The sequence below is a fragment of the Clostridium acidisoli DSM 12555 genome (assembly GCF_900176305.1).
In the GTDB taxonomy this organism is placed as follows: domain Bacteria; phylum Bacillota; class Clostridia; order Clostridiales; family Clostridiaceae; genus Clostridium_I; species Clostridium_I acidisoli.
On record NZ_FWXH01000006.1, the window covers coordinates 115,343 to 173,013 of the forward strand.

The 57,671-nt window shown below is 30.8% G+C and carries 53 protein-coding genes and 1 other annotated feature (2 of these 54 running past the window's edge); of the genes, 42 read left to right on the top strand and 11 right to left on the bottom strand.

The window, feature by feature from the left end; all coding sequences use genetic code 11:
* Positions 1-809, top strand: the 3' portion of a protein-coding gene (locus B8978_RS10215; protein WP_423236718.1) for an aldehyde dehydrogenase family protein. The gene continues 688 nt to the left of window position 1, outside the view; the window shows 809 of its 1,497 coding nt (coding positions 689-1,497); the start codon falls outside the window, past its left edge; it ends in the stop codon at positions 807-809.
* A 60-nt stretch (positions 810-869) separates the two neighbouring features.
* On the opposite strand, the gene B8978_RS10220 is transcribed toward B8978_RS10215, so the two are convergent.
* The 3 genes from B8978_RS10220 to B8978_RS10230 all read right to left on the bottom strand — a co-directional run bounded on the left by B8978_RS10220 (position 870) and on the right by B8978_RS10230 (position 5,136).
* A complete protein-coding gene (locus B8978_RS10220; RefSeq protein WP_084115815.1) occupies positions 870-2,228 on the bottom strand; it encodes a sugar porter family MFS transporter in 1,359 nt (452 codons plus the stop codon).
* Between the two features lie 26 nt (positions 2,229-2,254).
* Complete coding sequence (locus B8978_RS10225) at positions 2,255-3,859, bottom strand: xylulokinase (protein ID WP_084115817.1); 1,605 nt, start codon at positions 3,857-3,859, stop codon at positions 2,255-2,257.
* Between the two features lie 188 nt (positions 3,860-4,047).
* Positions 4,048-5,136 (bottom strand): GntR family transcriptional regulator, encoded by a 1,089-nt coding sequence (locus tag B8978_RS10230; protein WP_084115819.1) that lies wholly within the window; start codon positions 5,134-5,136, stop codon positions 4,048-4,050.
* A gap of 358 nt (positions 5,137-5,494) precedes the next feature.
* Here B8978_RS10230 and araD point away from each other — a divergent pair, with 358 nt between their 5' ends.
* The 9 genes from araD (at position 5,495) to B8978_RS10275 (ending at position 16,647) form a co-directional block, all read left to right on the top strand.
* The gene (gene araD / locus B8978_RS10235) at positions 5,495-6,196 is read left to right on the top strand and encodes an L-ribulose-5-phosphate 4-epimerase (RefSeq protein WP_084115821.1); all 702 of its coding nucleotides are present in this window, start codon (positions 5,495-5,497) and stop codon (positions 6,194-6,196) included.
* Positions 6,197-6,213: 17 nt separating this feature from the next.
* Entirely contained in the window at positions 6,214-7,680 is a 1,467-nt protein-coding gene (araA, locus tag B8978_RS10240) for an L-arabinose isomerase (protein ID WP_084115823.1), read from the top strand.
* Between the two features lie 25 nt (positions 7,681-7,705).
* Positions 7,706-8,353, top strand: coding sequence for a fructose-6-phosphate aldolase (fsa, locus tag B8978_RS10245; RefSeq protein ID WP_084115825.1), 648 nt, complete (start codon positions 7,706-7,708; stop codon positions 8,351-8,353).
* Between the two features lie 21 nt (positions 8,354-8,374).
* A complete protein-coding gene (tkt, locus tag B8978_RS10250) occupies positions 8,375-10,366 on the top strand; it encodes a transketolase (protein ID WP_084115827.1) in 1,992 nt (663 codons plus the stop codon).
* A gap of 158 nt (positions 10,367-10,524) precedes the next feature.
* Entirely contained in the window at positions 10,525-12,039 is a 1,515-nt protein-coding gene (locus tag B8978_RS10255; protein WP_084115829.1) for a sensor domain-containing diguanylate cyclase, read from the top strand.
* Positions 12,040-12,206: 167 nt separating this feature from the next.
* Entirely contained in the window at positions 12,207-13,673 is a 1,467-nt protein-coding gene (locus B8978_RS10260; RefSeq protein WP_084115831.1) for a hypothetical protein, read from the top strand.
* A 34-nt stretch (positions 13,674-13,707) separates the two neighbouring features.
* A complete protein-coding gene (locus B8978_RS10265; RefSeq protein ID WP_084115833.1) occupies positions 13,708-14,691 on the top strand; it encodes a glycosyltransferase family 2 protein in 984 nt (327 codons plus the stop codon).
* Positions 14,678-15,706: a glycosyltransferase family protein gene (locus B8978_RS10270; protein ID WP_084115835.1), complete on the top strand. Its 1,029-nt coding sequence runs from the start codon at positions 14,678-14,680 to the stop codon at positions 15,704-15,706. Before B8978_RS10265 ends, B8978_RS10270 begins: the two co-directional genes overlap by 14 nt.
* Before the next feature lie 14 nt (positions 15,707-15,720).
* A complete protein-coding gene (locus B8978_RS10275; protein ID WP_084115837.1) occupies positions 15,721-16,647 on the top strand; it encodes a CAAX protease in 927 nt (308 codons plus the stop codon).
* A gap of 64 nt (positions 16,648-16,711) precedes the next feature.
* On the opposite strand, the gene B8978_RS10280 is transcribed toward B8978_RS10275, so the two are convergent.
* From B8978_RS10280 to B8978_RS19850, 3 genes are all read right to left on the bottom strand, one after another.
* Positions 16,712-18,019 (bottom strand): UDP-glucose dehydrogenase family protein, encoded by a 1,308-nt coding sequence (locus tag B8978_RS10280; protein WP_084115839.1) that lies wholly within the window; start codon positions 18,017-18,019, stop codon positions 16,712-16,714.
* Between the two features lie 149 nt (positions 18,020-18,168).
* On the bottom strand, positions 18,169-18,825 hold the full coding sequence (locus tag B8978_RS10285; protein ID WP_084115841.1) for a response regulator transcription factor: 657 nt from the start codon (positions 18,823-18,825) through the stop codon (positions 18,169-18,171).
* 2 nt (positions 18,826-18,827) lie between these two features.
* Entirely contained in the window at positions 18,828-19,538 is a 711-nt protein-coding gene (locus B8978_RS19850; protein ID WP_176212676.1) for a sensor histidine kinase, read from the bottom strand.
* Positions 19,539-20,163: 625 nt separating this feature from the next.
* Between B8978_RS19850 and B8978_RS10295 the strand changes: the two genes are divergently transcribed.
* Positions 20,164-23,718: an efflux RND transporter permease subunit gene (locus tag B8978_RS10295; RefSeq protein WP_084115845.1), complete on the top strand. Its 3,555-nt coding sequence runs from the start codon at positions 20,164-20,166 to the stop codon at positions 23,716-23,718.
* 79 nt (positions 23,719-23,797) lie between these two features.
* On the opposite strand, the gene B8978_RS10300 is transcribed toward B8978_RS10295, so the two are convergent.
* The gene (locus B8978_RS10300; protein WP_084115929.1) at positions 23,798-24,235 is read right to left on the bottom strand and encodes an Lrp/AsnC family transcriptional regulator; all 438 of its coding nucleotides are present in this window, start codon (positions 24,233-24,235) and stop codon (positions 23,798-23,800) included.
* A 413-nt stretch (positions 24,236-24,648) separates the two neighbouring features.
* Here B8978_RS10300 and B8978_RS10305 point away from each other — a divergent pair, with 413 nt between their 5' ends.
* The 22 genes from B8978_RS10305 to B8978_RS10410 all read left to right on the top strand — a co-directional run bounded on the left by B8978_RS10305 (position 24,649) and on the right by B8978_RS10410 (position 47,409).
* The gene (locus B8978_RS10305; RefSeq protein ID WP_084115847.1) at positions 24,649-26,082 is read left to right on the top strand and encodes an aspartate ammonia-lyase; all 1,434 of its coding nucleotides are present in this window, start codon (positions 24,649-24,651) and stop codon (positions 26,080-26,082) included.
* A gap of 67 nt (positions 26,083-26,149) precedes the next feature.
* Positions 26,150-26,410, top strand: a binding site (T-box leader).
* Between the two features lie 61 nt (positions 26,411-26,471).
* Positions 26,472-27,545, top strand: coding sequence for an iron-containing alcohol dehydrogenase family protein (locus B8978_RS10310; RefSeq protein WP_084115849.1), 1,074 nt, complete (start codon positions 26,472-26,474; stop codon positions 27,543-27,545).
* 220 nt (positions 27,546-27,765) lie between these two features.
* The gene (locus B8978_RS10315; RefSeq protein WP_084115851.1) at positions 27,766-28,191 is read left to right on the top strand and encodes an Lrp/AsnC family transcriptional regulator; all 426 of its coding nucleotides are present in this window, start codon (positions 27,766-27,768) and stop codon (positions 28,189-28,191) included.
* 281 nt (positions 28,192-28,472) lie between these two features.
* A complete protein-coding gene (locus B8978_RS10320; RefSeq protein WP_084115853.1) occupies positions 28,473-29,315 on the top strand; it encodes a D-amino acid aminotransferase in 843 nt (280 codons plus the stop codon).
* A 61-nt stretch (positions 29,316-29,376) separates the two neighbouring features.
* Positions 29,377-30,489: a DUF4392 domain-containing protein gene (locus B8978_RS10325; protein WP_084115855.1), complete on the top strand. Its 1,113-nt coding sequence runs from the start codon at positions 29,377-29,379 to the stop codon at positions 30,487-30,489.
* A 13-nt stretch (positions 30,490-30,502) separates the two neighbouring features.
* Positions 30,503-31,288, top strand: a complete 786-nt coding sequence (locus B8978_RS10330; RefSeq protein ID WP_084115857.1) for a putative hydro-lyase — start codon at positions 30,503-30,505, stop codon at positions 31,286-31,288.
* Between the two features lie 10 nt (positions 31,289-31,298).
* A complete protein-coding gene (locus B8978_RS10335; RefSeq protein ID WP_084115859.1) occupies positions 31,299-32,066 on the top strand; it encodes a LamB/YcsF family protein in 768 nt (255 codons plus the stop codon).
* Between the two features lie 141 nt (positions 32,067-32,207).
* Complete coding sequence (gene alr, locus B8978_RS10340; RefSeq protein ID WP_084115861.1) at positions 32,208-33,251, top strand: alanine racemase; 1,044 nt, start codon at positions 32,208-32,210, stop codon at positions 33,249-33,251.
* Positions 33,238-33,942, top strand: coding sequence for a 5-oxoprolinase subunit PxpB (gene pxpB / locus B8978_RS10345; protein WP_084115863.1), 705 nt, complete (start codon positions 33,238-33,240; stop codon positions 33,940-33,942). The genes alr and pxpB overlap by 14 nt, the downstream gene beginning before the upstream one ends.
* Complete coding sequence (locus tag B8978_RS10350; RefSeq protein WP_084115865.1) at positions 33,942-34,943, top strand: 5-oxoprolinase subunit C family protein; 1,002 nt, start codon at positions 33,942-33,944, stop codon at positions 34,941-34,943. The genes pxpB and B8978_RS10350 overlap by 1 nt, the downstream gene beginning before the upstream one ends.
* 13 nt (positions 34,944-34,956) lie before the next feature.
* On the top strand, positions 34,957-35,385 hold the full coding sequence (locus B8978_RS10355) for an acetyl-CoA carboxylase biotin carboxyl carrier protein (RefSeq protein WP_084115867.1): 429 nt from the start codon (positions 34,957-34,959) through the stop codon (positions 35,383-35,385).
* Between the two features lie 2 nt (positions 35,386-35,387).
* Positions 35,388-36,731, top strand: a complete 1,344-nt coding sequence (accC, locus tag B8978_RS10360) for an acetyl-CoA carboxylase biotin carboxylase subunit (protein WP_084115869.1) — start codon at positions 35,388-35,390, stop codon at positions 36,729-36,731.
* 245 nt (positions 36,732-36,976) lie between these two features.
* The gene (locus tag B8978_RS10365; RefSeq protein ID WP_084115871.1) at positions 36,977-39,568 is read left to right on the top strand and encodes a RyR domain-containing protein; all 2,592 of its coding nucleotides are present in this window, start codon (positions 36,977-36,979) and stop codon (positions 39,566-39,568) included.
* A 120-nt stretch (positions 39,569-39,688) separates the two neighbouring features.
* On the top strand, positions 39,689-40,318 hold the full coding sequence (locus B8978_RS10370; RefSeq protein ID WP_084115873.1) for a TetR family transcriptional regulator: 630 nt from the start codon (positions 39,689-39,691) through the stop codon (positions 40,316-40,318).
* Positions 40,319-40,498: 180 nt separating this feature from the next.
* Positions 40,499-41,536 carry an agmatine deiminase gene (aguA, locus tag B8978_RS10375; protein WP_084115875.1) on the top strand — a complete coding sequence of 346 codons (1,038 nt, stop codon included), beginning with the start codon at positions 40,499-40,501 and terminating at the stop codon, positions 41,534-41,536.
* A gap of 20 nt (positions 41,537-41,556) precedes the next feature.
* Positions 41,557-42,435: an N-carbamoylputrescine amidase gene (gene aguB / locus B8978_RS10380; protein WP_084115877.1), complete on the top strand. Its 879-nt coding sequence runs from the start codon at positions 41,557-41,559 to the stop codon at positions 42,433-42,435.
* A 97-nt stretch (positions 42,436-42,532) separates the two neighbouring features.
* Positions 42,533-43,159: a class I SAM-dependent methyltransferase gene (locus B8978_RS10385; protein ID WP_084115879.1), complete on the top strand. Its 627-nt coding sequence runs from the start codon at positions 42,533-42,535 to the stop codon at positions 43,157-43,159.
* A 19-nt stretch (positions 43,160-43,178) separates the two neighbouring features.
* Complete coding sequence (locus B8978_RS10390) at positions 43,179-43,628, top strand: MarR family winged helix-turn-helix transcriptional regulator (RefSeq protein ID WP_084115881.1); 450 nt, start codon at positions 43,179-43,181, stop codon at positions 43,626-43,628.
* Positions 43,629-43,725: 97 nt separating this feature from the next.
* Positions 43,726-44,691 carry a PLL family lectin gene (locus tag B8978_RS10395; protein ID WP_084115883.1) on the top strand — a complete coding sequence of 322 codons (966 nt, stop codon included), beginning with the start codon at positions 43,726-43,728 and terminating at the stop codon, positions 44,689-44,691.
* A 186-nt stretch (positions 44,692-44,877) separates the two neighbouring features.
* Positions 44,878-45,642, top strand: coding sequence for a MerR family transcriptional regulator (locus tag B8978_RS10400; RefSeq protein ID WP_084115885.1), 765 nt, complete (start codon positions 44,878-44,880; stop codon positions 45,640-45,642).
* A 198-nt stretch (positions 45,643-45,840) separates the two neighbouring features.
* Positions 45,841-46,038, top strand: a complete 198-nt coding sequence (locus B8978_RS10405) for a cold-shock protein (protein WP_053467945.1) — start codon at positions 45,841-45,843, stop codon at positions 46,036-46,038.
* 114 nt (positions 46,039-46,152) lie between these two features.
* Complete coding sequence (locus tag B8978_RS10410) at positions 46,153-47,409, top strand: DEAD/DEAH box helicase (protein ID WP_084115887.1); 1,257 nt, start codon at positions 46,153-46,155, stop codon at positions 47,407-47,409.
* Positions 47,410-47,460: 51 nt separating this feature from the next.
* Here the strand turns inward: B8978_RS10410 and B8978_RS10415 are convergent, their stop codons facing one another.
* Positions 47,461-47,655: a YwbE family protein gene (locus tag B8978_RS10415; protein WP_084115889.1), complete on the bottom strand. Its 195-nt coding sequence runs from the start codon at positions 47,653-47,655 to the stop codon at positions 47,461-47,463.
* Between the two features lie 161 nt (positions 47,656-47,816).
* On the opposite strand from B8978_RS10415, the gene B8978_RS10420 reads away from it, so the two are divergent.
* Both B8978_RS10420 and B8978_RS10425 read left to right on the top strand, forming a co-directional pair.
* On the top strand, positions 47,817-48,869 hold the full coding sequence (locus B8978_RS10420) for an N-acetylmuramoyl-L-alanine amidase family protein (RefSeq protein ID WP_084115891.1): 1,053 nt from the start codon (positions 47,817-47,819) through the stop codon (positions 48,867-48,869).
* 37 nt (positions 48,870-48,906) lie between these two features.
* On the top strand, positions 48,907-49,440 hold the full coding sequence (locus B8978_RS10425) for a GNAT family N-acetyltransferase (protein ID WP_084115893.1): 534 nt from the start codon (positions 48,907-48,909) through the stop codon (positions 49,438-49,440).
* A 25-nt stretch (positions 49,441-49,465) separates the two neighbouring features.
* Here B8978_RS10425 and B8978_RS10430 read toward each other — a convergent pair whose 3' ends face one another.
* Together B8978_RS10430 and B8978_RS10435 are read right to left on the bottom strand one after the other, a co-directional pair.
* Positions 49,466-49,909, bottom strand: a complete 444-nt coding sequence (locus B8978_RS10430) for a DMT family transporter (RefSeq protein ID WP_084115895.1) — start codon at positions 49,907-49,909, stop codon at positions 49,466-49,468.
* 11 nt (positions 49,910-49,920) lie between these two features.
* Positions 49,921-50,343 (bottom strand): DMT family transporter, encoded by a 423-nt coding sequence (locus tag B8978_RS10435; protein ID WP_084115897.1) that lies wholly within the window; start codon positions 50,341-50,343, stop codon positions 49,921-49,923.
* A gap of 119 nt (positions 50,344-50,462) precedes the next feature.
* Here B8978_RS10435 and B8978_RS10440 point away from each other — a divergent pair, with 119 nt between their 5' ends.
* The 4 genes from B8978_RS10440 (at position 50,463) to B8978_RS10455 (ending at position 54,692) form a co-directional block, all read left to right on the top strand.
* Positions 50,463-51,152, top strand: coding sequence for a cyclic nucleotide-binding domain-containing protein (locus tag B8978_RS10440; protein WP_084115899.1), 690 nt, complete (start codon positions 50,463-50,465; stop codon positions 51,150-51,152).
* 35 nt (positions 51,153-51,187) lie between these two features.
* Positions 51,188-51,739, top strand: coding sequence for a cysteine hydrolase family protein (locus B8978_RS10445; protein WP_084115901.1), 552 nt, complete (start codon positions 51,188-51,190; stop codon positions 51,737-51,739).
* A gap of 163 nt (positions 51,740-51,902) precedes the next feature.
* A complete protein-coding gene (locus B8978_RS10450) occupies positions 51,903-53,231 on the top strand; it encodes an MATE family efflux transporter (protein ID WP_084115903.1) in 1,329 nt (442 codons plus the stop codon).
* A 75-nt stretch (positions 53,232-53,306) separates the two neighbouring features.
* Positions 53,307-54,692, top strand: coding sequence for a hypothetical protein (locus B8978_RS10455; RefSeq protein ID WP_084115905.1), 1,386 nt, complete (start codon positions 53,307-53,309; stop codon positions 54,690-54,692).
* Between the two features lie 117 nt (positions 54,693-54,809).
* On the opposite strand, the gene B8978_RS10460 is transcribed toward B8978_RS10455, so the two are convergent.
* Positions 54,810-55,619 (bottom strand): alpha/beta fold hydrolase, encoded by an 810-nt coding sequence (locus B8978_RS10460; RefSeq protein WP_084115907.1) that lies wholly within the window; start codon positions 55,617-55,619, stop codon positions 54,810-54,812.
* A 167-nt stretch (positions 55,620-55,786) separates the two neighbouring features.
* On the opposite strand from B8978_RS10460, the gene rpiA reads away from it, so the two are divergent.
* The 3 genes in view from rpiA to B8978_RS10475 are tightly spaced (at most 22 nt apart) and all read left to right on the top strand, a layout consistent with a single transcriptional unit that may run on beyond the window.
* Positions 55,787-56,467: a ribose 5-phosphate isomerase A gene (rpiA, locus tag B8978_RS10465; RefSeq protein WP_084115909.1), complete on the top strand. Its 681-nt coding sequence runs from the start codon at positions 55,787-55,789 to the stop codon at positions 56,465-56,467.
* Between the two features lie 18 nt (positions 56,468-56,485).
* Positions 56,486-57,454: a Gfo/Idh/MocA family protein gene (locus B8978_RS10470; protein ID WP_084115911.1), complete on the top strand. Its 969-nt coding sequence runs from the start codon at positions 56,486-56,488 to the stop codon at positions 57,452-57,454.
* A 22-nt stretch (positions 57,455-57,476) separates the two neighbouring features.
* Positions 57,477-57,671, top strand: the beginning of a protein-coding gene (locus B8978_RS10475; protein ID WP_084115913.1) for a MurR/RpiR family transcriptional regulator. The gene runs 657 nt beyond the window's last position; the window shows 195 of its 852 coding nt (coding positions 1-195); it begins with the start codon at positions 57,477-57,479; the stop codon falls past the right edge of the window.

The following is a 57,671-nucleotide window of genomic DNA, read 5'->3' on the forward strand; positions in this document are numbered from 1 at the left end:
CGTTTACAGGATCTACAGAAGTTGGCAGAAAAATTGGAATTGCTGCAGCTGAGCGTATTATACCTGCTACTTTAGAACTTGGAGGAAAATCTGCAAACATTTTCTTCAGTGATGCAAATATGGATATTGCATTAGAAGGTATACAGTTAGGTATTTTATTTAATCAAGGACAAGTTTGTTCTGCAGGTTCTAGGATATTTGTACAAGAAGATTTCTATGATGAATTTATGGAAAAAGCAATTGCTGCATTTGAAAAAGTTAAAGTTGGAAATCCACTAGATTCTAATACTCAAATGGGGGCACAAGTTAGTGAAGCTCAACTTAAAAAGATTCTTAAATATATAGAGATAGGTAAACAAGAAGGAGCTAAAGTAGCTACTGGTGGTGAAAGATTTATTGAAGGTGATGCTAAGAATGGATACTTTATGAAACCTACGTTACTTACAGATGTTACTAATGACATGAGAGTAGCAAGAGAAGAAATCTTTGGACCAGTTGGAGTTGTCATTAAATTTAAGACAGAGGAAGAAGTTATTGCTATGGCAAATGACAGTGACTATGGTCTAGGTGGTGGAGTATTTACTACTAATTTAAATCGTGCGATAAGAGTAGCTAAAGGAATAAGAACTGGACGTATATGGGTTAATACTTATAACACATTTCCTGCTGGTGCAACATTTGGTGGATACAAGGAATCTGGAATAGGTAGAGAAACTCATAAGGTTATATTAGATGCTTATACTGAAAAGAAAAATATTATAGTTAATTTATCTGAAACTCCTAGCGGAATGTATGAAAAATTAATTTAGAAAATATAATAAAATGGCCTTCTATAGATAACTATAGAAGGCCATTTTATTATAATATTGTTAGTCTACATCTTTTCCAATAGAACGATTGTACAGATACGTTTCGATTTCTTCTAGTGATTTTCCTTTAGTTTCATAAAGAATGTATTTTGCAAATAGAAAACCTATAACGCATATTGCGGCAAAACCAAAGAAGATTACAGATAAGCCTACTGTATCAAGTAATACTGGGAAAAATAGTGCAACTAAAATGTTACCAAACCAGTTGACTGTTGATGCAATACCAGTAGCAAGTCCTCGAACATTACTTGGAAATAATTCTCCAACTACAATCCAAGTAGTAGCAGCCCAGGAGTATGCATAAAAGATAACATATAAGCAAATAAAGAAAAATACAGCCCATGTTGCCCATGCATGATTTGATTTGGCAGCAGGATAAATTAAACCAACCAATAACAGAGATGCACCCATTCCAATAGATCCAGTCATAAATAGGGTACGACGTTTAAATTTATCCACAACTAGCAAGGTTATAATCGTTGCTAACACAAAGACAACACCAATGCCGACAGTACTAACAACTCCTCCAATTGCTGATCCAAAAACTTTGGCTAGAATTTGTGAGGAGTAATAAAAAATTGTATTTGCTCCTTGAATTTGTTGTAATAGCGTTAAAAGGCAACCTGCAATTACAGCGGGGAGAGCTTGTTTTGAAAATAAATCCTTAAATGAGCCAGAATCAGAATGTTTTGAATTAACAATTTCATTATATTCATTTTCAGCTTCTTCAGGGGAACGTAATGTTCGTAACACTTGTAGTGCCAATTCCTTTTTACCAATTCTAACTAAGAATCTTGGTGATTCTGGTAAAATGAAGGTTCCAAACAGCAACACCATAGCTGGTACCATGGCACCACCAAGCATCCAGCGCCAGCCTTCAAATACATGTACAAATGCATAATTTATACCATATGCAAAAAGCATTCCTACAGTTATCATTAACTGATTTAAACCGGATATCTTACCGCGTGTTTCAGCAGGACTAATTTCTCCCATATACATTGGAACCAAGGCAGAGGCTCCACCTACAGCTGCACCTAAAATAATACGGGCGATAATCAAGAGGCTTACACTAGTAGAAAAGGCAGATCCTAAAGCACCAATTGCAAATACAATGGCACTCCACATAATCATTTTACGACGACCAAAACGATCTGCTAATGAAGCCATTAGTGAAGCACCAATCATAGCTCCCACAAATAATCCAGAAGTAATGAAACCTTCTATCCAAGAAGTAATATGCCACGTTGTACCAATTCCAGGTAGAGCACCATTAATTATTCCGATGTCATACCCAAACATAAATCCTCCAAAAGCTCCGAAAAAGTAAATTAATGTTGGAGATATATTTTTCTTCATTTTAATCTTCCCCCTTAATTATTAAGTTAGATTAGATAATCTACTGCCGCTTGTTCAATAGGAATTCCATTTTTATAACGATGGATAAATTGCTCAAAGCCATCAACATCTTTTGGATCAGGCTTTACTTCTTCAGCTACATAACCAGCAAAAACATTTTTTGATAAAAATTCTGCTAAAGTGGAACTAGTTTCCCTGTTTTTCAGATAACCAGCTAATAGTGCAATTCCCCATGCACCGCCTTCACCTGCAGTTTTCATGACAGATACTGGTGTATTTACTGCCGCGGCAAGTGCTTCTTGTCCTACAATAGGTGTCTTAAATAATCCACCATGACCAAGTAATTTATCAAGCTTCACATTTTCATCCTTTAAGAGAATGTCCATTCCAATTTTTAATGCCCCTAAAGAGGTAAAGAGATGCGCTCGCATAAAGTTTGGTAGAGTAAAATTACTTTTTGGCTTTCGTACAACTATAGGTCTACCTTCAGAAACCCCTGTGATGTTTTCACCAGCAAAATAGTTATAAGCAAGAATTCCTCCACAATCAGGATCACCTAGAAGCGCTTGACTGTATAGTCCCATGTAAAGAAGATCCCTTGGAATGTTGACATTTATAGCTTCAGCAAATTGCTGAAAGATATTCACCCAGGCGTCTACATCAGAATAACCATTGTTTGCATGAGCCATGCCCACTAAATCTCCAGAAGGTGTCGTTACAAGATCAATCTCTGTATGAACCTTAGCAAGAGGTTTCTCAAGGACGACCATTGCAAAAATGGATGTACCTGCTGATACATTTCCTGTTCGTGGTGCAACTGAATTTGTTGCAACCATACCTGTACCTGCATCTCCTTCAGGTGGACATATAGGAATTCCAGCTTGAAGATTTCCACTAACATCAAGCTTTTTTGCTCCTTCTGCAGTCAAAATACCAGCATTTTCTCCAGCTAGCAAGACTTTTGGTAAAAGTTTTTCTACATCTAACGAATGTAGAGAAACTTCTGGTAACTGATTGAATAGTCCTAACATGTTTGCATCGTAATTGTGTGTATTCACATCAATTGGAAACATTCCTGATGCATCACCAATTCCTAAAACCTTTTCATCTGTTAATTGCCAATGAATATAACCAGCTAAAGTAGTAAGAAAATCAAGTTTTTCAATATGAGGTTCATTATTGAGAATAGCTTGATATAAATGAGCTATGCTCCATCTTTGAGGAATGTTGAATTGAAATAAATCTGTTAACTTTTTTGATGCTTCTTCTGTCATGGTATTACGCCAAGTTCTAAATGGAACAAGAAGATTTCCCTGTTTATCAAATGCCATATATCCATGCATCATTGCTGAAAAACCAATAGAACCAATTTTTGAAATTGTGACACCATATTGTTCTTTTACCTCAGCAAAAAGTTTTTGATAACTGTATTGTAAACCTCTCCAGATTTCTTCTAGGGAATAGGTCCAAATCCCATCTTCTAGACTTGTCTCCCATTCAAAGTTGCCACTAGCTAGTGGAAGAAAATCACTTCCAACAAGAACTGCTTTAATTCTAGTAGAACCAAACTCTATGCCTAGTGATGTTTCGCCGTTTTGAATCTCTTCTACTATTTTCTGTTTTATAGACAATAGAAAAACCTCCTCTAAAAATAATTGTAAACGATTTAGTGACAGACGATATTTTATGAAAGCGATTACTTATATAAATTATAGTAATATTTATATGGATAAATGTCAACATAATTTTTTTTTGTACGTATAAATTTTAAAATAGAAAAGAAGAAACCCTTGTATTTAAGCAAGGGTTCGGTAAAAAATTATTTTATTTTAGAAGTTGAGTTTCTAATAATAAGTTCAGGATCATAAAGAATAGAATCATTATCTTCAAAATGATTATTGTTATTGATTAAATTAATAATTAAGTTAGCTGCATCTTTACCCATTTGTTCTTTAGGATGGGTTACAGAAGTTAAGGTTGGCTGCATTATTGATGCAAGCTGTGAATCGTCAAAGCCAACTATTGATAACTCTTCAGGAATTTTTATATTGAGTTTGTTTGCAATTGTTAATACAATATAAGCTATTTCATCATTGTAACAAAAAATACCTGTTGGTCGTTTTTCGGATATTAAGGTATTTTCTATTTTAGAGGGTAATGATGAAGATATTTCCTCAGTTAGATAAGTTAAAATTTGTCCAGTTGAGGGTGGAATATTATTGTCCTGACATTCTGATATAAATCCGTTCATTCTATTTATACCTTGCGAATCGTCAACTTTAAAAACTCCCATTAGCTTTTTGTGACCCAAGGATATTAGGTGATTTGTTGCCAGTTTACCTCCTTTAAAGTCATCTACACAGAGACTAGGTGTATTAATTTCAGGATAAGAGGCGTTTATTGTAACAATTGGAATATTGTTAGACATTATGTTGTTTAGATACCTAATATTTTGACTTTTGTACGCACTTTTAGTAGGTTCTACAATAAGTCCATCTATCTTATGTGCTAACAAATTTTTTAAGTTGCTATTTTCAAACATAACATTGTTATTAGTTGAAGACAGCAAAAGGGAGTAAGATTCAGAATAAAGCGTCTCTTCCATCCCCCTAATTATATCAGGAAAAATGTAATTAGAGATATGAGTTGTTAGCACGGCTACATTCTTAGCATTCTTAAGAATTTCAGTGTTCTCTCTCCAATCAGAAATATACATACCGCTTCCTTGTATACTATATACATATTGTTTAGATGTAAGATCACTTATAGCTTTTCTTATAGTGTGCCTACTTACATTAAACATTTTTATAAGTTCTGATTCAGTTGGTATTTTTTCATGAGGTTTATATTTGCCTGTAAGAGTCCAGCTTATAATACTTTCCTCTACTTCTTCGTATTTGTGTTTCATTTTTTCTCCTATAAAATAAATAAATTTTTACAAGTATTATATCAAAAATGCGTGTAATATACAACAATTTGAACTTAAATTAGTACGTATAAATTTAATAAATGTATTGACATTTGTAATTATAAATTTTATACTTGTCTTATGAAAGCGATTAAATATAAAAAGGGAGGTCATTAAAATGGCAGATACTAATGAAATTAGTTATAGAAATCAAACATTTTTGTAAACGATTAATTGTAGATGCTTTTAGAGAACTGATATGACATAAACTTACATGACTATTTTTGTCGCTGAGAAAACAATATAATGAAACATCTTAAGGTAATAAAGGAAATTGCTTTGAAAGAGGGTGAAATTCATGTTAGAAGCTTTAAAGAAGAAGGTATTAGAAGCAAATTTAATGCTTCCTAAGTACAACTTAGTCACATTCACGTGGGGAAATGTAAGCGGGATTGACAGAGAAAAGGGACTTGTAGTAATAAAACCTAGTGGTGTTAAGTACACTGAAATGAAAGCAGAAGATATGGTTGTATTAGATTTGGAGGGAAATGTCGTAGAAGGAGATTTAAATCCATCTAGTGACACACCAACTCATTTAGTACTGTATAAATCATTTAAAAATATTAAAGGAATTGTGCATACTCATTCACCTTGGGCTGTATCCTTTGCTCAAGCAGGTATAAATATACCAGCAGCGGGTACCACTCAAGGAGATTATTTCTACGGAGATATTCCCGTAACTAGAAAAATGACGGTTGAAGAAATTACTGGAGAATATGAGAAAGAAACAGGCAAAGTTATTGTTGAAACTTTTGTTAATAACAATATTAATCCAGATTATGTTCCAGGGGTTTTAGTGAATGATCATGGACCATTTACTTGGGGGAAGGATCCTGAAAATGCGGTGCATAATTCAGTTGTGTTAGAAGAAGTTGCAAAAATGACTTATCACACATTACAGCTAAATCCAGAAAATATTAGAATGGATAAATGCTTACTTGACAAACATTTTTATCGAAAGCACGGAGCAAATTCATATTATGGACAAAATAAAAAATAATAAAGGGGAGATATATTATGTTAAAAAATAATAAAATGGAATTTTGGTTTGTAGTAGGAAGTCAAGATTTATACGGAGAAGAAGCTTTAGCACAGGTTAAACATGATTCAAAGATAATTGCAGATGAGTTAAATGAAAGTGCAAATTTACCTTATAAAATAGTTTTTAAATCTTTAGCAACATCTGCTGATGAAATAAAAAATATAATGAAAGAAGTAAACTACAGAGATGAAGTAGCTGGAGTTGTAACTTGGATGCATACATTTTCACCTGCCAAAATGTGGATTGCAGGAACAAAACTTTTACAAAAACCATTGCTACATTTAGCAACTCAGTTCAATGAGAATATTCCTTGGAAGACCATAGACATGGATTATATGAATTTACACCAAAGTGCTCATGGAGATAGAGAATATGGTTTTATAAATTCAAGGCTTAAGAAAAACAACAAAATCATCGTAGGATATTGGAAAGATAAAGCTATTCAAAAAGAAATTTCTGACTGGATGAAGGTAGCAGCTGGCTGCATTGCTAGTGAAATCATAAAAGTAGCACGTTTTGGAGATAATATGCGTAATGTTGCAGTTACAGAAGGTGACAAAATAGAAGCTCAGATAAAGTTTGGATGGACAGTGGATTACTTTGGAATAGGCGATTTAGTTGCTGAAATGAATAAAGTGTCAGAGAATGACATAGATAAAGTATATAAAGAATTTAAGGAACTATATATTTTAGACCCAGGTGAAAATGATCCAGCATTTTATGAAAAACAAGTTAAAGAACAAATTAAAATTGAAATAGCCCTAAGAAATTTCTTGGATAAAGGAAATTATAATGCATTTACTACAAATTTTGAAGACCTTTATGGCATGAAACAATTACCTGGACTCGCAGTTCAACGTTTGAATGCTGAAGGATATGGTTTTGCAGGTGAAGGTGATTGGAAAACTGCAGCTTTAGATAGATTGTTAAAGGTCATGACAAACAATAGTAAGACAGGCTTTATGGAAGATTACACATATGAACTTAGTTCAGGAAATGAAAAAATATTAGGAGCTCATATGTTAGAGGTAGACCCAACTTTTGCTTCTGATAAACCAAAGGTTGTTGTTAAGCCTTTAGGAATTGGAGATCGTGAAGATCCAGCCCGTTTAATATTTAATGGTGAAACTGGAAAAGGTGTTGCAGTATCAATGCTTGATTTGGGAACTCATTATCGTGTAATAATAAATGAACTTACAGCTGTAAAACCAGACGATGATATGCCAAATTTGCCAGTTGCTAAAATGGTATGGAAGCCAGAACCAAACTTCCTAGATGGAGTTAAAGCTTGGATTCATGCAGGTGGAGGACATCACACAGTTGTTTCATTAGATTTAACAGTAGAACAAATTTACGATTGGAGCCGTATGGTGGGCTTAGAAGCCATAATAATTGATAAAGATACTAAATTAAGAGACATAATTATACAAACAACAAAATAACTATTTTATATGAGGAGGCTGAAAAATGAAACTTTTTATAGACACAGCAAATGTAGAGGAAATAAGAGAAGCAAATGACATGGGGATAATATGTGGAGTGACAACAAATCCATCACTTATAGCAAAAGAAGGAAGAGACTTTAATGAAGTTATAAATGAAATAACTTCTATAGTGGATGGACCAATAAGTGGTGAAGTTATTTCGTTAGATGCTAAAGGCATGATAAAAGAAGGAAGAGAAATAGCTAAAATTCATAAAAACATGGTAGTAAAAATACCAATAACTGAGGAAGGCTTAAAGGCTGTAAAGGTACTATCCAGTGAGGGTATAAAAACAAATGTAACTCTTATTTTCTCAGCAGGTCAAGCTCTTTTAGCAGCTAGGGCAGGAGCTTCTTATGTAAGTCCTTTCCTTGGAAGACTTGATGATATATGTGCAAATTCTATGGAGTTAATTGAATCAATTGTGAATATATTCAACATACATGATATAAAGACAGAAATAATAGCTGCAAGTATAAGAAGTCCAAAACATGTGGTTGATGCAGCTGAAGCAGGCTCACATATAGGGACAATCCCTTATAAAGTTTTAAAACAATTATTAAAGCATCCTCTTACTGATTCAGGAATAGATAAATTTATGGAGGATTGGAAGCAAGCTTTTAATAAATAATAAAGGAGGGGGAAGGTTCCAATGGATATAGATAATTTAGCAATAAACACAATAAGAATACTTTCTGCTGAGGCAATCCAAAAGGCAAAGTCTGGTCATCCAGGCCTGCCTATGGGTTGTGCACCAATGGCATATACACTTTGGAGTAAACATTTAAAGCATAATCCTAATAATTCTAAGTGGAAGGACAGGGACAGATTTGTGCTTTCAGCAGGTCATGGATCAATGCTTTTATATTCATTACTAAACATATTTGGATATGGTGTTAGTGTAGAAGATATTAAAAATTTTAGACAGTTTAAAAGCAAAACACCAGGGCATCCTGAATATGGTTGGACAGATGGAGTTGAAACAACTACAGGACCTTTAGGACAAGGTGTAGGTATTGCTGTGGGAATGGCTATAGCCGAAAGTCACTTGGCAAATAAGTTTAATAAAGACGATTACAAGGTTGTAGACCACTATACCTATGCACTTGTTGGAGATGGTTGTCTAATGGAAGGTGTATCTGGAGAAGCCAGTTCTCTTGCAGGTACATTAGGAGTTGGCAAGTTGATAGTTCTGTATGATTCCAATAATATATCTATAGAAGGAAGTACAGATATTGCATTTAGAGAAAACGTAGCTTTAAGATATGAAGCATATGGATGGCAGGTTTTACAAGTAGATGATGGAACAAACATCAAAAAATTGGATGCTGCAATAAAGGAAGCTAAGTCAGAGATAAACAAACCAACAATAATAATAGTAAAAAACATTATAGGATATGGTTGCCCTCCAAAACAAGGTAAGGCATCTGCCCACGGTGAACCTTTAGGCGAGGAAAATTTAAAACTTACAAAAGAGACGTTAAAATGGAACTATGAACCATTTACTGTACCAGAAGAAGTAAAAATGTATACAAAAGAGTTTAAAGCAAGAGCTCAAAAAGAAGAAGACAAATGGAATAATATGTTTGATAAATACAAAAAGGAATATCCTCAATTAGCGAAAGAGTGGGATGTTTGGTTTAGTGATAAAACAGCAGTTGATCTTCTTAAAAATGAAGATTTTTGGAAGTTTGATAAAGCTATGGCTACTAGACAATCTTCTGGTATTCTAATTAACAAACTTGCGAAGCTTATTCCTAATTTAATAGGCGGATCTGCAGATCTTGCACCATCAAATAAGACATATATGGATGGTAGAAAAGACTTTTCAGCAGAAGATAGAAGTGGAGCTAACATGCATTTTGGAGTTAGAGAACATGCTATGGCAGCTATTGCAAATGGAATGTATCTACATGGCGGGCTTAAGGTTTTTGTATCAACGTTCTTTGTATTTAGTGACTATATGAAAGGTGCCATGAGACTTTCTGCAATAATGAAGCTTCCAGTAATTTATGTTTTAACTCATGACAGTATTGGTGTAGGTGAAGATGGACCAACACATGAGCCTATTGAACAATTAGCTGCTTTAAGATCTATTCCTAATATGACTGTATTTAGACCTGCTGATTCTAATGAAACAGCAGCGGCTTGGTATAGTGCTTTAAATACCAAAAATGGACCAACAGCGTTAGTTCTTACAAGACAAACTCTTCCTTTGTACGAGAATTCAGATAAAAATGCGTTAAAGGGTGCGTACATTTTAAAAGATTCTAAAGATAAGGAGAATCCAGATGTAATACTTATGGCTTCAGGTTCAGAAGTTGAACTGATTTTAAATGCAGCAAAAGAGCTTGAAGGTGAAAATATTGATGCAAGAGTTGTTAGTATACCATCCTTTGAGATATTTGAAGAACAAAGCCAAGAATATAAAAATTCTGTATTACCTAAGAAAGTAAGAGCAAGGGTTGCAGTAGAAGCCGCATCACCTTTTGGTTGGCACAAATATGTTGGGCTTGATGGTGAAATAATTGGTATGGAAACTTTCGGGGCATCGGGAAAAGCAGAGGTTTTATTTAAAGAGTTTGGCTTTACTCTAGAAAATGTAGTAGAAAAAACTAAAATGGTTTTAGATAATTTGAAATAAACATGTGAGAGTTCTAAAGAGGATAATAATATTACCTTCTTTAGAACTTTCTTATTTTTAGTAGAATTATTTTATACAGGAAATACATGCATTATGATATAATAAACTTGTTTTTTTAATTTAGATTAAATGATAGGATTAAGGATTGGATTGATTAAATGAAGTTTTTATATAAATGTATATTATTGATTGGTATTTTCATTACATTGGGTTGTTTTGTTCAATTTATGGTATTTAATAGATTCTTTATTTCTAATAATAATTCATTATTACTAAGTATTAATGAAAAATCTTCAGAGAATGTTAGCATACAGCTTATGGAAAATTTCGAAAAAATTCAGAATTCTCTTAAAATGGTTGCTGAAGATGATGAAATTAGAGAAAATCAAGAGCTTCTTGATAAATTTATTAAAATTGTTCCTGAAGTAGATGTAGTAACAATTCTTAATTCACAGGGAGATATTTTACATGTAGTTGGCAATAAATATAGTCCTAGCATTTCGAATTTAGCATATAGAGATTATTTTCAAAAGGCTATTCATGGAAAGACGTATATAAGCAATGTTTTTACAACTGCCAGAGGATTTAAGGTAGTTGCAATATCAGTTCCAATTGTTAAAAATAATAACATTGCTGGAGTAGTTGTCGGGGTCGTTAAATTGCAAGGCACTTCCTTAGCGTCAATGTTTGATAATAAAAAATTTGGTAAAGACGGTTATATTTCTATTTTAGATAGTCGTGGTTATATTGTTTATCATCCTAATAAAAAACGAATTGGGAAAAAATCTGTAATTTTTAACAATTTACAAGGAAAAGCAGGTTCAGGCATCATGAAAGATTTTTCGAGAAAGGATCAATTCGTTGGTTATAGTAAAGTTAAAAATTTAAACTGGTTTGTAACTGTTAATACTCCTACTGAGGATATAATAAGAAATAGAAATATTATAAATTATGAAATATTGTTATTTTCAATAATCATATGTATTTTGATTATTTTACTTGGTACATATACAATAAGACGTTATACTAAACCTTTGGATCAGATAGTTTTTTCATTTAATGCTTTGAAAGATGGAAAGTACAGAAGGATAGATCAGCGTGATTATAAAAAAGAATTTCATGAAATGGTTCGAGTTTACAACGATGCAGTTGAGGAATTGGAAAAAGAGCATAATAATCTTGAGGAGGCTGCGGGTATCGATTCCTTAACAGGAGCTTATAATAGGCGTGCATTTGATAATTTAATAAGTGTTTTGAAAAAAGAAATAAATAATTGTAGTCTGGAAAGTTTAGGAGTTCTTTTACTAGATGTCGATCATTTTAAGGAATTAAATGACACATATGGACATTTATCTGGTGATAATGTGCTCAAAAAACTTACTCAAATAATGAAGGAAATTTCAGGAGAAAAGTCGGTATTCCGTTTTGGCGGAGATGAATTTACAGTTGTACTTCCAAATGTTTCAGGTGAAAGACTATTATCTATTGCAGAAGCAATTAGATTGAAAAGTGAAGTGTCTTTAGATGGTTGTACTGTTAGTATTGGTTCAACTGAATTTCCAAAAGATACGTGTTCTGTAGGAGAATTATTAGATTTTGCAGACAAGGCTCTTTATTTAAGCAAAAAAAATAGAAATAAAGTAACTGCATTTAAAAATAAACCTGAAAGATAACCTTTAATGGGAGCTTTTCTGCTTACTATACTGTGGAAAATATAAAAAAACAGAAAGGATAAAATTATTGACATAAAATAGACACAAAGGTGTGTTAACATTTATTAATAAAGAGAAACTTATTTTTAGTTCAGAAATGTTTTTTAACACACAAGGAGGAAGCTATATTGGAGGGAAAAAAAGATAAAATTAAGTATTTGATAATCTTAATATATTTATTAGGGTTTATATTTTTTGTTTTTAAAATGTTTTTTTATGCACAATATGTTGCAAGGTTTCCTGATGAAATGCAGCATATTTCATATATTGCTTATCTTGAAAAAGAACATACTATAATTCCTAATTTTGAAGATATGACAACTCTTAAGGAAATCGGTAGCAAGGCTACTAATTCAGCTGCCAATCTTAATAATAAAAATACTACAACTGAATATACCTTCGGAAATGATTTTAATTATTTAGGTCATCCTCCGCTATATTATGATATTATGCGTCTTAGTAAAGCTGTACAACTGAAAAACAATATAATAACTGTTAATATTTTCAAGCTTAGATGTTTTAATATAGTACTTAGCGCAATAGCTATGTTACTTATTTTATATATTGGATACACTAGAATTGGTAGAAATCCAATATTAAACTTATTATATGTAACCATAGTTATATCTGTACCAATGCTAGCATATGGTTCTGCTGGTATTAATAATGACACCTTAGCATTAATTGGATTACCAGTTTTTATATTGGGATTATTACGGTTTTCAGAACAAAAACGTAATTTTAGCACTTATTTTATAATAAGCTTTGGTGTGTTTATTGCATTTATGGCTAAGCTTACAGCGGGAGCAGCGGTTTCTATTTCACTACTATTATATCTTATTTTAATTATTATAAAGGAAAAAAATGCATGGTTTTTAATTTCAAAAAAATTTATTGTGACCTTGCCAATGTATTTAATTACAGCTGCTTATTACATAGTTGTTTATATTCAAACTGGAAGCATTTTACCTACATACAGACGATTAGATCCTAAGGATTTCTATCAGTCGTTCTTTTATGTTCAGGTTTCTAATCGAACGCACATGAGTTTTATTCAATATGCAATATATTTCGCTAAAAATTTTTTGAGAACTTGGACTGGTATTGCATCAAATGTTTCTTTGCTCAAAACAGGAAGTGTTTTTTCGCTAAATAACATAGCAATACTGATACTTTTATTTTTACCCATTATATTGTTATTTCAAACAAAAAAAGCTAAGAATAACTCCTCCGTATTGTTAGTATCAATTTCAGTATATTTTGGATTAGCAATATCAGCTATTATACAATGGCTACGTGCCTATAAAGAATATGTTAATATTTCAGGTTATTTAGGAGGATATCAATCTCGTTATTATCTATGTGGAATAGCGGCAATTGCATTAGCAATTACGGTTGTCATGAAAAACTTTTATGAAAAATTGTCAGTTACCAGCGAGGATAAAAAAGTGCAATCAGCTGGTCAGTATTATGAAGCAAAATATAATATAAATTATAGAAGATTAATATTACATTTTATTTGTTTATTTTTTATTTGTTTACTTTTGTATGAAGATTTTATATATTTTTTAATTCATTTTAAAGATTATTTATAGATGAAAATTTAATGAAATGGAGATAATGTAGTCAATGAAGCTTATAATTCAAATCCCTTGTTATAATGAAGAAAATACACTTCCGCAAACATTTAAGGATCTACCTACTTCTATTGAAGGAATAGATGAAATAGAGTATCTAATAATAAATGATGGTAGTACAGACAATACCGTTAGTGTTGCTAATGAACTTGGTATACATCATGTGGTTTGTTTTAAGCAAAATAAAGGACTTGCAGCAGGGTTTATGGCTGGAATTGATGCTTGCTTACGACTTGGAGCAGATATTATTGTCAATACTGATGCGGATAATCAATATGTTGGTGAAGATATTGCAAAACTTGTTAAACCAATTTTGGAAGGACAATATGATGTGGTGGTTGGAAGCCGCCCAATAGACGAAACTGAACATTTTTCAAAAAATAAAAAATTATTTCAGCATTTAGGAAGTTGGGTCGTTCGGAAAGCTTCAAATACACAAATACCTGATGCACCTAGTGGTTTTAGAGCTTATTCACGTAAAGCAGCAATGAAATTAAATGTAATGAATGAATATACGTATACACTTGAAACAATAATACAAGCTGGACAAAACAAAATAGCTATAACAGCCACACCTATAAGAACAAATAAGCAAACTAGAAAATCCCGTTTGTTTAAAAGTATGCAAGGTTATATAAAGCGTTCATCTATAACTATTGTACGTGCATATATGATGTATAGTCCCCTTCAATTTTTTTGTATACTTGGTTCATTTATTTTTACTGTGGGGCTTATAGTAGCAATAAGATTTTTAGTACTTTACTCACAAGGTAATGGTAGGGGACATGTTCAATCACTTATACTTAGTGCTGTTTTATTGTTACTTGGCTTTCAAACGTTTTTTATGGGCCTTCAGGCAGATTTGATTGCAGCTAACCGAAAGTTATTAGAAGATATTCAATATCGTGTACGTAAATTAGATTACGCTTCAGATAATAAGGAATTAAATATAGAGGATAAAAATGAAGAACAATAATTTTTCAGATGATTGTATTAATAAGCTTATACATAATAAAAAGGTTTTATTTATAACCACAAAAAACATTGATTATATAAGAAATTTTCAAGAAATTAGTTGTATAAAAAAATCAGCACAATTAGTTAAGGTTGTAGGTTATGAGGACAAAAGCTATATTATACGTCTTATTAAAATATATATAAAATTATTGCTTATGCCACTAAGTAAGTATGATTTTATATTTGTAGGTTTTGCTCCACAATTGATTTTACCTTTTTGGGGATTTAAATTTAAAAGTAAGTTTATCGTAGAGGACTTTTTCATATCTATTTACGATACAATGATAAATGATCGAAAAAAATTTAGAAAAAATAGTTTATTTGCTAAAATATTCTTATGGTTAGACAAAATTACACTTAAAAGCGCTGACAAAATAATAGTAGACACTTGTGCTCATGGTGAGTATTTTGTAAGTAAACTTGGGGTCGATAAAAGTAAAATAAATGTGCTATATCTTAAAGCAGATAAAACAATTTATTATCCTAGATTAAGTTCGAAAGCAGATGAATATAATAATAAATTTGTTGTATTATATTTTGGAAGCATCTTACCTTTACAAGGGGTAGATATAATTATGCAATGTGCTGAAAGTATGGAAAGTGTGTCAGCTGTATTTTTTGAAATAATTGGACCTATAAATAATAAACATATGAGTAAATACAGGCATTTAAAAAATGTGAAGTTTGTACCTTGGCTTTCACAGGAGAGCTTAGCAGAAAAAATTGCAGCTGCAGATTTGTGTTTAGCAGGACATTTTAATAATATGATTGAAAAGGCATCTAGGACAATTCCTGGTAAAGCTTACATATACGATTCTATGAAAAAACCTATGATTTTAGGTGATAATTCAGCTAATCGTGAGCTTTTTGAGGAGGATAACGTTAATTATTATTATGTTGAAATGGGTAATTATAAAAAGTTAGAGGAAAAAATACTCTATATTATGGATAAAAAATGTAGGATTAAATTATAAGAAGGGAGTTTACGATGAAAAACAAAAGCATTAAATATTTAGGTTATGTTGTTACAATTATAGCATTTATTTTTATCGGAAAATCCTTTGCGTCAATGAATTTAGACATTAGATATATAAAAAATCCTGTTCAGGCTGTAGTAATTATTATATGCTTATCAATTGGATATGTAGCAATAGTTTTCATATCATCATATGCTTGGAAAACCACATTACAATTTATTAATAAAGGTAAAATATCATTAAAGGAAATTACAGGTGTTTATGTAAAATCAAATATAGGTAAATATTTACCTGGTAATGTTATGCATTTTGCAGGTAGAAACATATTGGCGGGTAAGCTTGGATTTAAACAATTAGATATCACATTTTGTACCATAATTGAAATAATTATGTTGATTTTTACCGATTTTATTTTATCTTTTATATTTGCTATGAAAAACTTTAAAACTGTATTAATGTTTTTGTACTCTAAAATAAACTCTAGTATTGTTTATGGTGTTGCAACAGCTTTAATTGTATTTATAATTTTAGTAAGTTGGATTTTAATTAAAAAAAGTAGATTTATAGAAAATTACAGGCATTTATTCACAAAAGATTTTTTAAAGCTTTTGCTAAAATTGTTTTGTATTTATAGTGTAACGTTAATAATTTCAGGCATTTTTTTAGTAATGATTTTAAAACTAATTTTTGGATACAACATAACTGTTCATATGTTTATGATAACAATTTCTGCATATACAATTTCATGGGTATCAGGATATATAGTACCGGGTGCGCCTGGAGGTATAGGCGTAAGGGAGTCGGTATTACTTTTAATGTTAGAACCATTGTATACAAAGGATATAGCTTTATTAGCATCTATTTTACTTCGCATAACATCAATTTTGGGGGATTTAATAGCATTTTTACTTGAGCCCCTTATTATAAAAATTTTATAATACCTATAGAGAATGTTGTAGGTGGGGCTTTTAATAATTTTTTAGAGAAGCTCTAGTTAAAAAGTTACCGTCTACCTAGACCTTCATAAATAAATCCATGTTCTTTTACTTTTTCCATGTCCAGCATATTTCTCGTATCAATAAGTATCTTATTTTTCATTAGTTTTGCTATGATGTTTAAGTTTAAGTTTCTATATTCATTCCAATCAGTTACTAGCATCAAAGCATCGGCATCATTAACAGCTTCTATAGCATTATCACAGTATATAAGTTTATCACCAAATATTTGTTTAGCATTACTAATTGCCTTTGGATCATGTACTTTTATAGTTACGTTGTTTTCTAGCAGCTTATTTATTATTGAGATAGCAGGTGATTCTCTCATATCATCTGTTTCAGCTTTAAATGCTAGACCTAAAATTGCTACGCATTTATTGCTTAAATCAGGTAGTATTCTTTTTAATTTGTGTATCATTTTATTTTTTTGAAGTTCATTTAAGTTTATAACTTCTTTAACTAAACTCATATTGACATTATATTTGTTTCCGATTTCTACTAAGGCCTTAGTATCTTTGGGAAAGCAGCTTCCTCCATAACCAGGACCTGCATGTAAAAATTTAGGGCCAATCCTACCATCCATTCCCATAGCTTTTGCAACTTGAATAACATTTGCACCAATGGCTTCTGATAGATTTGCAATCTGGTTTATAAATGTAATTTTAGTTGCTAGGAAGGCATTGTTTGCATATTTTATCAGTTCAGCTGTTTCATAATTACACCATACAAAAGGAGTTTCAATTAAATACAAGGATTTATAAATATCCTCGATTATTTCTTTTGATTTTTCTGATTCGTATCCAATAACAACTCTATCTGGGTGAAAAAAATCATTTATAGCTCTGCCTTCCCTTAAAAATTCTGGATTTGAAACAACATCAAAGTTATCTGAATTTGTTTCCTTTTTTATGTAATCTTTTACCCATCTATTTGTTCCAATGGGTACTGTAGATTTAAGGACTATAGTCTTATATCCATTTAAATTTTTGCAAATCTCTTTAACTACATTTTCTACTTGACTTAAATCAGCCTCTCCATTTTCTTTAGGAGGAGTTCCAACACCTATAAATATTACTTCACAATCTTTTAAGGAGGAAGAAATGTCTGAACTGAACCTTAAGCGTTTGCTTTTTAAATTTCTATTTAGATATTCATATATACTTTGCTCATAAATTGGGGAGATACCTTTGTTGAGATTGTCTATTTTTTCTTTATCAATATCAACACCTATAACATCATTACCAAAATCAGCAAAACCTATTGCTGCAACTAAGCCGACATATCCTGTTCCAATTACTGTTATTTTTTTAGACATACGTTTCAACTCCATTTAAAATAATATTATTTAAATACATATGGAAATCTTAAGCCTATAACATGACGAATAGGTGTTCAATATGTAAACATTATATAAACGGATATTCACAAATAAAAAGGTAGTTTCATCATAGGTACAATGGAACGTTATTTAAGATTATTAATAAACACTGCTAATTCAGTTCTATTGTTTAATTCAAGCTTTTCTAATATCTTTGTTACGTAATTTCTAACGGTTCCTTCAGTTAAAAAAAGAATTTTGCAAATTTCCTTATTACTATGACCTTTTGCAATAAGTTTTGCAACTTCCTGCTCTCTGCTAGTTAGTTCAGTTAAAACACTTTTTTCTCTAAAAACACTATTGTAGAAATCATTTTTAATGTTTATAGAATTATAGGCTCTAACCAGCTTTGTTGCTACTTGAGGAGCTAAATGTATATCGCCATTATAAGTTGTTTTAATTGCCTTTATTATATCATCCGAACCTGCATCTTTTAGTATATAGCCGTCGGCTCCGTTTTTTATGCCATTAAATATATATTCATCCTCGTTAAAAGTGGTAAGTATTATTATTTTTACTTTGGGATATAATTTTTTTATTATTCCTGTAGCCTCCACGCCATTCATTACAGGCATTCTAACATCCATAAGAATTACATCTGGCAGACTAATGTTAAGTAAATGAATTAGTTGTTCACCATTTTCAGCTTCAGCTGTGACATTAATATCAGTATCAAGACTTAAAAGCATCTTAAGACCTTCTCTAACAAGATTTTGATCATCAGCTAATATAACATTTATCATTTTTATTTATCCTCCATATACATAGGCACTAGAGCTTTAAGTTTAAAACCTAGATTTTTTTTGCTTTGAAAAGTTACAGTGCCGCCTAAATTTTTTATTCTATTATCAATACCGTTTAAACCTGTTGAATTTAAAATTGTATCACAACCAATCCCGTTGTCACAGATTGTTAGATTAATTAGCAAATTCTCTTCAGTAATAAATATATGGATTTCTGTTGCATTACCATGCTTAATACTATTTGTTAAAAATTCTTGTATAGTCCTATAAAATGAATACTTTATTTTATTATGTATCTTATCAATATTTTTAAAAGAAGAATAAAATATTTTTATATTGTTAAACATATTAAAATTTTGTATAAGCTTATTTATTTCTAGGTTTATAGATTCAATGTATCTATCCTTCTTTAATGCGTTTACTGCATCTCTTAAAGTGGCTATACTAAGCTTTGCAATTTCTTCTGATTTTATGAGAACTTTTTCAACTTTATCAGGATTTGAATTTACAATTTTTTTCGCAAATTCAATATGCATGTTTAAAGCCATAAGAGAGTGACCTAGTGAATCATGAAGTTCCTGGGATACCCGGGCTCTTTCTGTTGAAATTGTTAAATCTTCAACTTGAAGAGAATATTCTTGTAATTTTATGTTGGCTAAATTTAGTTTATGATTAAGTTTTGTTGTTTCCTCTTTTTCAATATCTATAGCCATTATTGAAAACAAAACGCTAAGGATAGAGAAATAAATAACTAAGTTAAGAATAATAGCTGTAAAAGAATTAAAGGTAAAAGGGTGTATGCATATTAAAATTGTTGAAGAAATAAAAATTGTAGCGTGGAGAAATAAAAAAAATTTAAAACGGTTTTTTCTAAAATTAAAAATTTCAAAGAGAGAAAATATCACATAAAGGGTGGTCCCAGTTCCATTAGGAATAGCGTATCTTAAAAAAGTACCAGCTAAGATTGTTATTAATAGTGAAATAAGAAAAGGCTTGGTATTTCTAGTTTTTCTTAACGTCCTAGAGAAGTCATTTATTATTAGGAAGATATAGAAAATAATAAATGAATTCATTGTAAAAGGTGTGGAGTGGAATTTAATGTAAATATCATGAAATACAATAAGTAAAAAGGTATATTTAATTAATGATAAAAAATATTTGCTATATAACTTTGCTTTATCCATTTTTGTCACCAAACTTTTTATAAAAACTTTAAAATACATTATAACATTCATATAGAAATAAAAATATATGACTTTTGTCATATATACAATTTAACTAATGTAACTATAAATTTTTTGATAAAAATTGTAGTATTATTATGAAGGGAGTAATGGGATGAATATATTTACCAAATTTTCACTTAAAAATACTTTCGTAATTTTTTTAATAATATTAATGATTATTGGAGGAGGGATATATTCGGCAAAGAGTATAAATATGGAATCTATGCCGGATGTAAATATACCTCAAATTGTTGTGTCAACAGTTTATCCTGGAGCAGCACCGGAGGATGTTGCAGAAAAATTGTCAAGACCGTTGCAAAAATCCATTTCAGGAGTCAAGGGTGTTAAATCTGTAAAGACTTCTTCAAATGAAAACATATCCATAGCCATAGTGGAATTTGATTATTCTCAAGATATGGATAAGGCAGAGAAGGATGTGGAGACAGCTGTAAGTAAGGTTACAGTTCCAGATAATGCACAAAAACCTGTGGTTTCAAGGATTAGTTTTGGAAGTTTTCCTATAATGACTTATTCAATCAATAGTAATATGAATTTACAGAAGCTTACTCAATTTGTGGACAACAAATTGCAACCAAAACTCACAGGTGTTTCGGGGGTATCAAGCATAGATGTTCAGGGAACTAATTCAAACAACATATATATAAAGCTAGATGATCAAAAATTAAAAGATAATAATTTAACTGTTCAAAATATTAAAGATGCCTTAGCAGCAAATAATATATCAATACCAGCTGGACAAGTAGATATGAATGACAAATCTATTCCAATTAGAGTGTCAAAGCAGGTAAAAAGCATTGATGACATAAAATCAATACCTATAGTTATTGCACCAAATCAAACAAAGATTATGGGAGATGCTTTTAATAAAGTTGGAGATGGCATGGGGCAGCTTAGTCAAGGCATGAGCCAACTTGGAAGTGCAGTTGGACAAATGGGACAAGGAATGAATCAATTAGGACAAATGGTTGGAGGCAATACTCAGGCAGTAGCTATGTTAGATGCTATACAGCAGCTTGAATCAGCAAAGCTTGAACAAGAGAGAGCTCTAGATACTTTAAATGCTCAGTTAAGCGGAGCAACAATGAAAAATGATACAGCTACAGTAGCTAAATTGAAAGTTTCAATAGCACAAATAAATGGTGGAATAGCACAAATAGATGGAAAGATAAAAGAAACTCAAGATTCATTAAATGGAGTATTTACTAGTATGCAGCAGTCTGCAAATCAAGCGAAAACACAGAGCAGTACAACCCCTAAAACAGCAGAAACATCAAAAGTAAGTGACAATACACAAGGAAATAGTAGCATTTCGCCTAATGCGTCAATTTCAACAGTGTTTTTAAAGGATTTGGCAAATATAACAGATGAGGCAGGGGAAAGAAGTTTTTATACAAGATCTAATTATAAGGATGGTATAGTATTAAACATATATAAGACGGATGATGCAAATACTGTTAATGTTTCAAAAGATGTTGAGGATGCATTAAAGGAATTAACTAGTGAGAATCCAAGTGTTAAATTTAATAAGATAAATGATTCTGCAAAATATGTAACTAGTTCGGTTAATGGAATGGTTAGAGAAGGTGTACTTGGAGCCATTTTTGCAATAATTGTTATAGCCATTTTCCTAAAAGATATAAGAGCCACAGTTATTGCTATAGTCTCTATACCTCTTTCAATACTTATAGCCCTTATTTTAATTCCTAGATTTGGCATAACACTTAATACCATGTCTTTAGGTGGTATAGCAGTTGCGGTAGGGCGAATAGTTGATGATTCTATTGTTGTTATAGAAAATATTCATAGGAGGATAATAAAGGGCGATGTTAAAAAAGAAGATTTACTGAAGACAGCTACAGCAGAGGTAGCATCAGCAATAACTTCTTCTACAATAACTACAGTAGCTGTATTTTTACCATTAGCTTTTGTAACTGGAATAATAGGAAAGATATTTGTTCCTTTTGCGTATACCGTTGTAATATGTATATTAGCATCCTTACTTATGGCAGTAACAGTAGTACCTGTAATGAGTAAATATCTAATTTTAAATAAAAAGGTTAAACATGTACAGAAAGAAAACAAAGCAGCAGTAATTTATCAGAAAGTGTTGAATGGAGCTTTAAATCACAGAGCTTTGGTTATTATGTTAGCATTGGCACTTCTAGTATGTTCTTTTGGACTTATTAGTAAGGTTGGTGTGCAGTTCATGCCTTCAGAAACACCAAGTGTATTAAATGGCAAAATTACCATGCAGCCAGGTACTTCTCTTAGTAAAACTAATGATCAGGCACTAAAGTTTGAAAATTATTTAAAGGGAAGAAAAGATGTTGATACAGTAGTAAGTTCCATAGGTGATACAAGTTCTAGTGGAAACATTTTATCATCTCAAAGTGAAAATGTAGCATCTTTTACAATTATTCTTAAGGATGGGTATGACAAAGAAAAAGCTACCAATGAAATTGAAGGTAAAGCAAATACTATGAATAATAAAGAAGAAGCCTTTACTATAACTCCTCAGAGTACTATGGGAGGAGGACAGGATAATATTAATATTGTTGTTAAAGGAAACAGCTTAGATGACATAACAAAAGCTGCTAATAAAATAACTGATTCTTTAAAAGGAGTAGCAAATTTATCAAATTTGACAAATAGCTTATCACAGAAAAAACCAGAGATTTCGGTAAACATTGATAATGAAAAAGCAGCACAAAAAGGTATAACTCCTATAATGGCAGCGGGAATTGTAAGAGGACTTACAAATTATGACAATGTTATGACACTTCAAGATGGTAACAGAAATGTAAATGTACTTATGGGATATAATAAGGCAGATTTAGATTCTATAGACAAAGTGAAAGCTATAAAAATACAAGGAATGGGAGAGGCAACTGCTCTCGGTGATATTGCAGATGTAAAATTAGCTGATGGACCTGTGTCTATATCAGAGCTTGATGGAACGCAATATGCAAGTATAACGGCTGATATAAAAGGTAAGGACACTTCAAAGGTATCCAAGGAAGTAACGGATAAAATTGATGCAATTAAAGGTGGTTTACCAAAAGGTGTAACTTATTCAGATGGAGGAAGCACAAAGAGTATACAAGATGGCTTTTCTCAGATGGGAATGGCTATGCTTGTAGCTGTATTTATGGTTTATATAATTATGGTTCTTGCATTTGGAGAGCCTAAAGCACCATTTGCGATTTTGTTCTCATTACCTTTTGCAGCAGTAGGCGCAGGTTTTGCATTGTTTATAACAAATCAACCACTTACAATGCCTGGACTTATAGGTATGCTTATGTTAATTGGTATAGTTGTAACAAATGCCATTGTACTTCTAGATAGGGTTCAAACTAATAGAAAAAATGGAATGAATGTTAGAGATGCTTTGTTAGAAGCTGGGTCAGTAAGGCTTAGACCTATATTTATGACTGCTATTGCTACCGTAATGGCTTTAATGCCACTAGCATTAGGATTTTCAGAAGGGGCAGTAATATCACAAGGATTAGGTATTATTGTTATAGGAGGATTAGTAGTTTCTACAGCATTGACATTAATAATTGTACCAGTTATGTATAGTATATTAGAACGTGATAAAAAACCTTTTATAAATAAAAATGATGAAGAAAATTATTATATATCATAAATAAAAGAGGCATTTTAGCTAGAAGTAAGTTAGTTAAAATGCCTTTTTATTAGTGAAAGGTAGTTAGAATAAGAAAATGTTAAGAGGATACATCAATACCTCTATGTTCAACAGCTGTAGAAAAAACTATTTGTGTCTCTGTGTTTCCAAACTTTTGTAACTCTCCAATAAAAGTATCAAGTTCTAAAGTTGTGTGATAGGCAACTTTTATAAGCATGGAATATTTTCCCGTTACACAGTTACATTCAAGAACATTAGGACAGGCTTCTATAAATGGATAAAATTGAGGTTTTTGTTTTGGTGTCATTTCTAGATTAATAAATGCTTTAATGTTATACCCTAATTTTAGAGCATCAACATGTGCAGAATAACCTGTAATAATGCCTAACTCTTCTAATTTTAAAATACGTGAAGACACAGCGGGTGTTGATAAAAAAACTTCCTTTGCTAAGTGTTTAAGTGAATAACGCGCATTTTTTTGTAAAAGTTCAATGAGCTTTAAATCGACTTTGTCCATATTAATATTAGTGAAAAAACAATTTGTATGCCTTTTTTCACTAACATTCACCTCTTTTCTTTATATTAATAGCAATGTATAAAAATACTATATAATTGCATCATTATTCAAATTTATTTTTAATAATATATTAATATAATAAAGTTTTAATAGGAAATATACAATAAATTTCTAGTTGATTAATTAAAAATATTAATTATTTGCTGTTCAAATAGGATTTTTAGCACATGTAATATATAAAATCTGCTTCTTAAGAAAATTAACTTAAAGTGCATATTAATCAATTTAAATTAAGTATAACACGTATATTTTTAGCTTTTATTCACAATTTTGCTTTAAAGATTTACATTGAAGCAAATCAGTGATAACCTCACTATGGTAATAATATGAGAAATGAAAGCGAGGCATTTTACATGGAAACAAGAATAGAATCTGACTCCATAGGAAGTATGAAAGTCCCAATAAATGTTTATTATGGTGTTCAAACCTTAAGAGCTAATAATAACTTTCATATTACAAATAAAACAATCCATCCAGAACTTATAATAAGTCTTGCTGAAATAAAAAAATCAGCAGCTATTACAAATAAAAACGCCAAAAAATTAAATCCTAAAATTGCAGATGCAATTATAAAGGCCTGTGATGAAATCATTTCAGGAAAATTTCATGATCAATTTATAGTTGATCCTATTCAAGGTGGTGCAGGTACTTCCGCAAATATGAATGCTAACGAAGTCATAGCAAATCGTGCTATTGAGATACTTGGAAAAGTTAAAGGTGATTACAGTGTTGTTAATCCAAATGATCATGTAAATATGGCTCAATCCACTAACGATGTGTTTCCAACAGCAGGGAAACTTGTTATTTTAAAAATTTTACCAAAGGCGGTTTCGGAACTAGAACGTTTATATAATGCTCTTGAATTAAAATCTTTAGAATTCGACAATGTTGTGAAGATGGGACGAACACAGCTTCAAGATGCAGTGCCAATTAGACTTGGACAGTCATTTCATGCTTATGCATCAATGGTAAAACGTGATATTAATCGATTAATTAAGGCTGAAGATGAGATGCTTACTTTAAATATTGGAGCAACGGCAATAGGAACTTCTATTAACGCAAGTGTAGAATATTTAAATAACATAACGTCTAATCTGCAAAAAGTAACAGGACTTAATGTAGTTCAAGCAGAGGATTTAATTGATGCAACTCAAAATCTTGATGGATTTGTAACTGTATCAGGAATTTTAAAAACATGTGCAGTAAATTTATCTAAAATGGCAAATGATTTAAGGCTATTGTCAAGCGGTCCTAAAACTGGTTTAGGTGAAATTAATTTGCCTTCAAAGCAAAATGGATCCTCGATTATGCCAGGTAAAATAAATCCTGTTATTCCAGAAGTGGTTTCTCAAGTAGCTTTTAACATTATGGGAAATGATTTTACAATAACTATGGCAGCAGAAGCAGGTCAATTGGAACTTAACGCTTTTGAACCGGTTCTTTTCTACAATTTATTTGAATCAATTGAAACCCTAAGAAATGCCACTAATACTTTTGTAGATAATTGCATTGTAGGAATCACTGCCAACAAAAATAGATGTGAAGAACTTTTAAATAGTAGTGTTGGAATAGTAACAGCATTATGTCCTTACATTGGATATAAAAAATCTGCAGATATTGCAAAAAAGGTTTTAAAAACTGGTATGCCACTTAAAAAAATCATATTAAACGAAGGAATTTTAACTTCTAAAAAACTAGAAGAAATATTAAATCCGATTTTAATGACAGAAGTAGATAAATCCTCAGTTTCGGATGAAAAATTAAAAGCTGATAGATGTGCAATATGATTTTAGATTTGCATTAAAGTCTTGACAGCATAAAAAATGAGACCTATAATTATGAACAAGTTAAATAATAAATGTGTTGATTGAGAAAAGTAAATTTCATAGCACTTAGTAAGAGACTTATCATTTGGTGGGAGATAAGATTTGTGAAGAAATTGAAAATCACTCATGAGTAACTTTAGCTGAAGATATAATTATTGTGTAAGCATAGTCGGTAGCAACCGTTATATTGCAAAATATTGAATAGGATTTTTCTTGAGATATTTTGAGAGGTTACTTTTTAAGTAACAAGTAGAGTGGTACCGCAGAGTTTTTAGACTTTGTCTCTAATTAATTTAGAGACAAAGTCCTTTTATTTTACAAAAAAATATAAATAATTGGGGGCAAAAAGAATGAGTAATTACAGTGTATTTTTACCAAGCTATAGTATAGGAGAGGATGTTTACAAAGAAATTCCTAAAATTTGTGAAGCATATGGGAAAAAAGCAGTAGTGGTTGGTGGAAAAACAGCCATGGCAAAAGCTAAGGAAGCACTTTTAGAAGGCATTAAAGATTCAAATATAGAAATAACAGATTTCGTATGGTTTGGTGGTGACTCAACCTATGAAAATGTAGATAAATTAAAAAATAATCCAATAGTTGCAAGTGCTGATATGATATTTGCTGTTGGCGGTGGAAGAAGTATTGATACAAGTAAAACCATGTGTGATCAAACAGGACAACCAATATTTGTATTTCCAACAATAGCTTCAAATTGTGCAGCAATAACCGTAACAACAGTAATTTATGATAATACTCATGTATTTAAAGAGTTATATTTTCCTAAGAAACCTGCAACGCATAGTTTTATTAACACTAAAATAATATCAGAAGCACCAAGTGATTTTATTTGGGCTGGTATTGGCGATGCATTGTCAAAAGAATATGAATGTACATTTTCATCAAGAAATGATGAACTTGACCATACTAATCTTTTAGGTGTTGATATAAGTCGTAATTGTGTAGAACCACTTTTGAAATATGGTAAAAAGGCATATGAAGATGGTAAACTTCACAGAGTATCAAATGAATTAGAACAAGTAATTCTTAATATAATAATCACCACAGGACTTGTATCAGTTTTTGTTATAAATGATTATAATAGTTGTCTTGCGCATTCAGTGTATTATGGGTGCACTACGTTAGAAAAGATAGAAAAAAGGCATTTACATGGAGAGGTGGTTTCTTATGGTGTTTTGGTCATGTTAACATGTGACAAGCAATATGAGGAACGTGATAGAGTTTATAAATTTAATAAAAGCATTGGACTTCCAACTTGCTTAGCTGATATTGAGGTAGAGGAAAAGGATCTTGATAAGGTACTTGATAAGGCCATGGAAACAGGTGATATAAAACATGTTCCATATGAGATAACAAGAGAAATGATTTATAATGCAATAATGGATTTAGAAAAGGTGACATTGTAATATTGTTGTATTGAATCATGGTAGTTAGAAATTGCGGAGCAACTGATTAAAGCTTTTTACTCTACTACGTGAGTAAAAAGGTTAAAGATTGGCAAAGGCTTTCTTTAACCTTTTTATCTAGCTTTAGCTATGATAAAAATCTTTAACTCTTGTTTCGCAATTTCTTTATATTAAGAAAAAAATTTAATGTATTTATCGATCTAGAATTGGAGTGATATTAATGGATTCTATGGACTATAAAATATTGGAGTGCTTAAAATCTAATGCGAGAAGTAAGGCCTCAGCAATAAGCAAGGAAATTCATTTATCTGTTTCAGCAGTTATTGAACGTATCCGTAAAATGGAGGCAAATGGTGTAATAAAAAACTATACAATAGTATTAGATGAAGGCAAATTAGGAAATGACACTAGTGCCTTGATGGAAGTTAGTCTTGATCATCCCAAATTTTATGAATCATTCACTAATGCAATTAAAGAAAATGAAAAAATAATTTTTTGTTATTATCTAACGGGTGATTTTGATTTTATGCTTAAAATACTTTGTAAATCATCAGAGGATTTAGAAAAAATTCATCGTCAGATAAAAAGTTTAGAAGGAGTATCTAGGACCAAAACCTACTACATTTTAAAAGATGTTAAAGAGTAATATTATGGACGTTAGCTAATGCAAAATTAACAAATCTAATAATGCAAAATTATAAAACTAAAAATTTTACGGCGTATATAATAATAAACAGTAAAAAATATTGTGAAAATCATGATAAAAAATAAATTATACATAAATTGCAGAAAATATTGAAAAAAACAATTTAATAATATACTATGTATTCATACAATATCGTTAAATAAAAACATAAATTGATATTAAAAATAAAAAAATACCCATACAAAAGTATGAGTTTGTTAAAATTATAGGAGGAAAGTTAAATGGAAAATTTGGGGTATTATAATGGAGAGTATGATTTAATCGAGAAGATGAAAATACCAATGAATGATCGTGTATGTTATTTTGGTGATGGAGTTTATGATGCAACTTACAGTAGAAATCATAATATATTTGCATTAGATGAGCATATTGATCGTTTTTTTAACAGTGCAGGTTTATTACAAATTAAAATTCCATACACAAAGGAAGAATTAAAAGCTTTACTTAATGAAATGGTTAAAAAAGTTGACTCTGGAGACCAATTTGTATATTGGCAAGTTACAAGAGGAACAGGAATGCGTAATCATGCTTTTCCAGCAGATGATGTAAAAGCAAATGTTTGGATTATATTAAAACCTTTAAAGGTAAAGGACATGTCACAAAAATTAAAATTGATTACATTAGAAGATACAAGATTTTTACATTGTAATATAAAAACTTTGAATCTATTACCAAGTGTAATAGCAGCACAAAAAACTGAAGAAGCAGGATGTCAAGAAGCAGTATTCCATAGAGGAGACAGAGTAACTGAATGTGCTCATAGTAATGTATCAATTATAAAAGATGGTATTTTAAAAACAGCACCAGCAGATAATCTAATTTTGCCAGGTATAGCAAGAGCACATCTTATAAAAATGTGCAAAAAGTTTGAAATCCCTGTAAATGAAACAGCATTTAGTTTAAAAGAATTAGTTGATGCAGACGAAGTTATAGTTACAAGTTCAGGTCAATTTTGTATGGCAGCATGTGAAATAGACGGAAAAGAAGTAGGTGGTAAAGCACCAGAACTTGTTAAGAAATTACAAAATGCATTGCTTGATGAATTTTTAGAGGAAACAAATTAAGTTTAGAAACTCAAATAGTAGTATTTGAGGAAGTATAAAGAATACAGGAGGGGCTGGGGATATGAAGCAAGAAGAATTAACTATATTAAATATAGGAGAAAATTTAGATAATTTAATGAATTTAGATCCAAGAGGATATGGAGTATGCAGAATTTTATATAGTGCAGCAAGAGAGTATACTAAAGAACCTTTAACAATTAATAGTGCAAAAAAATTAGTAAGCACTTTAAAAGAGGGGGATTTAGTTTATATAATGACAGGGTTTGTTTTACTTCCTTTTAAAAAGGCTGAGATGGACGGAATCGTAAGTTCAATGCTTTTAGCAAGAGCTCTTGTAAAAGGGTTTAATGTAAAACCTGTTATAGTTTGTCCAAAGGATAATATTAAGGCAGTAGAAAATTTAGCTTATGTAGTTGGACTTCATTTTCATGATAATATAGAGGATTTAAAAGAATATCCTTTATCATTAGCAGGAGTAACATTTACAAAGGATGCTAAAAAAGCTGGTGAGCAAGCTGATGAGCTTATAGCAAAGGGGCTTCCAAGTGCAGTTATAAGTATAGAATGTCCAGGAGCTAATTCGGTTGGTGTTTATCATAATGCTGTTGGATTAGATGTAAGTGAACTTGAGGCAAAACAAGATATATTATTTACTAAATTAAAGGAAAAAGGCGTGTTAAATATAGCTATAGGAGATCTTGGAAATGAGCTTGGTATGGGAACTATAAAAGAACACATAGAAAAATATATTCCATATGCAGCTAAAGGAAGTTGTAACTGCGGTTGTAATGGAGGAATTCTTTCAAGTGTTAAAGCCGACAACATCATAACAGCAACTGTATCAGACTGGGGATGTTACGGACTTATAGGAGCTTTATCTTATTTGAAAAAAGATTTAAATATAATGCACACAAAAGAAATGGAAGAACAAGCTGTAATTGCAGCTTCTAGAAGTGGCATGATAGATATGTATGGAGATTTAATTCCAGCTATAGATGGATGCAGTTTAACAATGAATACTTCAATAGTTAGTCTTATGAGGGAATGCATAGAATCTGCTATAAAACTTGAAAAAACATGTGCCACTTGGTTTAAAAAAGTAATAGAACTTGGTTTCTACGAAAATGAATCAAATCAAAATTGTGAAAATGAAATGCTAAAAAATATCATTTAAAGGTGGTAAAAATATGGATTATTCAAAGATGAAGCCTTATGATGTTCGTAAACTAATACGTGAAGAAAAGATAAAAACTCCAACAGCAGGAATGTGTGCAGGTTATGCACAGGCTAATTTGGTTATTTTACCTAAGGAATTAGCATATGATTTTTTATTGTTTACTCAAAGAAATCCTAAATCTTGTCCAATACTCGAAGTAAGTGATGTTGGAAATAAAAAGCTTAAATATTTGGGTGAAGATATTGATATAACTAAAGACATCCCTAAATATAGAGTTTATGAGGATGGAATTTTAACTGGCGAATATACAGATGTAGAGAAATTTTGGAGAGATGATTTTGTAAGCTTTTTGATTGGATGTAGTTTTTCCTTTGAATCAGAGCTTATTGAAGCAAATGTCCCTATAAGGCACATTGAAGAAAATTGTAATGTACCTATGTTTATTACAAATATTGATTGTGTGCCAGCAGGAACATTTAATGGAAAAATGGTTGTAAGTATGAGACCAATTTCTTATGACAAAATAGTAAAGTCGGTTTTAGTAAGTGGAGAAATGCCTAAAGTACATGGAGCACCAGTTCATATAGGAGATCCATCAATTATTGGAATAACGGATATAAATAAACCTGATTTTGGAGATGCAGTTACTATAAAGAATAATGAAGTGCCTGTATTTTGGCCTTGTGGGGTTACACCACAAGCTGTAGTTATGAATGTTAAACCTAAAATAGTCATTACTCATTCTCCAGGTCATATGTTAATAACTGATGTGAAAAATATAGATTTAAAATATTAAAGGGGATACTATGTATAAGGTAGATTTGAATTGTGATTTAGGTGAAAGCTTTGGTAATTATAAAATTGGTGCAGATGAAGAAGTGATTCAGTATATTTCATCTGCAAATATTGCTTGTGCTTTTCATGCATCTGACCCAATAGTTATGGATAATACAGTTAAACTAGCAAAACAATATAATGTGTCTGTTGGAGCTCATCCAGGACTAGCAGATTTAGTTGGGTTTGGCAGAAGAAAAATGGATATTTCTAATAAAGAGGCTAAGGCTATAGTCCAATATCAAATTGGAGCATTAAAAGCTTTCTCGGTAGCTAATGGCATTGAAATGAAGCATGTAAAAATGCATGGTGCACTCTATAACATGGCAGCAAAAGATTTAGCTTTAGCTTTAGCTATTTGTGAAGGAATATATGAAGTTGATCCAAACTTAATTTTACTAGCATTATGTGGAAGCAAGATGATTGATGCTGGAGTTAGTACTGGATTAAGGGTTGCAAGTGAAGTTTTTGCAGATAGAGCTTATAAAGAGGACGGCTCTTTAGTGGAAAGAACTAGAAATGGTGCAGTTATTACGGATGAAGACGTTGCAATTAAAAGAGTGATTAGAATGATTAAAGAAAGTAAAGTTGAAACAATAAATGGTATAGATATTAAAGTTAAAGCAGATTCCATATGTGTACATGGAGATGGAATAAAGGCGCTTCAATTTGTTAAAAAGATAAATCAAGCTTTTCAAAAAGAAAGTATAGAAATAGCAGCATTAGATAAAATTCTATGAAATTGTTTGATTAAAGGAATATAGAAAGAAGGATATATAGTTTATGGAAAAATATCTAAGAACATATGCCAAAATAGATTTAGAAGCTATAGGGCACAATATAGAGGAAGTAAAAAAAAAATAAAAAGTGATGTAAAGGTTATGGCAGTAATTAAAGCTGACGGTTATGGACATGGTGCTGTGGCAGTTGGAAGTTTTCTTAAAGATAAGGTGAATTATTTTGGTGTTGCAACTATAGAAGAAGCAATAGAACTTCGTGAAAATCAAATAGACATACCAATATTAATTTTAGGTTACACTTCTCCAAAACAATATATAGATTTAGTTAAATATGATATTACTCAAACTATATACAACTCAGAAATGGCTGAAAAGTTATCAATTTGTGCTGTAAAATGCAAAAAGAAAGCAAAAATTCATATTGCCTTAGAAACAGGTATGAACAGAATTGGATTTAAAGTAAACAAAAAAAGCATTTCAAATATAAAAAACATTAAAAAAATGGATAACTTAATTCTTGAAGGTCTGTTTACTCACTTCTCTTGTGCAGATGAAGCAGATAAAAGCTACACTAAAAGTCAAAAAGAAAAATACGATGAATTTTTAAAAATGTTAGAAGCCAATGAGATTAGCATTCCACTTAAACATATTTGCAATAGTGCGGGAATTATGGAGTTTGATGATCATCATTTTGATATGGTTCGAAGTGGGATAATCACATATGGATTATATCCATCAGATGAAGTTAATAAAGATGCTATAAAATTGAAGCCAGCTTTAGAATGGAAAGCGCATGTAATTAATATTTCAGAAGTATCTAAAGGAGCAGGTATAAGTTATGGAAAGACTTATATTGCAAAAGAAAAGACTAAAGTTGCAACAGTTTCAGTAGGGTATGCAGATGGTTATATGAGAGGTCTTTCTTCGAAAGGAAGGGTTTTAATTCATGGACAATACGCGCCTATAATAGGTAGAATTTGTATGGATCAGATGATGGTAGACGTAACCAATATTTGTGATGTTAAGATTGAAGATGAAGTTACGTTAGTTGGACATGATGGTGATAAGGTTATTACCGTTGAAGAACTAGCTGATATAGCAGGAAGTTTTAATTATGAATTTGTTTGTGATATAGGTAAAAGAGTAAAAAGAATAATAGTTGGTGATAAATATGGTGGAAAATAAGGTCAGCATCTTACAGGCAAATGAAACTTCAGCTTTAATTAAGTTCGAAAATAAAATTGACAAAGATATTAATAAAAAAATAAGATTGTTTTGTGAATACCTTGATAAAAACTCTTTTTGTGGACTTATAGAATACGTGCCGTATTTTTCAAGCATTTCTGTGATTTACAATCCTTTAAAAATAAAAAGTGAGGAACCCTTTAAAGCAGTGAAATTAAAGTTAGAAGAAATATTATCAAAACTTGATTTTTCCTGTGAGTATGAGGAACATATAGTTGAAATTCCGGTTTATTATGGAAATGAATTTGGACCAGATATAGAGCATGTAGCAGGGGTGAACAATCTTAGTGTAGAGGAAGTAATAAAAATTCATTCTAGTGGTGAATATTTGGTATATATGCTTGGATTCGCACCAGGTTTTCCTTATCTAGGAGGACTTTCAGAAAAAATCTATACTCCAAGACGGGAATCACCAAGAACTGCAATTCCAGAAGGTTCTGTTGGGATTGCAGGAACTCAGACAGGAGTTTATCCAATAGAAACTCCTGGTGGATGGCAAATAATCGGAAGAACTCCTTTAAAATTATTTGATTTAAACAGCAAGGAAAAAACTCTTTTAAAATGTGGTGATATAGCAAAATTTTATCCTATTTCTTATGAGGAGTATCTTAATTTAAAGGAGAAGATATGATGAGTATAACTGTATTAACACCAGGTCTTTTGACAACAATTCAAGATATTGGAAGGTATGGATATCAAAAATACGGAGTTATTGTAAGTGGAGCTATGGATAGTTATGATATGAGACTTTCAAATATCATTATAGGGAATGATGAAAATGAAGGCGTTCTTGAAATAACTTTAATTGGACCATCATTAAGTATAGCAAAGGGAAATCTAATTGCCATAACAGGAGCAGATCTTTCACCAACAATTGACGGCAAAAAAGTTCCAATGGGAAGACCTATTTATTTAAATGAAGACTGCATCCTAAAGTTTGGAAGATGTATAAGTGGCTGTAGAACTTATTTGTCAGTGGCTGGTGGCTTTGATGTTCCAATCTTTATGGGTAGTAAAAGCACATATTTAAGGGCAAAGCTTGGAGGGAAGGACGGAAGAGTTCTCAAGAAAAATGATGTGCTTGAACTTGGAAATAAAGGTGAACTTTCCTTAAAGATAATAGAAAAATTAAGACAGACTAGTACAGAAGAAAGGTTTGTTTTTTCAAAATGGTATATGAAAAATTATATTATGCAAAACTCTGAGGCTACAGATATAAGGGTATTTGAAGACAGTCAATTTGAAAATGTAACCGACAAAAGCATTGACGATTTTTTTAATTTAACCTTTAATGTAGACACTAAATCAGATAGAATGGGTTACAGATTAAACGGACCCAAAATTAAGCTTAAGGAAAATATAGAAATGATTTCTGGAGAGGTATCATTTGGAACCATTCAAATTCCACCAGATGGAAATCCAATAATTCTTTTAGCTGATAGAGGAACATCTGGGGGATATCCTAAAATAGCACATGTGGTTTCGTGTGATCTTCAAAAGTTAGTTCAACTTAAGCCTTCTGATAAAGTTAAATTTAAGAAAATAACACTTAAGGAAGCGGAGAAGCTATATTTGACTAGAGAAAAATATACAGAAGATTTAAAAAGAGCTGTTAAATTAATAAGTATATGAGGAGGCAGGATAATTGATTAATATAGAAGATTTAGATAAAATAATGGAAATTGCTAATAAACACAGCTTTTCACGTTTTGAATTTGAACAGGAGAACAGCAGAGTAGTTATAGAGAGAGAAAACTCAATAAAAAAAGTGTTAGAAGAGGACAAAAGCGTAGTAAAATCCATAAATAAAGAAATACATATAGAAGAAAAAAATTATATCAAATCAAGTTTAGCCGGTACATTTTATTTAAAAAAAGAAGAAAATGCAGCTCCACTTGTAAAACTTCATGACGTAGTTGAAGAAAATACAGTTATAGGATTAATTGAAGTAATGAAGTTATTTAATGAGGTGGAAGCAGGAGTTAGTGGTGAAATCGTTAATATTTTAGTTAAAGATGGAGAATTTGTAGAATATGGACAGCCTTTATTTGAAGTTAAAGGAAGTGACAAATAATTATGTTTAAGAAAATCCTTATAGCAAATAGAGGTGAGATTGGAGTTAGGATTATACGTGCCTGCCATGAACTTGGGATTTTAGCAGTTGCCATTTATTCAGAAAGTGATAGAGATTCACTTCATGTAAAATTAGCGGATGAAGCCTATTGCATAGGAAAAACTTCTGCAAAAGATACGTATCTTAATATAAATAGTATAATAAATATAGCCATTCATTCAAAGGCAGATGCCATTCATCCAGGGTATGGATTCCTTTCAGAAAGTTCAGTTTTTGCAAAAACATGTGAAGAATTTAATATATGTTTCATAGGTCCTGATTATAGAATTATAGATAGTTTAGGGGATAAATCCAATGCAAAAGAAACCATGGAAAAAGCAAAAGTGCCAATTGTAAGAGGTACAAAAGGCGAAATAAGTAGCAAGTCTGAAGCAATAGAAATAGCAAAAAAAATAGGATATCCTGTTATAGTTAAAGCGTCGGCAGGTGGCGGTGGTAAAGGTATGAGGGTTGCAAGAAATAAAGAAGAAATTATTTCTGCAATTGAAGAATCTGAAAAGGAAGCTGAAAATTATTTTGGTAATGCTGCAGTATATTTAGAAAAATATTTAGAAAATACAAGGCATGTAGAAGTTCAAATAATTGGAGACAACTATGGAAATGTAGTTTATTTAGGGGAAAGGGATTGTACAATTCAGAGACGTCATCAAAAACTTGTTGAGGAAGCACCATCACCAGCAATAAACAATGATTTAAGGCATATAATGGGAAATGCAGCAGTAAGAGCTTGTAAAGCTGTAAATTATAATAGTTTAGGTACAGTTGAATTTCTTCTAGATGAGGATAATAAATTTTATTTCATGGAAATGAATACAAGAGTTCAAGTTGAACATGGAATTACCGAAATGACAACAGGAATAGATTTAATAAAAGAGCAAATATTAGTTGCCCAAGGTGAAAAATTATCCTTTTCACAAGAGGATATAAAAATAAATGGATGTGCAATTGAATGCAGAATAAATTCTGAAAATCCATATGAAAATTTTAGACCTTGCCCAGGGAAGATAAATAAGTATATAGCAGCTGGTGGAATTGGAATAAGAATAGATAGTGCGGTGTATAGTGGGTATTCTATTCCTCCATTTTATGATTCAATGATATCAAAAGTTATAGCTTGGGGAAGAGATAGAAGCGAAGCAATTGAAAGAATGAGAAGAGCTTTAGATGAATTTGTTATTGAGGGTGTAGATACAACAATAGATTTTCATAAACAATTGATGAAAAATGAAATATTTAAAAGCGGAAAATTTAATACTAACTTTTTAGAAAAAAATAAAATTTTGTAAATTCACATTAAATGAACATATCAGAGAAATCTGGTATGTTTTTTTCATTGAACTTAACATTAAGTCTTTTTAGTATTGCAAATTTTTCAAAAACAATCTTGAATAAAAATAATAAATATGTAATAATAAAATTTATAGTTAATTACTAAATATAACTTACTGAGAAATAATGATACGTTTTCAAATTTATAAATAATTTCTCCTACAATTTAAATGTTTATTTTATACGAGGAGGTAATGTAATAATGGATAACAAAAATATTAAGATTGCTGTATCTGGTGATATATGCTTGAATTTATTAATATGGAGAACAAATGCTAAAAGTAATAATGTTTTGAATTGGGAGCACTACCCAAATGTGCATAGCACTTATAAAGCTGGAGAAGCGTTATTTTTATCAGAACTTGTAGCAATAGCAACGGGAGCGTCTATTCTTTCGCCAAAAATAAAAGATGCTGAAGAATTGTTACCTAAGGGGCTTCTTAGTTCAACATCAGAATTAGAGTTGTTTCCTATAAGTGATGATGAAAAAGAAAATAATAAAGTTTACAGAGAAAAGAACTTTCTTGGATTCACAGGTCCAGCAGAGGGCATGCCGTTACTACTCCCTATAACTAATGATGATGAAAATGTTGATATGATTATATTAGATGATGAGGACAATGGGTTCAATTCACGTGAGGAATTCTGGCCTTTGGCTTTAAAATCACATAAAAAAGCTCCATTTGTAATATATAAAATGAATAATCCAACTAATTCCAACAATCTTTTGTCTCAATTAGAAGAGTTTAATAGTGAAACAACAATAGTTGTTATTAATGGTGACAATTTGAGATCTAAAGGAGTAAACATAAGTAAGAGTCTTTCATGGGAAAGAACAGCACTTGATTTCATTTGGCAAATGAATAATAACAATAATATTAATTTTCTTAGTAAATGTCATCACGTTGTAGTACATTTTGGACTTGAAGGAGCTATTTATTATAGAAATGAAGGGGAAGCTGAATCTCAATTATTCTTTCTTACCGATGAATTTGAAGGAGATTTTATAAAAGAAACTCAAGGAAAGATGTATGGACTTACTGATTGTTTTGTAGCTGGTCTAGCACGTGGGGTTGTTTTTGGAGCACATACTAGTGAGGAATTGAGTAAATCAATTGGTGAAGGTATAAGAGAAGGAATTGTAGCCGCACAAAAGTATTTTGTCCATGGGTTTGGGGAAAATGTTGAGGATGGTGTATTTCCATGTCCTTCTATATTTGTTGAGGGTGAAAAAGATTTTATTTATAAAGAGAATATACAGGATGTACCAATAAGAAATTCTAACAATCCAAATTGTCAGTCATGTTGGTATATTATAAAGGATAAAAGCTCCATTAACCTAGCTGAAATAGCATATAACATTGTTGTATATGGTGAAAAGAGTGCACTTAAATTCATACCAATAGCACAGTTTGGAAACTTAAAAACTGTTGATAGAGCAGAGATAGAGGCATATAGAAGCATTAAAAATCTTATGTGTGAGTATATTTCTGCTAAAAATACTGTTAGGCCGCTTTCAATTTCAGTATTTGGAACTCCGGGGTCTGGAAAATCTTTTGGCGTAACAGAAGTTGCTTCTAGTATCGCACCAAACTTAATTGAAAAATTAAATTTTAATTTATCAGAGTTTGAGAAATTATCTGACTTAGTTGTTGCATTTCATAAAGTAAGGGATATTTCTCTGCAAGGGAAATTGCCACTAGTATTTTTTGATGAATTTGATTCAAACTTTGAGGGTAAAAAACTTGGATGGCTAAAATATTTTTTAGCACCTATGCAAGATGGTGTATTTAGATCCGGCGACTCTGTGCATCCTATTGGAAAAGCTATTTTTGTATTTGCAGGAGGCACAAGTACTACTTTTAAAGATTTTTGTGGAGAAAATTTTAATGATGAAACAGAATATAAACAATTTTTAAATCAATTTGAAAGTAGTAAAGGACCAGACTTTGTCAGTCGTCTAAGAGGTTATGTAAATATCTTAGGACCAAATCAAACGGATGAGAATTGGGATCAATTATTTATAGTACGTAGAGCCATGCTTTTGAGATCTCTTTTAGAACGTAAAACACCACATCTTATAAATAAAAAAGGAGAGGCTCAAATAGATAACGGCGTATTAAGGGCACTGCTAAAGGTTCCCAGATATAAACATGAATCTAGGTCCATGGAAGCAATAATAGAGATGAGTATGATAAGCAATGCGAAAAAGTGGGAACAATATCAGTTGCCATCTAAAGAACAGCTAAAGTTACATGTGGATGAAGAACAATTTTTACGCCATTTAATGCATGATGAATTCTTTAGTGAAAAAATTGATAGAATTGCAATGACCATTCATTATAATCATATGATACTTAATGAACAGTGGCATAAATCAAATTCAAATTTCATGAAGTCATGGGAAGAGCTTAGTGAAGAAATTAAAAATTCAACCCGAGATCAAGTAAGAAATATTCCTAATGCTCTGCACAGAGTTAATTTTGAGCTTATTTCAGTAAGAGAAAAGCCAGAATGTATCATCTTTACAGAAAAAGAGTTAGATATTTTGGCAGAATATGAACATAAACGATGGTCACTTGAAAAAAAGCAGAACGGATGGGAATACGGTGATATATTAGATGAAAATAAAAAAACGCATCCTTTACTTGTAACTTGGGACAGTTTACCTAGTGATTGTAAAAATAATATAATTGAAAATGTTAAGTCATGGCCTGAAATATTAGCAAATTCATATTTTAAGATAGAACGATTAAAATATTTATGTTATTGTGAAACTCACCTTTTAGTATGAGTATCATGAGCTATTATATATAATAATTTTAGAAAATATTATACTTAATAAAAATATAGGAATAAAACATCAAATTATAATTATTTTGTTATAAATAGAAGGGTGGTAATAACAATAAAAATGACCAAAGATAAAGCTATAAAAACAAAAAAATTAATCTTTAGCTCTGCGCTAGTGGTGTTTTATAAAAAAGGATTTTCTTCCACTACGTTGGAAGATATTGACAAAGAAGCTGGGGTCTCTAGAGGTGCAATCTATTGGAATTTTAAAAATAAACAGGATTTATATGTTGGATTGCTTAGAGAATATTTTACAGATAAATTTTATATAAATTTAAAGTATAAAGATGAATCAAATAAAACACCTTTAGAATCAATTAAAGAATATATGTGTGGATATTTTAAAATTCTAATTAATGACGAAGATACAAGGAAATTTATGGAAATTTTAAGATATAAAACAGAAGTTAAGACAGATATAAACGAGGTATTGGAAGTAGAACAGGAAATAGACTTAAAAATAAAAGAAGAACTTTCTAGATTAATAAATTTAGGTATTGAAGCAGGGGAAATAAGAACTGATATAAGTAAAGAAATTATTGCAATGTCTGCGCTTAGCTATTTAAATGGCATTGAAGATAGTTGGCTTATAAATCCTGATGAATTTTCATTGGAAGCACATTTAGATGATTTAATTAATTTATTTATTGATGGAATAGTAAAAAAATGCTGTAAATCTATTATTAATTAGATTTACAGCATTTTTTATTTGTATAAAATATACATACATGAATGTCAAAAAAGTATTGATTATTGAATAAATAATAGTATAATATAGATACAATTGACATTTTATCAATAAAATATTGTCTTTATTGATAATTATCTAAAATAAATATTGAATTAAATTTAATACAATGAGGTGGAAGGATTGATACCAAGAGAATTAGGATTTAGAATGCCAGCAGAATGGGAAAATAGGGCGAGGACTTTCATGGAATGGCCTGTAAGAGAAGAACTATGGCCTGATGGGTTTGAAGATGCAAGAAGAGGATATTCTCAAGTTGCAAAAGCTATTGCAGAATTTGAAGAAGTAGTTATGATTACGAGACCTGATTTAATTAATAATGCAAAAGAAATGTGTGGTGAAAAAATAAAAGTAGTTCCAATAGAACAAGATGATTCATGGATGAGAGATAATGGTCCGACTTTCATTGTGAATAATAATAATGAAATTGCAGGAATTAACTGGCAATTTAATTCTTGGGGGGAAAAATATATACCATATAATAAAGATAATGAAGTAGCTAAAAAAGTATTAGAACTTTTTAAGGTACCTAAATTTAATGCCCCACTTATACTTGAAGGTGGTTCTATACATGTAGATGGTCAAGGCACTCTTTTAACTACAAAACAATGTCTTTTAAACAAAAATAGAAATCCAAATTTATCTCAGGCTGAAATAGAAGATATACTAAAAAAATATCTTTTCATAGATAAGTTCATATGGCTTAAACATGGGCTTTATGGAGATGAAACTGATGGGCATGTAGATAATGTAGCTTGTTTTGCAAAACCAGGTGTAATTGTAATACAGGTATGTAATGATAAAAAGGATCCGAACTATGATATAACCTTAGAAAATTTAAAGATTTTAGAGAACACTACAGATGCCAAGGGGAGAAAGTTAGAGATAATAAAAATTGAACAACCGCCAGTTAGATACTTAAATGGGCAAAGATTAACCTTAAGTTATCTTAATTATTATCCTGTTAATGGAGGAATTATTGTGCCTACATTTGGACAAGATGCCAAAGATACAGATAAAAAGGCAATAGAAACGCTTCAAAAAATTTATGTTTATAGGAAAATAATACCAATAGATGGAATGCCAATTATTAAAGGTGGTGGCAATGTACACTGCATAACTCAACAGATGCCTTGTGGAACCCCTGCAAAATTTTATTAAAGAGAGGAGCTAATTTATATATGAAAAGAGTAACAGTAGCTGCAATACAAATGAGTTGCAGTTACAATATAGATGAAAATATTGAAAAAGCTGAAAAATTTGTACGTGAAGCAGCTTCAAAAGGAGCACAAATTATTCTTATACAGGAGCTTTTTGAAACTCAATATTTTTGTCAAAAAGAAAAACCAGAGTTTTTTAAGTATGCTGTAGAAGTAGAAAACAATAAGGCTGTAAATCATTTTAAAAAAATTGCGGTTGAACTTAATGTAGTACTTCCTATAAGTTTTTTTGAAAAAAAGAATAAAGCAAAATATAATTCTATAGCTGTTATTGATGCTGATGGTGAATTACTTGGGGTGTATAGGAAAACTCATATTCCTGATGGTCCAGGTTATGAAGAAAAATATTACTTTAATCCAGGAGATACAGGTTTTAAGGTATGGAAAACCAAATATGCTAATATCGGAATAGGAATATGCTGGGACCAGTGGTATCCTGAAACAGCACGTTGTTTAGCACTAATGGGAGCTGAAATGATATTTTATCCAACTGCTATTGGTTCAGAACCTCAAGATGATGGCATAGATTCCTGTGATCATTGGCAGAGATGCATGCAAGGTCATTCAGCAGCAAATATGCTTCCAGTAGTGGCAGCGAATAGAGTTGGAACAGAAATTATTGATGATTCAAAGATAACCTTTTATGGATCTTCCTTTATAACAGATTGTACTGGGGCAAAGGTAAAGGAAGCGAATAGAAATGAAGAAACCATTCTTGTTTATGAATTTGACTTAGATGAAATAGAGGCTAAGAGATCTTCTTGGGGGATGTTTAGAGATCGAAGACCAGATAAATATAGTGCAATATTGACATACGATGGATGTGCTAAATTCACTTAAATGGTTGAATTTTACTTTAAATAGTAGTAATATACAATTATAGTACGAATATAGAACAATACGAATTTAAGATTATTATTCGTAGAAGGGGATTTATATGGGAAAAAGTAAAAATATTTTTAAAGAAAAGTCAAAAGTGAATTTTAACAAACAGGCTGAAATTTATGATAAAAGTGGTGATGGTATATTTGTAGCACCAATGTATGATGAAATTATTCGTAGAATAATAAGTGAAAAACCTGAAAAAATATTAGATGTTGGATGTGGCACAGGAAATATATTGATGAGATTAGCTGCAAATGGAAATAGGGGCTTGTACGGGTTAGATTTATCAGAGAACATGATTAAAATATCCAAGGAAAAACTTGGAAATAAAGCTGAATTAAAAGTTGGGGACTCAGAGTATATGCCTTTTGAAGATAATTCCTTTGATGTGCTTGTATGTAATGCATCATTTCATCATTATCCGAATCCACAAAAAGTTTTATTAGAAATGAAAAGAGTATTAAAGAATAACGGAACATTAGTTATTGGAGATCCAAGTGTACCAGCAATTTTTAGACAAATGACAAATTTATATTGTAAAATTTCTAATAATGGAGATTATAAAATATATTCTAGGAAAGAGATTCAGTCACTTCTTATAAAATGTGGTTTTGAACCTTTTAATTTTATCAAGATTAATTATAAAAGTTTTGCAATTAACGCTAAAATAAAACAATAATAGATTTTGGAGTGACAAGATGGATAAAAAATGCAAACAACAAGTAGATGAATTAAATATATTATGGCATCGTATGATAGTTGAATCTAACTATAAAGATATAGAAGCAAAATATCCAAATATACAAGGACTTAGTACTAATGAACTAGCAATAATTAGAATTATTACAGAAAAAGAAGAAGTTATTATAAAGGATATTTTGGAGATATTAAATATTCCTAAAAGCACCTTAAGTAGTATGATAGATAGATTAGAAAATCGTAATATTATTATTAGAGTTATAAGTAAAAGAGACAGACGATCTTACAAATTAGAACTTACTGAAAAGGGAAGAATAGCTCAAGGTGAACATATAAAATTTGAAGAGGAACTTTATAGTAAAATAATAATTTCTTTAGATACCTATGAAGAAAGAGAAAATTTTTTAAAGCTTATAAGAAAAATTGTTAGTAATGTTTCTAATAGATAAATTTACAGTAGCAGCTTGGTGTAACAACTTAATAGGCTTAGTAATACAATGTAGCAATAAGGATTTTAATCCATAGCAAAAATATAAGGAGGATCTGATGTACAATAATATTTTTTATTGTCCTTATTGCACAGATAAAAGAAATATATGTCCATTTTCAAATGGAGAAGGCATAACTTACTATGATGCTAATCTTACATTTAATAACTCATCAGAATTTAATATTGGAAATGTAGTTATTCCGCCTACGCGTGATAGATGGAGCAGATGGGAGAATCTTGGTGGGGTTCTAACTTCCGGGCCGGCAGTATCTTCATGGGCACGGAACAGGTTAGATGCTTTTGCAGCTGGGAGTAATAATGCTTTATATCATATATTTTGGAATGGATCAAGATGGAGCAATTGGGAAAGCCTTGGTGGGAGATTAACTTCAGCACCAGCAGCTGTTTCATGGGGAAACAATAGAATTGATGTATTTGCAAGAGGAACAGATAATGCAATGTGGCATATATTTTGGAACGGATCAAGGTGGAGTGCATGGGAAAGTTTAGGTGGAAATATCACATCAGCCCCAGCAGTATCTTCATGGGCACCAAATAGATTGGATACTTTTGCAAGGGGTACGGATAATGCTCTTTGGCATAAATGGTGGAATGGATCAAGATGGAGCAACTGGGAAAGCCTTGGTGGAAGATTAACTTCAGCACCAGCAGCTGTTTCATGGAGAAATAATAGAATTGATGTATTTGCTCGCAGTGAAGGTAACCGCCTGTTTCATTTGTTTTGGAATGGATCTCGTTGGAGTAGGTGGGAAAATCTGGGCGGAATAATAAGTTCAGGTCCTGCAGCTTCTTCTAGATCATCCAATAGACTTGAAGTATTTGCAAGAGGTCTTAACAATCAATTAATTACTACTTCTTGGAACGGATCTCGTTGGAGTTTATGGAGAAGTATAGGAGGAAACATAACATTGGATCCAGCAGCAGTATCTTGGGGACCAAACAGAACAGATGTATTCGCAAGAGGTAGAGGAAATGCTCTTTGGCATATTTGGAGAAATTAAGTATATAAAATAAGTAATTCAATGTTTTTGAAAGCATTACCCAGGAGAAATCATTAGTTCAACTGGGTATTTTTACGTCCAAATTTTACTAGTGTAAAAAGTGTTTAAAGATTGAAGTTTGTAAAAAACTTGTTGACATTTCCGTTACGTGAAGGTGTATATTTGTTTTGTCAGGAGGTATTTGAAATGGAATATACAGTGCAAAAATTAGGAAAGATAGCAGGAGTAAGCACAAGAACTCTGAGATACTATGATGAAATTGGAATTCTTAAGCCGGCAAGAATCAATTCTTCAGGTTACCGTATTTATACTGTGGTAGAAGTTAATAGACTTCAGCAGATACTATTTTATAGAGAACTTGGGGTGAGCTTAGAAAGCATAAAGAGGATTATAATGGACCCATGCTTTAATAGTAATACTGCACTGATAGAACATCGAGAAAAACTTCTTGAAAAACGGAAACAAATAGATATATTGATTGAGAATATTAATAAAACAATATCAGAATCGGATGGGAGGATTACAATGACTGATGAAGAAAAGTTTGAAGGTCTTAAACAAAAAATTGTTGATAACAATGAAAGGAATTATGGGGAAGAAATTAGAAAAAAATATGGTGATTCGCAGATAGACAAATCAAATGAAAAAATAAAAAACATGACTAAGAAGCAATACGATGAACTAGAAAAACTTAATTTTAGTATAAAGAGTACATTAAAAGCTGCTTTTATAACTGGAGATCCAGCGGGTGAACTTGCTATGAAAACGGTAGAGTTACACCGTAAATGGATAAGTTATTATTGGGATAACTACACAAAAGAAGCGTATGCATCAATTGCAAAAATGTATGTTTACGATGAGAGATTTAGAGCATATTATGATAAAGAACAACCAGGAACTGCAGAATTTTTAAGAGATGCTATATTGATTTATACTGGGATGAAAAAGTAATTATAAATTAATATATTAAAATAACTTGCTTTATATAGTAAACTGTGTTATTCTTAGTAAGAACTTAAATTTAATAGTAAATAATGTTACAAAATATATTTCAATTAGTACTAGTAATATAGTATGTTAATATCGGGATTTTATTAGTGAGTTATTGCAATGAGTTTAAGAAAATAAAATTTCGGAGGTACACATTATATGAATGGTACAGTAAAATGGTTTAATGCAGAAAAAGGATTTGGATTTATTACAGGAGAAGATGGAAACGATGTTTTCGCACATTTTTCTCAAATAAATTCAGAGGGTTACAAATCACTTGAAGAAGGTCAAAAAGTTTCTTATGAAGTAGTTAAAGGACCTAAAGGACCTCAAGCTGAAAATATTACAATTATCTAATTAATGAATATTTTACCCCTTGAATATTAATATTTGAGGGGTTTTTGTTGTATATAAATAGATTATATATAATGGCTAAGATAAAAAATAAACAGTCACTTATAAAGGAGAAACATGTTATTTGAAAATTTAAATATTATTGAGCCTATCTTAAAGGCCTTAAAAATTGAGGGCTATACAAGTCCTACACCTATACAAGAACAATCTATTCCACCTATACTAGAAGGAAATGACTTAGAAGGATGTGCACAGACTGGAACAGGAAAAACTGCAGCTTTTGCAATACCTACTTTGCAGCTTCTTTACAATAAACAAGCAGGCCAAAAGGGACCAAGAAAAATCAAAGCATTAATATTAGCTCCAACTAGAGAATTAGCTATTCAAATTGGAGAAAGTTTCACTTCTTATGGTAGATACACTGGATTAAAGAGTACTGTTATATTTGGTGGAGTTTCACAAAAATCTCAGACAGAGGCATTAAAGGCAGGAGTAGATATTTTAATTGCCACACCTGGAAGGTTACTTGACTTAATGCAACAAAGATATATAAGCTTACAAGATATAGAAATATTTGTTTTAGATGAAGCAGATAGAATGCTTGATATGGGACTTGGACATGATGTAAAAAGAATTATAGCAAAACTTCCAAGTAAAAGGCAAACCATGTTATTTTCGGCTACTATGCCTAAGGAAATTTCAAAGTTAATAGATTCAATTTTGACCAATCCTATAAAGGTTGAGGTGGCACCTGTTTCATCAACTATTGATACTATTGATCAATCTGTATATTTAGTTGAAAAAAGAAACAAAAAAGCCTTGCTTATGCATATTTTAGAGAATAAATCTTTTGAATCTGTTCTTGTTTTTTCTCGAACAAAGCATGGTGCAAATAAGATAACTGGAGATCTTGTTAGATTTGGTATAGAAGCACAAGCTATTCATGGTAACAAGTCACAGAGTGCAAGACAACTTGCCTTAAAGAACTTTAAGGAAAAGAAAATAAGAGTATTAGTAGCAACTGATATAGCAGCAAGAGGTATCGATGTAGAAGAATTGTCTCTTGTAGTAAACTTCGACTTGCCAGATGTACCTGAAACTTATGTTCATAGAATTGGACGTACTGGAAGAGCTGGAGCAGAAGGTGTTGCAATCTCATTTTGTGATAATGAAGAAAAGAGTTCTTTGAGAGATATTGAAAAAACAATATCAAAAGCCATACCAGTGATTGAAGAGAATCCTTATCCTATAAGTAATTCAACTGTAGTTATTGAAACTTCTAAAGAAGTGAAAAGTAAGGATTTTAAAAAGAAACCATATGAAAAAAATACACACAGAAACAGCTATTTTAGAAAAGATAAAAAAAGAAACTAAAAAGCATAGTATTCATTTCTAGTAATTTTACAAATGAATACTATGCTTTTATTATTTTATTATAGCTTGAACTCTTCCTACCTGACCATCGGTTAATCTTACTTTTATTCCTCTAGGGTGATATGAAGACTTTGTAAGTATATCTTTTACAGTTCCTCGGGTAAGTTTTCCTGTACGTTGATCTTCTTTTAATACTATATCTACAAGTCTTCCAGCATATATATCAGCTCTTGTTTTACCAGTCATAATTTATTACGCCCCTTTATATTTTTGTGTTATAATCATAACACAAGAAATTACTGTAAACAAATACAAAAATGAAAGAAAATCATACTTAATTATGTTACAATATAATAAAAATGAAGCTTTTAAGATTATATAAATAAAATATAGGGGAGAAGCTACAAATGAATTTAAAATTGGACGCAAAAGGGAGAAAGATTTTTTTTATACGTGTATCAATGTGTATACTTGGTGTGCTAATAATTTTAGCTTTGTTAAATCCATCAAAAGAAGCTAATTCAGATAAAGCAGCTGGCAATAGACCAACAATAAATAAAAGTGATATGGCTGTAAAAGTTGGAAAAGACAAAAATGGAAATATATACATGGAACAAAATAATATATTTGAGAAATACACCATAAAGCTTAGTAGTGCAATTAAAAATATATCTTATAAGCAAAATGATACATCTGTAACTGTAAGTTTTGATAAAGATGTTCCTCTTAATCTTAACACTCAAATTAGTGAAGAGAATTCTAAAGATTTATATCTAACTAATGATAATAATAAAAAAGACTTAACAATTAAAAAGAAATATAAAGAAAATAACTTTGTTTATATAAATGATGGAAAAGATAACAATGAAGTGGTTATATTAATAAGTAAGGTAAAAAAGCCATTTAAATATAAAGCTGTACTTAATCCTGGTCATGGCGGTGTTGATAGTGGACAAAGTGTTGGAAATCTACATGAAAAGGACATAACATTGAGAATAGTTAAGCTTATGGCAAGTGATCTTGAATATAGTGGTGTGAATGCAGTTCTTACAAGAAATAAAGACGAAGGACAAGCTCTTTCTGATATTGCTGATTTTGTTAATAAGAATAAACCCGATGTGTTTATGTCTGTTCATATCAATGGAATTGATGTAAATCCAAGCAAATATCAAGGAATAGGAACGTATTATTATGATGAAAATGGGTATCAAACAAATGAAAGAATTAAGCTTGCCAATATAATATTAAAAAATGCAACTAAAAGTGATGGATGGAAAAATGACGGAGTAATTAGAGATAAACTTAAGGTTATTAGACTAAGTAAAGCTCCAAGTGTGCTTGTTGAAGCTGGATATTTGACTAATAGTGCAGATAGAGCAAGGCTACAAGATGATAAGATTTTAGGGGATCTTGCAAACAATCTATCGCAGGGAATTGTTGAGTATGTTACTAAAAAATAAATGATATAGAGTTGATAAATATAAGGAGCTAGTATATATGGATAAAATGAATTTAAAAAATGAACAAGAAGTTATTGTGAGAGAGGCAAAAGAAGATGATGCAGCTTCAATGATTAGCTTTTATAATTTAGTAGGCGGGGAGACTGATTTTCTTTCATTTGGTAGAGATGAATTTCATAAAGATTTGAATGAATATAAAAAATATATAAAAACAACATATGAAGAAAGTAATTCTATAATACTATTGGCTTTTATTGATGGAAAAATAGTAGGAATAGCATCCATTAACTCAAATCAGAAAGTTAGAAGCAGACACGTTGGAACTTTAGGCATAGTTATAAGTGAAAAATGTTGCGGGTTAGGACTAGGAAAAATTTTAATGGATAATCTTGTAACATGGGGGAAAATGAATAAAGTTACTAAAAAAATAACCCTTGTTACTAGAGAGGATAACTACGGAGCAATTGCTTTGTATAAAAAAGTTGGATTTGAGAAGGAAGGAACATTAAAAAAAGATAATTATATAAATGGAGTTTATTATAATACACTTGTAATGAGCCTTTTCGTTTAGAATATTAATGAAAAAAAGCATCTATCTACATATGAGGATAGATGCTTTTCTTATCTATAAATAGATTAAAAGTAAGACCACTTAACACTAAAAATCCACCTATAATTTTACCAATAGATAAATTGTTTAAGGTTAAGTAATCAATAAAAATACCAGTAAACAATTGACCAATAAAGATTATAAGAGTTAGATAAAAGACAGAAATTTTAGGGGTTATGTAGCTTGAAAGTCCAATAACAAAAATTCCAGTAAAACCACCTAGATAAGCCCAAAAGGGAACAGAGGTTGATTTTATATGAAGCCATTCCTGACTAAAAATTAAAAATATAAATGAAAAAATTAATCCAAATAAATAATTAAAAAAGGTGCCTTGCAAAATTCCAATATGTTCTGCTAGTTTAGAATTTAAAATTCTGGATATTACTATAGAAACACCGCTTAATATTGATACTAAAATGTATAAAAACATAATCTATCTCCTCAAAATATGGTCATTACAAGTATTCCAAAAGAAACAAGAATTAAACCAATAAATTTTTCTTTTCTGAATCTTATTATATCCATTCCAAGTAAACCAAAGTGGTCAATGATAATAGCAGTAATAGATTGCCCAAGTAGACCTAAAGCTATAGTTACAGCCACGCCAAGGGTTGAATAACTTAAATTATTAAAAAGTACAGTAAAAATACCTATAGCACCTGCACTATAAAGGTATATAGGAATGTTTTTCTTAAATTTAAATTTTGTTCTAGTTATTAATAAAATAAATATTATAGAAAAAAGTCCTGTAAGATGAATAATTACAGTGGATGTGTAATTTCCATAAGAATTAGATAAGGTTCCATTAAACATAATCATTATAGATATTAAAGCCCCTATAAAAGACGAAATTAAGGTTTTCATTGCATCAACTCCTAGTGTAATTAATTTAAATATACTTTATCATCAAATGCTTGAAAAGCGTCATGACATATGTCATATTAAAATAAAAATATTAATTTATTGAAAAGGATTGATGAAGTATGATTAAAATAAATAATTTAGACATGATTAATAAATACATCTTAAAGTATGGCATTAATGACATTTTCACAAAAGATATGAAGCCTTTTATGGAAATACTTTTATTTGAGAAAAACCAGTTTGTTTTCAAAGAAGATGAGGATATTAAATATTTAATTTTTTTAATAAAAGGGAGATTAAAGGTATATGTAACATTAAGTAATGGAAGATCTCTGCTTAATTGTTTTTGCCAGGATTTTAAAGTGTTTGGCGATTTAGAGTTCATTAATTCTCAAACTGCATATTCAAATGTACAGGCAATAGCAGATACATATTGTATTGGAATTCCAATTAATAAAGTTAGGGAGTACTTATTAAATGATGCTAAATTTTTAAAATACATTTGTAGTGAATTAGGAGAAAAATTACTAAAATTCTCAAGAAACACTTCTATTAATTTACTTTATCCTTTGGAGAATAGGCTTGCAAGCTATATTTTGGCTACTGGGCAAAAAAATCATAATAATGGAAGGATAGAATTTAATGAAAATTTAACTGAAATAGCAGAACTTTTAGGCTCAAGTTATAGACATTTATTAAGAACCTTGAACATGCTTTGCTTAAAAGGTAGTATAGAGAAGAAAAATGGATACTATGAAATTATAGATAATGGTATTTTAGAGGAATTAGCGGTGGGTGTGTATAGCTAATCAAGAAATTTATAATAAAAATTAGGAGGATTAGTATGAAAAAGATATTAGTAGTTGTTGATTACCAAAATGATTTTGTTAGTGGAGCATTAGGATTTGAAAAGGCTAAAACATTAGAAAACCCTATATATGACAAAATTAATGAATATTTAAATAATGGAAATAAGGTAGTGTTTACTTATGATACACACAACGAAAATTATTTACAAACAAGAGAAGGTAAAAATTTACCTATAGTGCATTGCATTAAGGGTAGCAAGGGACATGAGTTATATGGAAAAGTAAATGAGTTTAAGAATTCAAAAAATACATTGCATTATAATAAAGGGAGTTTTGGAATGTCACCTAAAGACATGATTAAATTAGCAAATGAAATAGGTGAAGATATTGATGAATTTGAGATTATTGGAGTTGTTACAAACATGTGTGTAATAAGCAATGTAGTAATGTTTCAGTCACAGTATAAAAATGCAGACATTATAGTTGATGCAAGTCTTTGTGCAAGTTTTGATGTTAGTCTTCACAATAAATCCCTTGATGTAATGGAGTCTTTACAAATAAAAGTAATTAATAAGGGCAATGAATAAGTATAAATTCATTGCCTTAAATTATAAATAACTTATATAAAAGTATTTAATTTATTAAACAATAGATTTATAATAAAACATGTATGCAATGCAATTGTTCACGTTAACAAAATGCGTTTTTATATAAAGATTCATACTAAAAATACTAGGTGGTGGCTTTAATTTGATAACAGATATGACAAAAGGGAATATTCCTAAACATTTAACTTATTTTGCAGTACCATTAATATTAGGAAATTTTTTTCAGCTAACTTATAACGCAGCGGATTCTATTATAGTTGGTAGGTTTGTTGGTACAAAGGCATTGGCAGCAGTTGGTACTGCAAATCCAATTATGAATATTGTAATGTTTTTTATAATAGGAATTTGTATGGGTGCTTCGGTTTTAATGAGTGAATACTTTGGTGCAGGAAATATAAAAAAGCTGAAAAGGGAAGTATCCACTACAATGATAGCAGGTTTTATTTTTACAATGGTTATCATTGTATTTTGTATAATAATGACCAAACCAATATTAGAATTAATTAGAACACCAGAAGAAATATTACCAGATGCAACAAGTTATCTTAGAATCATATTTTGTGGACTTATATTTACATTTTTATATAACGTGTATGCTTCAACACTTAGAAGCATTGGCGATTCAAAAATACCATTAATATTCTTAATTATCTCTGCGGTTTTCAATGTAGTTATGGACATTGTTTTTGTTGTAATATTAAAAATGGGGGTTCCTGGTTCAGCACTTGCAACCGTAACAGCAGAAATGCTTTCAAGTGTATGTTGTATTACATATGCATATGTAAAAGTACCAATGCTTCGTTTCTCAAGAAAAGAATTTGTAATGGATAGACAATTACTAAGAACTACAATTAATTACAGCTGGGTAACAGCTATGCAGCAAACCTGTCTTTATGTTGGAAAGTTTCTGGTGCAAGGTGCAGTTAACCCACTTGGAGTAGATGCAATTGCAACATTTAATGCAGTAAATCGTGTAGATGATTTTGCATTTACACCTCAACAAAGCATTAGTAGTGGAATGACTACATTTTTAGCACAAAACAGAGGCGCAAAAAAAAATGAACGTATTAAAAGCGGATTTTGGTCTGGAATGAAGCTTGAAACTTTGTACTGGCTTATGCTTTTAGTCACAGTGTTTTTTGGAGCACCGCATATAATGCATCTTTTTGTTTCAGAAGAAAATTCAAAAGTTGTAGAACTTGGAATAAAATATCTTGAAATGATGGCATTTTTTTATTTGTTACCAAGTTACACAAATGGGATACAAGGATATTTTAGAGGTATGGGGGATTTAAAAATCACATTAAGGTCAACCTTTGTACAAATAGTTGGACGAGTAATATTTGCATATATATTAGCGCCTAAATTTGGCATTGTAGGGATTGCATTAAGTTGTCTTGCAGGGTGGATAATTATGCTTGCTTATGAGGTTCCTCTTTGTATTAAACACAGAAAAAATTATCCATGCTAATTTTGTTTCATAGTGTAACTTCGCTAAAGATATTAGCATAATTTAATATCACAACAATTTAAGCGGAGGAAAACTATGAATGTAACATTAACTTCGTTACACTATATTTATTTGATGTTTATTATTGTCTTAATTATAGCAATGGCAAAAAAGAAGGATATATCATTATTGTGTATATTAGGTATATTTATATTGGGACTAACAGCTACAGGTTCAGTAGTAAAATCTACTATGGGCGTATTTAATAGTTTTGTATATGCGGCAAAGGAACTCATGCCTACCATATTTGTTATATCTATAATAACTGCCATGAGTACTGCAATGATTGCTTCGGGAATAAATGATGAAATAATAGCTCCATTTAAGGGAATAATAAAAAATTATTGGATTGCATACTGGCTTATTGGGTTAATCATGATGGTATTATCTTGGTTCTTTTGGCCTTCTCCAGCGGTGGTGCTTGTAGGTGCACTATTTTTGCCGATTGCAAAGAAAGCAGGACTTCCGGCTATTGGATTAGCTATAACAATGAATTTATTTGGGAATGGAATAGCGTTGTCCAGTGATTATATAATCCAAGCAGCACCAAAACTTACAGCAGATGCGGCAGGTATACCGGTATCTAAGGTAATTACAGCAAGTATTCCTCTTGAAATTGTAATGGGAGTAACAACTACTATTGTAGCTTTTTATTTGTTAAGAAGTGAGATTAAAAAAGGAAAATCTTTTAATGAAAATAAAATTTATGAAAAAACTAATAATGTAATGCTGATTTCATCAAAAAACATACGGAGGTTTTTTGCTATATTAATATTAGTATTGTTTGCATTAGATATAGTTGTAATGTATATATATAAATTACAAGGCAGTGATGCAACCGCACTTATAGGTGGAACTGCTATATTTATATTAAGTCTTATTTCTTTGGTATCATATAAAGAAAAATCACTAGAAAAGATAACAGAAAATCTTGTTTCTGGATTGCAATTTGGTTTTAAAATATTTGGAATTGTGATACCTATAGCAGCATTTTTTTACTTAGGCGATTTACCCTTTAATGATATATTTGGCAAGATATTACCGGCAGGATCCAATGGTATTGTTAATGATTTAGGTGTTGCACTCTCAAATAGTGTTCCGCTTAATGCTGTTGTTTCGTCGATTACACTTACAGTAGTTGGTGCAATAACGGGACTTGATGGTTCTGGATTTTCAGGGATATCATTAGCAGGTTCTATTGCAAAGATATTTTCAACTGCTTTAGGTGGTGGGGTAGACACCTTAACGGCATTAGGTCAAATAGCAGGAATATGGGTTGGTGGAGGAACTATAATTCCTTGGGCTGTAATTCCAGTAGCTGCTATATGCAATGTGGATGCTTTTGAACTAGCTAAAAGAAATATTAAACCAGTAGTTATAGGGCTTGCAGTAACAACTATTGTGGCTATGTTTATTATATAGAAATGAAGTATGTTCATAATAGTTAGATATTTCGAAGTACGGGTGAAGGGTTTTAACCAATGCTTCACCTTTCAACGTGCGAAGCAATCGTTAAAAACCTTCACCAACTTCATATTATCAACCTATAAAATCAACCAGTTCTTTGTTAAACTTTTCTTTTTCCTCATAAAACAATCCATGTCCACTATATTCAAATGGAACAAGTTTCGAATTTTTAATTGCTTTGTTTAAAGCCACCCCAAGCTCAAATAAGCAAACTTTGTCATGAATTCCATGAAGAATTAAAGTGGGTACATTTATCTTATTTAAATCAGAAAATAAAGTTTCATTTATAAAATTCTTTGCAACAGCAGCTGTGGACCATCCAGCAGCTTTAAGACCTAAATTAAAAAACCAATCTGAAAATGGAACGGTTATATTCTGAAAAAAGAATATTTCTCCGAAATTTTGAAGCATTTTAGGGCGATCACTATAGGTTTGTTCTATAAGACTAGTTATTTCTTCTTTTGGGACTCCATATGGAAAATCTTTTCGTTTTATTATACTTGGTGCGCCAGGTGCAAAAAGAGCTAGCTTAGATACTCCAAAGCTATGGTGACGAGCCATATACCGTATTGCAATAGCGCCTCCAACAGAATGACCAGCTAAAGTGAAATTTTGCAACTTAAGTGCATCTACTACTGCCCGAACATCATCAGATAATCTGTTGTATGAATAATCACCAAAAGGTCTATCGGAATTACCAAAACCCCGAATATCAATACCGATACATCTGAAACCTAGTGCTGGAAGCTTGTTAAATTGATATTCAAATAAATTGTGATCTGCTGGCCAGCCATGTATAAATAAGATGGTTTTGTTACCCTTAGGATTAATATCTTCTACATAGATTTTTACATTTGGTTCTACTTTAATGTAATATGTCAAATTATTATCCCCCATAATATATTTTTTCATTAATAAGTATATTCACCAAAATACAAATAAATGAAATTTTATTAGCTACGAAATTTTATTTCGTGTAATAATAAGTTGACGAAATAATAAACTTATTATATTATAAATTTGTAATATAAATTGAGGAGGATGAGAAATTGAATGCAGACGATTTAAAGAAAAGTTGTGCTAGGGAAGCACTAAAACATATAAAAAACAATTCTATAATAGGTTTAGGTGGAGGCAGTACTATAGCATATTTAATAGATTATATAAAAGAGAATAATGAACTTAATGTTAAAGTAGTCACTCCATCTATAAAAACAAAGCTGCTTTGTATAAAAAGAGGGTTAGAAGTTCTTCACACTTTAGCTGTGGATAAGATAGATATAGCTTTTGATGGATGTGATGAAGTAGATGAAGATTTAAATGCATTAAAAAGTGGTGGAGGTATTCATACAAAAGAAAAATTAATTGCTAATATGGCAGACGAATACGTACTTCTTGTAGATCATAGTAAATTGGTAAAAAGATTAACATTTAAGCATCCAGTGGTATTAGAAATTTTACAGGATTCATTAAATTATGTTAGCAGAAAAGTAGAAGAATTAGGTGGTGCTATATCAATGAGAAATAGCAGTGCAAAAGACGGTTTTACAATAAGCGATAATGGAAATTTACTTATGGATGTAAGGTTTTCTAATGTTAATAGTATTAAGGAACTTGAAAATAAATTAAAAGACATTTGTGGAGTTGTTGATATTTCTTTATTTACTAAGGTTGTTACCAAGGCAATTGTTGTTAGTGAAAAAGGCGTAAAAATAATTTCTAAAAATTAAATATACGGGGTGGTAAATATGAGTAATTTGAAATGGGCAATACTAGGACCAGGAACAATTGCAACAGAATTTGCAAAAGCTATAGAGGAAGTTAATGGATATATATGGGCTGTAGGCTCAAGAAATTTAGAAAAAGCAAAGAAATTTGGAGCAGAACATAAAGTTAAAAACGTCTATGGAAATTATGATGAAATGCTTAGGGACAAAGATATTGATGTGGTTTATATATCAACGCCTCATTGTAATCATTATGAATATATAATGAGGAGTCTTAAAAATAATAAGCATGTTTTTTGTGAAAAAGCTATAACTGTAAACTCTAAACAGTTAAAAGAAATTGCTGATTTAGCTAAGGAGAAAAATTTAATAGTGGCAGAAGCTATGACAATTTATCATATGCCTCTTTATAAAAAGCTTCGAGAACTTGTTGATGAAGGAAAAATTGGCAAGATTAAAATGATTCAAGTAGCTTTTGGAAGTCTTAAGGAATATGACATTAATAATAGATTTTTTAATAAAGATTTAGCAGGTGGTGCGCTTCTTGATATTGGGACATATGCGTTATCCTTTACTAGATATTTTCTTTCAAGTAAAGCTGAAGAAATTTTAACAACAGTGAAGAAATTTGAAACAGGTGTAGATGAACAATCAGGCATAATACTTAGAAACAGTGCTGATGAGATGGCAGTAATATCTTTAACTATGAGAGCAAAACAACCTAAAAAAGGAGTAGTAGCAGGTGAAAAGGCATATATAACGGTAGAGAATTTTCCTAGAGCAGATAAAGCAACAATAACATATCCAGATGGAACTGCAGAAATTATCGAAGCAGGGGAAACTGAAAAAGCTTTAAATTATGAAGTTGAGGATATGAACAATTGTATACTAAATAAGAATAGTGAAAATACATTAAAACTATCTATGGATGTAATGGATATAATGGACGATATTAGAGGTCAATGGGGAATAAAATATACATTTGAATAGTATGAATAAGGAGTTATAAAATTTGAAGAATAAAAGTAAAAACGTATTAGATAAAATTTTTGCGGTTTACGATAGTTTATACGAGGCAGAAAAAAAGATTGCAGATTATGTTATAAATAATCAAGAAGAAATTATCGAAATGACTGTCTCAGAGTTATCAGCTAAAAGCAGTGTTAGTGAGGCAACTATAATTAGATTTTGTAAAAAATGTGAACTA

What these genes read in the sequence shown, in the direction of transcription:
- B8978_RS10220 (WP_084115815.1), bottom strand. Translation starts at nt 2,228, where the DNA reads ATGAAGAAAAATATATCTCCAACATTAATTTACTTTTTCGGAGCTTTT.
- B8978_RS10230 (WP_084115819.1), bottom strand. Translation starts at nt 5,136, where the DNA reads ATGAAACACAAATACGAAGAAGTAGAGGAAAGTATTATAAGCTGGACT.
- araD (WP_084115821.1), top strand. Translation starts at nt 5,495, where the DNA reads ATGTTAGAAGCTTTAAAGAAGAAGGTATTAGAAGCAAATTTAATGCTT.
- araA (WP_084115823.1), top strand. Translation starts at nt 6,214, where the DNA reads ATGTTAAAAAATAATAAAATGGAATTTTGGTTTGTAGTAGGAAGTCAA.
- fsa (WP_084115825.1), top strand. Translation starts at nt 7,706, where the DNA reads ATGAAACTTTTTATAGACACAGCAAATGTAGAGGAAATAAGAGAAGCA.
- tkt (WP_084115827.1), top strand. Translation starts at nt 8,375, where the DNA reads ATGGATATAGATAATTTAGCAATAAACACAATAAGAATACTTTCTGCT.
- B8978_RS10255 (WP_084115829.1), top strand. Translation starts at nt 10,525, where the DNA reads ATGAAGTTTTTATATAAATGTATATTATTGATTGGTATTTTCATTACA.
- B8978_RS10265 (WP_084115833.1), top strand. Translation starts at nt 13,708, where the DNA reads ATGAAGCTTATAATTCAAATCCCTTGTTATAATGAAGAAAATACACTT.
- B8978_RS10270 (WP_084115835.1), top strand. Translation starts at nt 14,678, where the DNA reads ATGAAGAACAATAATTTTTCAGATGATTGTATTAATAAGCTTATACAT.
- B8978_RS10275 (WP_084115837.1), top strand. Translation starts at nt 15,721, where the DNA reads ATGAAAAACAAAAGCATTAAATATTTAGGTTATGTTGTTACAATTATA.
- B8978_RS10280 (WP_084115839.1), bottom strand. Translation starts at nt 18,019, where the DNA reads ATGTCTAAAAAAATAACAGTAATTGGAACAGGATATGTCGGCTTAGTT.
- B8978_RS10285 (WP_084115841.1), bottom strand. Translation starts at nt 18,825, where the DNA reads ATGATAAATGTTATATTAGCTGATGATCAAAATCTTGTTAGAGAAGGT.
- B8978_RS19850 (WP_176212676.1), bottom strand. Translation starts at nt 19,538, where the DNA reads ATGGCTATAGATATTGAAAAAGAGGAAACAACAAAACTTAATCATAAA.
- B8978_RS10295 (WP_084115845.1), top strand. Translation starts at nt 20,164, where the DNA reads ATGAATATATTTACCAAATTTTCACTTAAAAATACTTTCGTAATTTTT.
- B8978_RS10300 (WP_084115929.1), bottom strand. Translation starts at nt 24,235, where the DNA reads ATGGACAAAGTCGATTTAAAGCTCATTGAACTTTTACAAAAAAATGCG.
- B8978_RS10305 (WP_084115847.1), top strand. Translation starts at nt 24,649, where the DNA reads ATGGAAACAAGAATAGAATCTGACTCCATAGGAAGTATGAAAGTCCCA.
- B8978_RS10310 (WP_084115849.1), top strand. Translation starts at nt 26,472, where the DNA reads ATGAGTAATTACAGTGTATTTTTACCAAGCTATAGTATAGGAGAGGAT.
- B8978_RS10315 (WP_084115851.1), top strand. Translation starts at nt 27,766, where the DNA reads ATGGATTCTATGGACTATAAAATATTGGAGTGCTTAAAATCTAATGCG.
- B8978_RS10320 (WP_084115853.1), top strand. Translation starts at nt 28,473, where the DNA reads ATGGAAAATTTGGGGTATTATAATGGAGAGTATGATTTAATCGAGAAG.
- B8978_RS10325 (WP_084115855.1), top strand. Translation starts at nt 29,377, where the DNA reads ATGAAGCAAGAAGAATTAACTATATTAAATATAGGAGAAAATTTAGAT.
- B8978_RS10330 (WP_084115857.1), top strand. Translation starts at nt 30,503, where the DNA reads ATGGATTATTCAAAGATGAAGCCTTATGATGTTCGTAAACTAATACGT.
- B8978_RS10335 (WP_084115859.1), top strand. Translation starts at nt 31,299, where the DNA reads ATGTATAAGGTAGATTTGAATTGTGATTTAGGTGAAAGCTTTGGTAAT.
- alr (WP_084115861.1), top strand. Translation starts at nt 32,208, where the DNA reads ATGGCAGTAATTAAAGCTGACGGTTATGGACATGGTGCTGTGGCAGTT.
- pxpB (WP_084115863.1), top strand. Translation starts at nt 33,238, where the DNA reads ATGGTGGAAAATAAGGTCAGCATCTTACAGGCAAATGAAACTTCAGCT.
- B8978_RS10350 (WP_084115865.1), top strand. Translation starts at nt 33,942, where the DNA reads ATGAGTATAACTGTATTAACACCAGGTCTTTTGACAACAATTCAAGAT.
- accC (WP_084115869.1), top strand. Translation starts at nt 35,388, where the DNA reads ATGTTTAAGAAAATCCTTATAGCAAATAGAGGTGAGATTGGAGTTAGG.
- B8978_RS10365 (WP_084115871.1), top strand. Translation starts at nt 36,977, where the DNA reads ATGGATAACAAAAATATTAAGATTGCTGTATCTGGTGATATATGCTTG.
- B8978_RS10370 (WP_084115873.1), top strand. Translation starts at nt 39,689, where the DNA reads ATGACCAAAGATAAAGCTATAAAAACAAAAAAATTAATCTTTAGCTCT.
- aguB (WP_084115877.1), top strand. Translation starts at nt 41,557, where the DNA reads ATGAAAAGAGTAACAGTAGCTGCAATACAAATGAGTTGCAGTTACAAT.
- B8978_RS10385 (WP_084115879.1), top strand. Translation starts at nt 42,533, where the DNA reads ATGGGAAAAAGTAAAAATATTTTTAAAGAAAAGTCAAAAGTGAATTTT.
- B8978_RS10390 (WP_084115881.1), top strand. Translation starts at nt 43,179, where the DNA reads ATGGATAAAAAATGCAAACAACAAGTAGATGAATTAAATATATTATGG.
- B8978_RS10395 (WP_084115883.1), top strand. Translation starts at nt 43,726, where the DNA reads ATGTACAATAATATTTTTTATTGTCCTTATTGCACAGATAAAAGAAAT.
- B8978_RS10400 (WP_084115885.1), top strand. Translation starts at nt 44,878, where the DNA reads ATGGAATATACAGTGCAAAAATTAGGAAAGATAGCAGGAGTAAGCACA.
- B8978_RS10405 (WP_053467945.1), top strand. Translation starts at nt 45,841, where the DNA reads ATGAATGGTACAGTAAAATGGTTTAATGCAGAAAAAGGATTTGGATTT.
- B8978_RS10410 (WP_084115887.1), top strand. Translation starts at nt 46,153, where the DNA reads ATGTTATTTGAAAATTTAAATATTATTGAGCCTATCTTAAAGGCCTTA.
- B8978_RS10415 (WP_084115889.1), bottom strand. Translation starts at nt 47,655, where the DNA reads ATGACTGGTAAAACAAGAGCTGATATATATGCTGGAAGACTTGTAGAT.
- B8978_RS10420 (WP_084115891.1), top strand. Translation starts at nt 47,817, where the DNA reads ATGAATTTAAAATTGGACGCAAAAGGGAGAAAGATTTTTTTTATACGT.
- B8978_RS10425 (WP_084115893.1), top strand. Translation starts at nt 48,907, where the DNA reads ATGGATAAAATGAATTTAAAAAATGAACAAGAAGTTATTGTGAGAGAG.
- B8978_RS10430 (WP_084115895.1), bottom strand. Translation starts at nt 49,909, where the DNA reads ATGTTTTTATACATTTTAGTATCAATATTAAGCGGTGTTTCTATAGTA.
- B8978_RS10435 (WP_084115897.1), bottom strand. Translation starts at nt 50,343, where the DNA reads ATGAAAACCTTAATTTCGTCTTTTATAGGGGCTTTAATATCTATAATG.
- B8978_RS10440 (WP_084115899.1), top strand. Translation starts at nt 50,463, where the DNA reads ATGATTAAAATAAATAATTTAGACATGATTAATAAATACATCTTAAAG.
- B8978_RS10445 (WP_084115901.1), top strand. Translation starts at nt 51,188, where the DNA reads ATGAAAAAGATATTAGTAGTTGTTGATTACCAAAATGATTTTGTTAGT.
- B8978_RS10455 (WP_084115905.1), top strand. Translation starts at nt 53,307, where the DNA reads ATGAATGTAACATTAACTTCGTTACACTATATTTATTTGATGTTTATT.
- B8978_RS10470 (WP_084115911.1), top strand. Translation starts at nt 56,486, where the DNA reads ATGAGTAATTTGAAATGGGCAATACTAGGACCAGGAACAATTGCAACA.